We start from the raw sequence: 55,769 nt of genomic DNA, 5'->3' as shown, positions 1-55,769 counted from the left end.
CCAGCTCGAAGTACGGGAACATGATGAAGCACAGGGCGGAGCAGACGGTCACGGCGAGCAGGCTCTGGCCGTATCCCTTCCAGTCCACGGGCGAAGGCCTGGCAGGCGCGGCCTGGGGCCTTGGGCCGTCGCCCTCGTCCCCCCGGATGACCTGCACGTCGATCTCGGCGCTCCTGCGGATGAGATCATCCACCGGGCTGCCGAGCACCATGTCCATGAGCCTTGGGCGCACCGGCTTGCCTATGACGATGGTCGAGATGTTGCGGGAGCGCGCCAGGGTCAGGATCTCCTCGGTAATGCTCCGGCCCGAAAGCGTGACCACCTCCGCGCCCAGCCGCTCGGCCAGGCGCAGGTTTTGCACCACCTGGTTGTGTCGCGGATCCGAGGGGGAAAGCGGCTGCGTCTCCACATAGGCCGCTATCCACTGGGCGTGCTGGCTGGCGGCCATGCGCTTGGTGGCCCGCACGAGCCGGGCCGAGGTGGGGCTGGGGCCCACGCAAACCAGCAGCCTGCCCGAGGTGGGCCAGGTGACCTCGATTGCCTGGCCCTTGCGGTAGACGCATACTTCGGTGTTCACGCGGTCGGCCACCACGCGCAGGGCCAGCTCGCGCAGGGCGGTGATGTTGCCGGGGCGGAAGAAGTTCTTCTCTGCGGCCTCGGCCTGGCGCGGGATGTACACCTTGCCTTCGCGCAGGCGCTTCAGGAGGTCGTCCGGGGGCAAGTCCACCAGCACGAGTTCCTCGGCCTGCTCCAGCATGGAATCGGGCACGGTCTCGCGCACGGGAATGCCGGTGATCTGCGACACCACGTCGGAGATGCTCTCCACATGCTGCACGTTCATCGTGGTGTAGACGTCAATGTTGTGGTCGAGCAGCTCCAACACGTCCTGCCAGCGCTTCTCGTGGCGAGAGTCCGGCGCGTTGGTGTGGGCCAGCTCGTCCACAAGCACCAGGGCGGGCCTGCGGGCCAGCGCCCCGTCCAGGTCGAACTCGGTGAGCGTGTGGCCCTTGTACTCAACCTGCACGCGGGGCAGCAGCTCCAGTCCGGCCAAGAGCGCCTCGGTCTCGCCCCGGCCATGGGTCTCCACCACTCCGGCCAGCACGTCTCGCCCTTCAGCCTGCTGGGTGTAGGCCTCGGTAAGCATGGAGTAGGTCTTGCCCACGCCGGGCGCAGCGCCGAAGAAGATGCGCAGCTTCCCGCGCCTGCGGCGCTTGTCCTCTCTATCCGCCAGCGCCAGCAGCGCTTCGGGGTCAGGGCGGCGTGCGCCGTTTCTGACTTCGTTCATGTTTGGCTCCCAGGCCTATTGCTTGCCCGTATTCTGGGCTTTTCCGGCAAGCGAATCAAGGTCCCGGTTAAGCATCAGAACGTTCACCCGCTCCTCGCCCAGGAAGCCCAGTTGGCGGCCTTCTGTGCGCTTGGCCACCAGGGCGCGCACGGACGGCTCATCCAGGCCGCGTTCCCGCGCCACCCGCACCAACTGATACTGAGCCGCCGCCGGGCTGATGTGCGGATCAAGCCCCGACCCCGAGGCTGCCACCAGTTCCTGGGGCACAGGCCCATCGCCGTGAGTGTTGCGGAGGGCCTCGGCGCGCTCGGCCACGTTCTTGAGCCGTTGCGGGTTGGTGGGACCAAGGTTGGATCCGCCGCTGGCCGCCGCGTTGTACGGTTGCGGTGATGTGGCCGAAGGCCGGCCCCAGAACATGCCGGGGCCGCTGAACTGCTGGCCGATGAGTTCGGCCCCGACGACCTTGCCGCCGGAAGTGACAAGACTGCCGTTGGCCTGACGCGGGAAGAGCGCCTGGGCCATGCCCGTCACCATTGCCGGGTAGGCAAGGCCTGAGATGAGGGACAACGCCACAAGCATGAGGCAGGCGGGGCGCAGGGTGTGCAGGATGTCGCGGATCATGATGTCCTCCTTATGCCAGGCCGCAGGCTGAAAGCGCCATATCGATGAGCTTGATGCCCACGAAGGGGACGATGAGTCCGCCGCCGCCGTAGATGATGAGGTTGTCGCGCAGCACTGTGCCCGCCCCAGCGGGCTTGTAGGCTACGCCGCGCAGGGCCAGCGGGATGAGCCCCACGATTACGAGCGCGTTGAAGATGACCGCCGAGAGGATGGCGCTCTGCGGGGTGGCGAGACCCATGACGTTGAGTGCCCCCAAGGCCGGGTACGTGCCCACAAAGGCTGCCGGGATGACGGCGAAATACTTGGCGATGTCGTTGGATATGCTGAAGGTGGTGAGCGCCCCGCGCGTCATGAGGAGCTGCTTGCCGATCTGCACGATCTCCATGAGCTTGGTGGGGCTGGAGTCCAGGTCCACCATGTTCCCGGCCTCCTTGGCGGCCTGGGTGCCGGTGTTCATGGCCACGCCCACGTCGGCCTGGGCCAGCGCCGGGGCGTCGTTGGTGCCGTCGCCGGTCATGGCCACCAGCCGTCCCTCGGCCTGTATCTTGCGGATAAGCGCCAGCTTGGTCTCGGGCTTGGCCTCGGCCAGGAAGTCGTCCACCCCGGCCTCGGCGGCGATGGCCGCAGCGGTGAGCGGGTTGTCGCCCGTGACCATTATCGTCTTGATGCCCATGCGCCGGAGTTCCGCGAATTTCTCGCGGATGCCGCCCTTGACGATGTCCTTGAGCCCCACGGCTCCCAGAACCCGCACGCGGCCCTGGGTCTTCTCCGCCACGAGCAGCGGGGTGCCGCCCTCTGAGGCGATGTCCTGCACGAATCCGGCGACAGCCTCTGGAAACACGCCGCCCGCATCGGCCACCAGGCGCTCGATGGCGTCCGGCGCGCCCTTGAGCAGGCTTCTGCTTCCAGGAAGGTTCACTCCGCTCATGCGCGTTTGGGCGGTGAAGGGGATGAAGGTTGCGCCAAGGCTTCCCACGTCGCGCTGGCGAATGCCGAACTTCTCCTTGGCCAGCACCACGATGCTGCGGCCCTCCGGGGTCTCGTCCACCAAACTGGAGAGCTGCGCCGCATCGGCCAGTTCGGCCTCGGTGACGCCCGGCGCGGGCAGGAAGGCCGAAGCCTGGCGATTGCCCAGAGTGATGGTTCCGGTTTTGTCGAGCAGGAGCACGTCAACGTCGCCGGCGGCCTCCACCGCACGGCCGCTCATGGCGATGACGTTGGCCTGGATGAGCCTGTCCATGCCTGCGATGCCTATGGAGGACAAAAGACCGCCGATGGTGGTTGGCGCGAGGCAGACGAAGAGCGCGGTCAAAACCGTGATGGTGATGGCCGTCCCCTTGCCTGCGGCGTTAACGCTGTACAACGAGAAAGGCAGCAGGGTGGCGCACACCAGCAGGAAGATGATGGTGAGCGCGGCGAGCAGGATGTTCAGGGCGATCTCGTTTGGCGTCTTGCGGCGCTTGGCCCCCTCCACCATGCTGATCATGCGGTCAAGAAAGGTCTCGCCGGGGTCGGCGCTGATGCGCACCACGATAGAGTCGGACAGCACCCGCGTGCCGCCAGTGACGGCGCTCCGGTCGCCACCGGCCTCGCGGATGACGGGCGCGCTCTCGCCGGTGATGGCGCTCTCGTCGACTGACGCCACGCCGTCAATGATTTCGCCGTCGCAGGGGATGGTCTCGCCGGTCTGAACAAGCACGATGTCGCTCTTGCGCAGGGCCGTGGAGGACACGCTCTCGCTGGCGGAATCGCGGGATTCGCCCATGAGCCTGCGGGCCGGAGTCTCGGCCCTGGCCTGGCGCAACGTCGCCGCCTGGGCCTTGCCACGCCCCTCGGCCATGGCCTCGGCAAAGTTGGCGAAGATGACCGTGAACCACAGCCATAGCGAAATGGCCAGGATGAAACTCGCCTTTTCCTCGCCCGTGCCGCCCGTCCATTCGAGAAAGCCGGCCTGAAGGAACAGCACGGTGGTCAGCATGCTGCCAATGTACACGGTGAACATGACGGGATTGCGCACCTGAACGCGCGGGTCCAGCTTGCGGAAGGAGTCCAGCGCGGCGGCCCGCACGATGGCCGGGTCGAAGAGAGGACGCCCGGCGGATTTCTGTGCCTTGATGGTCATATGATTCATGCTCCTTGGCAGGGCTAGCGCCCGAGCATCTGAAGGTGTTCCACGATGGGGCCAAGGGCCAAGGCCGGGATGAAGGTCAGCGCGCCCACCACGAGCACCACCGATACAAGCAGGCCGCAGAACAGCGGCTTGTGCGTGGGCAGGGTGCCCGCGCTTGCAGGAACCATCTTCTTGCCCGCCAGCGAACCGGCCAGGGCCAGCACCGGGATGGCCAGCCAGAAGCGGCTGGTGAACATGACGAATCCGCCCAGCAGGTTGTACAGCGCGTTATTGGCGGAAAGCCCCGCAAAGGCGCTGCCGTTGTTGTTGGCCATGCTCGAGAAGGCGTACAGAATCTCACTGAATCCATGCGCGCCGGGGTTGGCCACGGCCCCGCGCCCCAGCTCTGTCAGCACCGCCCAGGCCGTGCCCATGAGCACGCCAAAGAGCGGCATCATGATGATGACGGAGCACATCTTGGTTTCAAAAGCCTCGATCTTCTTGCCCAGGTATTCCGGCGTACGGCCCACCATGAGTCCGGCCACGAACACCGCGATGATGGCGAACACCAGCATGCCGTAAAGCCCGCTGCCCACGCCGCCGAACACAACCTCGCCCAGCTGCATGAGCACCATGGGGACCATGCCGCCAAGGGGCGTGAAGGAGTCGTGCATGGCGTTCACCGCGCCGCAGGAGGCGGCTGTGGTGACGGTGGCGAAGAGCGCGGAGTTCAGAATGCCGAAGCGCAGCTCCTTGCCCTCCATGTTCCCTGTGAATGGTCCCCCGGTGATGGCCGCCACCTGGGGCACGCCCTGACTTTCGGCCCACCAGCACAAGACAATAAAACCCAAGAAAAGTGTCGTCATGGCATAGATCAGCACCCACCCCTGGCGCTTGTCGTTCACCATACGGCCAAAAGCGTGGCACAGGCCCGCCGGAATGATGAGGATGGCCAGCATCTCCAAAAGGTTCGAAAGCGGAGTGGGATTCTCGTACGGATGGGCGCTGTTGGCGTTGAAGAAGCCGCCGCCGTTGGTGCCCAGCATCTTGATGGCCTCCTGCGAGGCTATGGGCCCGCGCATGATGGTCTGCTCCGTGGCTGTGACGGGCGCAGGCTTGAGCGTGGGGTCGGCCTTGAAGTCGTCCGCGCTGGGCGGGATCTCATAGGCCACGGACTCGGTAAGCGTGGCGTTCACCGCGCCTGCGAAGGTCTGGGGCACGCCCTGCCAGCAAAGCGCCAGGGACAAGACCATAGCCAGCGGCAGCAGGATGTACAGTGTGGAGCGAACCAGGTCGGCCCAGAAATTGCCGATTGCGCGCGTCTCGCGCCGGGTGAGGCCCCGGATAAGCGCCGTCAGTACCGCAATGCCTGTGGCCGCAGACACGAAGTTGTGCACGGTGAGGCCCAGCATCTGGGTCAGGTGGCTCACAGCGCTCTCGCCGCCGTAGGCCTGCCAGTTGGTGTTGGTGGTGAAGCTCATGGCCGTGTTGAAGGCCAGGTCCGGCGCCATGCCCGCCAGGCCTACCGAGTTGAGGGGAAGCAAGGCTTGAGCACGGAGCAGAATATACAACGCGGCGAAGCCGACCATATTGAACAAGAACATGGCCAATGCGTACATCTTCCAGTCCATCTCCTGGGCCGGATCAACGCCGCAGACGCGGTACAGACCTCGCTCCAGCCAGCCAAGAACGCGGGCAAGGGGGTGGTCGCGGCCCTCAAGCACGGCGGCCATGTGTTTGCCCAGTGGCCAGGACAGGCCCAGCAGGAGTACAAGGAAAACGCAAAGCTGCGCAAAGTCTATGGCGGACATCATTCGAAGGCCTCCGGGTTCAGCAGGGCCACGCCGAGGTAGGCCAGCAGTGCCAGCACCACTATGCCTGCGAGAATGGTGATGGCGCTCATGAGCCTATCTCCCGCACGCGCTCCACCAGCCGCACGAGGCCAAGGGTGGCCGCCACCGCAAACAGGGCCAACAGGCCGCAGGCGAGGTCGGAGGGGTTGTTCAACAATTCCATGTTTGCATGCCTCCTCCCAGCATCACGCCGGGTTCTTGTGTGGAGGAATAGCACTGCCCGAGTAAGAGAGGTGTAGGAAATTAGAGGTGCGGTGTAAGATTTGTGTAAGATTTGTAGGTTTCGAAGGGATGAGCAATCATTCCGTCTCATTGCGGGAGAGGAAGCGGAGAGACGCTGAGACAGCAGGGAAAGGGGTTTCACTGGCGCTAACCATTGTAAGCAGCGGCAGAAGCCCCCTTCGGCCGGTCAAACCTACCCAGGCGTCAAGCAGAATGGAGTCCACAACCGACAACGCGGAAGCCACCGGCCCTGCGCTGGCCAAAGACAACAAAAAAAGAGCCCGACCTTGTGGCCGGGCTCTAGGAATCAAGGGAAGCTGTAAACTACTTGTTCAGGGCGCGTTCCTGGGGGAACACGGGCAAGTAGCGGTAAGACAGACTCATGACAATGACGCCGTAGGCAACGATCATGCCGCAGGTCGACCACTCAGTCCAGTTCGGGTAGTAGAACTGCCAGGAATCGAAGGGCATCACCGGGATGGCGATGGCCTGGACCGTGAACAGGTAGCGGTTCAGGGTCACGCCGATACAGTCCAGAATGCCTGCAGTGTACAACAGCGTGGGGTTGTTGCGGATGCTCGGAGTGATGAGCATGATGGCCGGAACCAAACCGCACAGGATGATCTCGGTGAACATCAGCCACTTGCCGTAGATGATGCCGTAGAACATCTGATCGAAGGTCATGCCGACGCTGGGCAGGAAATTGTTGGCCCAGGCCCAGGTGTCCAGGATCTTGAAGAAGATGTAGACGGTGAGCATGGTGCCGGCAATTTTGCCCATGAGGGCCTTGGTCTTGAAGTCAACCAGCTTGCGGCCGGTCATCTTTTCCATGAGCGTGCAGCACAGAACTGTGAAGATGGGCCCGGAGCCGACAGCGGAAAGGACGAACAGGAAGAACGTCCAGGGCCAGATGAAGAAGCCCTCTCGGAAGGCATAGGGACGGCCCATGAGCACACCGTACATGCCGCCCAGGGAACCCTGGTGGAACGTGGACAGGAACGCGCCGATGCCGGCGAAGAGAGCCATGTTCACGTGCATGTTGTGGGCAAGGTGGTGCAGGAAGGGGATCTTGTTCAACTGCTTCTGCTCAAGGATCAGGGGAACGTACTCGATGATGAGCACCAGGCAGTAGCAGGTGATGCAGAAGATGACTTCCGTCAGCATGGAGTGGACGTTGGGGTGCCAGTAGCCGAACCATGCACGGATCGGCTGACCGATGTCCATGGTGAGGACGAGCATGGCGCCCGAGTAGCAGATAAACCCGATGATTACCGTCAGGTTGATGATATTTTTAAGCTGGTCGATTTTCAGAATATACTTGAGGAATCCGGTGAAGAACGCACCAGCGCCCAAGGCGATGACCGCCAAGTCGAAGGTGATCCACAGTCCGAATCCGAAGTAGTTGTCCAGTCCGGTGACAACGATGCCCTTGGCGAAAATCAAGATCATCGCATAAAGGCCGAACAGGAAGAACGCAGTGACGAAACCCATCCACAGCGCGAATTTGCCGAAGGAGCAGCGCTCCACACCATCGGGAAAGAGTGCCCTATCCATATGCGCCCCCTAGGAATGCTTCTTTTCAGCCCCGGCCTTGCCGGTGGCGGCGTAGTTATCGCCCAGTTTGCGCACCCACTCGCGCTTGCTCACGTAGTACACCTGCGGGGCCAGGCCCAGCTTTTCAAGCAGGCGGTAGGCGTTTTCGCCCTTGGCCAACTCATGCACCTTGTGCTCCGGGTTTTTGATATCACCGAAGGAGATGGCGCCGGTGGGGCACACTTCCGCGCAAGCGGGCATGTAAGCACCATCAGCCAGAGCTTCGGGATTGCCGCCTTCCTGACGAGCCTTGTCCTTGGCCTTCATAAGCCGGGTGTGGCAGAAGTTGCACTTCTCAACCACACCGCGAGGACGGACAGAGGTGTTGGGAGACAGCGTCTTCTCCATGCCCTTCGGGAAAATGGGGTCTTCCCAGTTGAAGTAGCGGGCATGGTACGGGCAGGCGGCCATGCAGTACCGGCAGCCGATGCAACGCGGATAGATCTGGCTGACGATGCCGCCTTCCTCGTTCTTGTCCGTGGCGATAACGGGGCACACGGGCACACAGGTGGGGTTGCCGCACTGCATGCATGGGCGAGGCAGGTAAGCGATCTCGGCATCCGGAGCGGCCTTCTTGTTGGAAAGCTCATACACGAGCATCCAACTCAAGGTGCGCAACTTGTTAGACGCATCGACCATGGGGGCGATATTGTTCTCGACCTGGCAGGCTGTCATGCACGCGCCGCAGCCCGTGCACTTGTCCAGGTCAATGACCATGCCCCACTTGATGTTGAATTCTTTGGCTTTCATCGTGGTCCCCCTAAACCTTCGCGACGGTGACGGTGGAGCCAGCCCACACCTTGAGGCCCGTGCCTGCTTCGTCGCTCACCGTGAGGATCTTGTAGACGTTCTCGCCCTTGCCCTTGGTGAACTCGTCCCACGCGCTGCGGCCAAAGCCCAGGAGCACGGCAACCGTATTGGCGGCAACGCCCTCGCTCACATGCACACGGGCCTTGATCTCGCCGCTTCCGGAGGTGAGCTTCACCTTGTTGCCCTTGGCAACGCCCAGCTTCTTGGCCGTGGCGCCGTTCATCTGAACAAAGAGGTCTTTGCCCACAAGTTCGGTATCGCGCAGGGTCACGAGGTTGGCGGGAGGGGTAGCCAGGGAGGCGGTGCCGTAGGCCAGACGGGTGACCGGGGCCAGGGCCACGGCCTTCTCGTCGGTCTTGACGGGAACAGCCTTTGCCAGGGCGCCAGCGCCCAGGGTCAGGGCGCCGCCCTTGGCTTCGCCGTTCCAGATGCCGCCAGCGGCCAGAGCGTCGAAGTCGCCGCCCAGAGCCGTAGCCTTGGCCTTGATGACATCAGCGTAGGTATCGAAGCCCAGGGACAGGCCGAGCTTCGCAGCAGCGGCCAGGAGCACGTCAACAGGATCCTTGCAGTCCGCAACAGGCTTTGAAACCACAGGCTTGCCGGCCAGGTACGTGGGCTTGGACACGCCGTAAGGATTCATGGCGTCGTCAAAGCGCTCGTAGGGGTGCGGCGCGGGCAGGATGAGGTCGGCCAGGGCCGCGGTCTCATCCATGTAGGTGCTGAAGCTCACCTTGAAGCCGATATTGCCCATGGCTTTGGCCATTTCAGCGGCCTGGGGCAGGGCGAAGGCCGGGTTGGCTTCGTAGATCAGAAGCGCGCCCGGAGTAGCCTTGCCTGTGGCCACAGAGGCCAGGAAGCTACCTGCATCCTTGGCGTTCTCGCGGTCAGCCGCTGAAGCGATGGCCTTGGGGGCCGCGCCCAGAAGCGTCATGCCGCCCTTCTGGCCCACGCGGCCCAGAAGCACGTTGAGGGAGGCGGCGGCAACGAAGTCAAGGGCGCCGGCGCCCTGTCCGAAGGAGGCGCCAGCCACGATCAGCGGAGCCTTGGCGGCCTTGATCTTGGCGACGAGATCCTTAAGGACGTCGGCCTTGAGTCCGGTGGCGGCCTCAAAGGCTTCCGGCGTGTACTTGGCGACCAGCGCCTTGTAATCGCCGAAGTCGGCAGCCGAGGAAACCGCACCTGCGGCGATCAACTGATTGGCAAGGGCCAGGGCGAAGGTCGCCATGGCGGTGGGGGGCACAGCCACCCACTTGTCGCAAACGCTGGCGGTGTTGTTCAACACCGGGCCAGCGTAGATGTACTGAGCGGTAGCCGCGCCGCCGGTGGGGCGGGTGGCGGCGAACGCCTTCTGGTTGGCCACTGTGGTGCCCCAGGAGTCAAGCGCATCCGCGCCGATCATGAGCACCAGGTCCGAACCCTCGATGTCGAAGCCGGGCTGTCCGTTGCCGCCCATGAGCTTCACGCCCTTGGTGGCGGTGAACATCTCGCCGGGCATGACATAGAAGCCGGTGCTGCCCAATCCGGCCAGCATGGCGCTCAACACTTCGTTGGCGGTGCCGGTCTCGTCGCCGCTGATGGCGGCGATCTTGCCGTCCTGCCCCTTGAGGGGGGTCAGCTTCTCAACGAGCATGGCCTCGGCTTCTTCCCACTTAATGGCCTCGTACTTGCCTTCGCCCACCTTCTTCATGGGCGACTTCACGCGGGCCGGGCTGTACATGAGCTGAGCGCCGCCCGTGCAAATGGGGCACACGCCGCCTTTGCTCATGGGATTGGCGGTGTTGCCAATCGCGGCAAAGGGCAGCCCGCCAACGGTCTTCACCTTCACGGCGCAACCGGCTGGGCACAGTTTGCTCAAGGCGGACTTGGCTTTCACCTCGCCCTTGTTCAGGCGAGGGATCCAGCCCCAATTCTGGGACCAGATGGACACATCGTCCAGGCTCTGCCAGATGACAGGCGTGAACAGGGTGCCTGCAACGCCTCCCATTACGATTTTGACGAATCCTCTGCGATCCAAACCCATCTTACGCACCCCTCTTTTACTTGTGGCAGACGTGACAGGCGTTGCTGACGCCGTTCTCGGCATGGCAGCGCTCGCACTGCCACATCTTCATCGTCTGCTTGCTGTATCCGGACAGCCTGTTCTCATAATAAACCGGCGGAGTGTCCGTCTTGCCGACATCGGGGTGGCAGGACTTGCACTCAAAGGACTCGTGCGCCTTGTGGCTGAAATACACGTTGTCTGGCTGGTACTGGTAGATGAGCCAAGGAACTTCCTTGCCCGTCTTGGCGTACTTCTCGACGTAAGCCACTTCCGCCGGGTCGGTTCCAATGACGTCTGCATGGCACTGCATGCAGCTTTCATTGTTCGGAAGCCCGGCAAAAGAGCCGTCATCACGGAACGTGTGACAGCTCGAACACTCCATGCCCTGCTCCTGGTGGACCTTATGGCTGAAGCGGATGGGCTGCGTCTTCTTGCTGTAAATCAAGTCAGGGAAGAGAACCCAGCCTGCGATAACTGCGGCCACAAAGCCGATCACGAAGGGCAACGCCCCCCCACACCCCTTGCACTGTTTCTTTTCCTCCATAACCTCGCCCCATCGCTCCTGTAGTTTCTGGTCAAATTTCGCCACGGAAAACTGCGTTTTCATAAAGGACCACGCTCTGGCGTGTCAAGGGCTTAGGAAAAAATTCACGAGTTCTCCTGTTTCACCCGCCCATAAACATCATCAAAACGTACAATATCGTCCTCTTCCAGATACGGCCCGCTTTGAATTTCAATGATCTCAAGCGGAACCTTACCCGGATTCGCCAGTCTGTGCGTGGTGGCCTTGGCGATATCCACGGCCTGATTCTCCACAAGCAAGCGCTCCACCCCATCGATCTCGACCAGCGCCGTGCCCGAAACCACCACCCAATGCTCGCTTCTATGGTGGTGCATCTGCAGGCTCAGCCGCGCGCCGGCCAGCACCTCTATGCGCTTGATCTTGTAGTGCTGCCCTTCCTCCAACACCGAATAGCTGCCCCAAGGACGCTTGACGGTAAGGTGGCTTTCCACCAGTTGGCTGCCCTGAGACTTAAGAAGCGCCACAACCTCTTTCACCCGCTGCACATCCGTGAGCGGGCAGGTAAGGGTGGCGTCGCGGGTCTGGATCATGATCATGCCGCGAAGGCCGACCACGGCCAGCTTGCCGCCTTTGGAGATGAGCAGGCAATCCCTGCAGTCCATGGCCAGCACGTCGCCCTGAATGACGTTGCCGGCCTCGTCCTTCTTGCCAAGGCGGTAGATGGCCTCCCAATTGCCCAGGTCGTCCCAGTCGAACCGGGCCTCCACCACCGCGATGTCCTCGATCTTCTCCGCAATGCCGTAGTCGACGGAAAGGTTGGGCAGGGCTCCGTAGCCGGAGACGAGCGCAGCTGCGCCGCGCCCGGACCACCAGGACCAAAGCTCCGGCGTGTGCGCGGCCACGGCGGACAGAAACTCCCGCGCGCGAAACACGAACACGCCGCTGTTCCAGTAATGGCGGCCGCTTTTCAAAAACTCGACGGCCTTTTCGAGCTTGGGCTTCTCGATGAAGCTCTCCACTTCATAGCCGCCCTCTTCCAGCTGCTTGCCCCTGGCGATGTAGCCGTAGCCGGTTTCTGGCTTGCGCGGCAGCACGCCAAAGGTGACGAAAAGCCCGCGCGCGGCCAAGCCCATGGCCTGATTGAGGGAGCTGCGGAAGCCTTCCAAATCCTCCAGAAGGTGGTCGGAAGGGAACACAGCCACCAGGGACTCGTCAGCAGCCTTGTCCTCAAGGGGCACGATGCGATCAAGCCCCAGCAGCACTGCGGGCAGGGTGTTGCGCGCCAGGGGTTCGGCCAGAACGTGGGCGTCCAGCACCGGGTTCAGGCTGCGCAGTTGGCTGCGAACCTCGAACACGTGCTCTTCGTTGGTCACCACCCAGACGTTCTGCGGCGCAAAGGCCGTGAGCACCCGGCGCACGGTCTGCTGCAGCAGGGTCAACTCGCCGTTCAGGGCCAGCAGTTGTTTGGGAAAAAGATTGCGCGAAAGCGGCCAAAGCCGGGTACCCGAGCCGCCCGCCAGAATAATGGCGTGCCGGGCGGGGGACTCCTTGGGTGCGTTGCGTTTTATCGGCATAGGACTCCCGGATGGGTTAGCCGCGCACGCCGCCATGGGGCGGGTCGCAGACAAAAGGCGAATCGATGTCCCTAAGCCGGGGCAACTGCCTGTCTTTGGGCGAAAGCAGGGGCTCCGCCTCGGGCCAGTCGATGCCGAGATCCGGGTCGTTCCAAAGGATGCCCGCATCGGCCTTTGAAGCATAGGGCGCGTCGACTTTATATACAAACTCGGCATCCGGGGTCAGCGTCACGTAGCCATGGGCGAATCCCCGCGGCAGAAACAGCCGGAGCATGTTCTCCGCCGAGAGCTCCGCGCTGAAATGCTGGCCAAAGGTAGGCGAGTCGCGCCGCAGGTCCACGGCCACGTCCAGCACGCTTCCGCGCACCACCCACACAAGCTTGGCCTGGGCAAAGGGCGGCAGCTGAAAGTGCAGCCCGCGCAGCACCCCTTTTCGTGCGGAGTATGCGTGGTTGTCCTGCACGAAGCGGGCCCCGATGCCCAGGGCGTCAAAGGCGGCCTCGCTGTAGGTCTCGAGAAAGAAACCACGCTCGTCGCGGAACACCTTGGGCTCCAGGAGCGCAAGCCCCGGCAGCCCGGTTTCGATCAGACGCATCGTCCAACGCCCCCCAGAGATAAGCTTCCCATGTGATAGACGCGTGTCCTACCTGAAATCACAGGCCAGCACAACCGCCCGCCGCAGAAGACCCTGGCCCCTTCCCTTTCACGCACGGGTCTGCTAGGTGTCACGGCCAGTAAGGCGCAGGCGCAGCTGTAACGCCCGCGCAGCCCACAACGGCGAGGGACCATGAATTCCCTGGACATAATCATCATAGCGATCGTCGGCCTTGTGGCCTTCCGGGGCTACCACCGCGGGCTCATCAAAGAGGCCGTGTCCTTGAGTTCGGTTTTCATCGGGCTTTTCGTGGCTTCGCATCTGCACGGCATCTTCGTGCCGCACCTCAAGGTCTACGTCACCAATCAGAACACGGTGCAGGCCCTCAGCTACCTCATCACATTCATCGGCACCCTGGTGGCCCTGTGGTTCCTGGTGCGCTTCCTCCAAGACGTGCTCAAGGTCGCCATGCTCACCGTCGTGGACAAGGCGGCAGGCGCGGCATTCGGCGCTGTCGAAGGGCTCCTGCTCTCCCTGGTGATGCTCCTGCTGCTCAAGGCCATGTTGCCCGGCACCAGCGTGGTCAAGCAATCCGCCTTTGCCCAGAAGACCGACCCGGCTCTGGTGCTCCTGGCGAACTTCACCCCGGCCCCCATCCGCGAGACCCTGGAGGAGGGCGGCTTCGCCCTGCCGAAGCCGGCCCCGCTGCCACCGCCCAAGCAGCAACAGCAGCAACAGAAAAAAAACAAAGAAAAGCAACATATCTAGCTGCGCGCCTGGCCGCAGAGCCGCAGGCTTGCGCAGCGAAGCGATGCAGAAACAAGGAGACCGGCCATGAGTTCGGACAGCATGAGCATTGCCAAAATCCAGGAAGTCATCGACGCGTTGCTTGGCCCCGGCGGATGCCCCTGGGACCAGAAGCAGACTCCCAAGAGCCTCTGCGACTACATCATCGAGGAAGCTTTTGAGCTGGTGTCGGCAATCCGCGCCGACGACCAGGCCGAGACCTGCGAGGAATTGGGCGACGTGCTCTTTCTGCTGCTGTTCCAGGCCACCCTGGCCGCACGCGCCGGGCAATTCAGCCTGGAGGACGTGGTGGCGCAGAACGCGGCCAAGATGATCCGCCGCCACCCGCATGTGTTCGGCGATACCGTGGTGGCCGATCAGGAAGAGCTTTTACGCAACTGGGAGCGCATCAAACGCGGCGAAAAAAACGGCAACGGGAAAGAAAACGGCGCCTTCGACTCACTGCCCGAGGGACTGCCGCCGCTTTTGAAGGCCTACCGCATCCACGCCAAATCAGCGCGCCTGAACTTCACCTGGGCAACCGACGAAGACGCCCGCGACCAGTTCGACGCCGAGTGGAAGGAATTTGAGGAAGCCTGCGCTGGACCCGAAACGGACCAGAAGGCCGAGCGCATGGAAGAAGAGTTCGGCGACGCGCTGTTCACCCTGGTGGAGTTGGGCCGCAGAAAGGGCATCAAGGCCAACGCAGCCCTGGACCGCGCCAACATCAAGTTCCTGGCGCGCTATAAGTGCATGGAGGAATTGGCCCGGCAACGCGGGCTCGATTTGCTTGAAATGAGCATGGACGACAAGAACCGCCTCTGGGACGAGGCCAAAGCCTTGGCTTAGGCCGCCCTAGCCTTCAAGCTTGCCGGTGGGGGCCATCTCCACCTTGCCCACGGCCAGACGCAGCTCGCGCATGATCTCCTCATCGCCCAGGGACTCGCGGATGATGATGGAGCCGTGCTGCTTGTAGCGCGGAGGCAGGTTGTTCAGGGTCAGGGCGTAGATGTCTTGAATGTCCAGGTAGGACGGCTTGTAGTCCAAAAATTCGGCCAGAACCTTGGGCATGAGCTTTATGACCCGCTCTTCGTTGCGGTTGCGGATGCTGCCCAGGGGCACGCCGTTCACTTCGAAAATTTTCTGCGACATGCCGCATTCCTCCGTCAGATTAATGGCCTTCGCGGCCCAGATCCCGAACCAACCACACTATTTACATTATTATCCCAAGCCGCCGCGCCGCGCAAGGCCCTGCAGGCACAGCCGCAGGCGGCAAGGGAAACGGAGCGCCGGCGGCTCACCGGCGCTCCCCACGTCTGCACTTTGGCCCAAAGGTCCTTAGGCGCCAGAGCTGATGAAGCTGGACGGGAACTCATCCCTCACGGCGCGCAACACTTCTTCGGCCTGCTCGCGAGCGTCGAAACTGCCGGCCTGCACCACCGAAAGCTCGCGGCCGCCGCGCACGGAGCGCACAACGCTTGCGCCCCGGAATCCGGACTGCACAAGGCGATCCTTCACCCTGCGCGCGTTCTCATCCTGTGAAAAAGCGCCAACCTGCACGCTGTAGCGTGAACCGTCCTGCTGCATGGAGGGTTGCATCGAAGCATGCTGCTCCGCCACCGGCTGGGCCTTGGCCGCCACCACAGGAGCCTTGGCCTGGGCGGGCTTGTCCGAACGGGAAGCCTGGACGCGATTCGGACCATCAGAAAGGTCCTTCTCGATGACACGGTTGCCGGACTTGCGGGGCTGGTTCTCGGCAGATGCCGAGGCGACTGTCTTATAGGTTGCGTTCGCAAGCACGGGATTTTCGGCGATGCCCACTACGCGCACGCGGGCAAGGCCGTTGTCGGCCATGCCGAGCAGGCGGGCCGAGGCGTAAGAGAGGTCGATGACGCGGCCATCGACAAAGGGACCGCGGTCGTTAACCACAAGTTCGAGTTCGCGCCCGTTCTCAAGGTTGGTCACGCGGACCTTGGTGCCCAGGGGCAGGGTCTTGTGCGCGGCGGAAATGCTGAACATGTCGTAGATCTCGCCGGTGGCGGTCTTCTTGCCATGAAAATCTATGCCGTACCAGGAGGCAAAGCCTTCCTCGCGGAAGCCCAGGCCGGACTGCACAGGCCAGTAGGTTTTACCCATGACCGAATACGGGCTGATCTTGGGATCAACCTGGCCTGGCTGCCTCTTGTAAAGCACCTGCGTGCGCTCTTGCTTCGCTCCCTCCTGGGGCGGCGAATGCGCCGGAGCCTGTGAATGCAGGCGCTGGGACTCGCCCACAGGCAAGTACGCGCACCCCGTGAGTGCGAGCAGAGAGATGACAACGAAAAATCTGATGCAGTTCATGTAAGCCTCCGTGCGGACGTGGTTTCACGTCTCCCCTCCCAGGGCCCCCGTCAAGATCCGGCTCTCCAAGCCGAAAAGCGCAGTGCGCAGGCATGACGGGTACGCAGGAACATCCCCCCATCAGGTGGGACAATTCGTCCAGAAGCAAATCGTGCTAAATCAAATGCAAGGAACGAACCATATTTTTTTCTTGACATACCCGAAGATGGGGCTCAAAGCTTGCGATCAATTGTCGTAAAGGGACGGAAGCCTGTGCTCCGTACACAGAAACGACGCCAACTTTTAGATCAATTTCAGGAGCTTAGATTTTTATGCCCAAGTCCATCTACGTCGGCAACATTCCTTTCAGCGCCTCCGAGGATGACCTCCACAGCCTCTTCGGCCAGTACGGCGAAGTCATTTCCGTCAAGTTCATCAATGACCGCGAGACCGGCCGCTTCCGTGGCTTCGGCTTCGTGGAGATGGACGACGCTTCCGCCAAGCAGGCCATCGACGCCCTCAACGGCAAAGAAATTGGCGGACGCGCGCTTCGCATCAACGAGGCCCAGGAGCGTCAGCCCCGCCCCCGCCGCGACTACTAGCCGCCGCGGAAAGCCGGCAAAACCAAACCCGGCCCAAGTCACCCCGTCTCGCGCCTGCGGGACGGGGTTTTTCCTTTCCCCATATGGCTGCACAGGCGACCCGGCCCGCCTCGCCGTTGTCCAAGAAATTGTCACAGGGCCGTTGCCTCAAGGACATTCACCGGTTATTCTAGTCCAGCATATTTTCGCCACCTCGTAACGCACCCCCCCAAAGGAACTTTCCCGCATGAAGAACACCGCACGCAATGAGCTGCTGCGCAACATCGCCATCATCGCCCACGTCGACCACGGTAAAACCACCCTTGTGGACGGCCTTTTTCGCCAGAGCGGCGTGTTCCGAGAGAACCAGCAGGTCAGCGATCGCGTCATGGACAACATGGACCTGGAGCGCGAGCGCGGCATCACCATCGCCGCCAAGAACTGCTCCGTCCAATGGAAAGGCGTTAAGATCAACATCATCGACACCCCGGGCCACGCCGACTTCGGCGGCGAAGTGGAGCGCTCCCTGGCCATGGCCGGCGGCGCTATCCTGCTGGTGGACGCCAGCGAAGGCCCCCTGCCCCAGACCCGTTTCGTGCTGAAAAAGGCTCTGGACGGCGGCCTGCCCGTCATCGTCATCGTCAACAAGATCGACCGCGGCGACGCCCGCCCCGAGGAAGTGCTGAACGAGGTTTACGACCTGTTCATCGACCTGGGCGCCAACGAGGAGCAGCTGGAATTCCCGGTTCTCTACGCCATTGGCCGCGACGGCATCGCGCAGAACACCCTTGAGGAGCGCGGCGACAGCCTTGGTCCTGTCTTTGAAGCCATCGTCAAGCACATCCCCGCTCCGAGCTACGACCCGGAAGCCCCCTTCCAGATGATCGTCTGCGATCTGGGCTACTCCGACTACGTGGGACGCCTGGCCATCGGCAAGGTCGTCAACGGCAAGGTGAAGTCCAGCGACAGCATGGTCTGCATCGGCGCCGACGGCGCGCCCAAGACGTTGAAGGTGAGCAAGCTGCAGGTGTACGACGGCGTGCAGCTGGCTGCGGTCGACGAAGTCCTGGCTGGCGACATCGCCGTGCTTGCCGGCATCGACGACGTGCAGATCGGCGACACCATCTGCACCAAGGAATCGCCTGTGGCCCTTCCGCGCATCACCGTGGACGAGCCCACCGTTTCCATGCGCTTCGGCATCAACACCTCGCCCCTGGCTGGCCGCGAAGGCAAGTTCGTGCAGAGCAACAAGATCCGCGAACGCCTGATGAAGGAAGCCCTTCAGAACGTCGCCATCCGCATTGAGGAGACCGACGATCGCGAAAGTTTCCTGGTCAAGGGCCGCGGCGAGTTCCAGATGGCCATCATCATCGAGACCATGCGCCGCGAGGGCTTCGAGCTCACCGTTGGCCGCCCGGAAGTCATCTACAAGCGCGACGAGCACGGCAAACTCACCGAGCCCATCGAGCGCGTGTACGTGGACTGCGACGAGACCTTCATGGGCATCGTCACCGAGAAGCTGTCCATCCGCAAGGGCCGCATGGTGAACCTGGTGAACAACGGCAAGGGCCGCGTGCGCATCGAGTTCAGCGTGCCCTCGCGCGGGCTCATCGGCTACCGCGACGAGTTCCTCACCGACACCAAAGGCACGGGCATCATGAACTCGTACCTCGAAGGCTACGGCGAATACCGCGGCGACTTCCCCACCCGCTTCACCGGCTCCATCGTGGCCGACCGCTCCGGCGTTGGCGTGACTTACGGCATCTTCAACCTGGAGCCGCGTGGCCAGATGTTCATCACCGCTGGCGACCCCCTCTACGAGGGCATGATCGTTGGCGAGCACACCCGCGAGGTGGACATCAACGTGAATCCGTCCAAGGAAAAGAAGCTCAGCAACATGCGCGCTTCCGGCAAGGACGAGGCCTGCACCCTGACCCCGGTGAAGCCCATGACCCTTGAGCGCGCCATCCACTTCATCCGCGAGGACGAACTGGTGGAGATCACGCCCTTGTCCATTCGCCTGCGCAAGACCGTGCTCTCCGCCACCAAGCGCCACACCATGCGCGGCGGAGCCAAGACCGAGACCGAGAAATAATCGAGGGCGCAGGCATGAATCCGCTGCGCTTGCTCCTGAAGCCCTCGGCAAGACGCTTCTTTGACGAGGCGGACGGGCTTGGCTTCAGCCTTGGCAAGAAGCTGCACGGCTACCTGTACCTGCGCTGGCCTTACACCTACATCAAGATCCTTTCCGGCGAGCACCCCCTGGTCAAACTTCTGACCAGGGGGAGCCGCTGGCTGGACCGCCTCTTCCCCGCCCGCGTGGACGCCCGGCGCAAGGCCATGAAGGCCAGCCGCAACGCCACGGGCATCCGCTTCGCAGACACCTACCACGGCAAGGTCATGCCCACGGACGAGGCCATCAAGCTCGTCAAGATAGGCCGCGAGGTCTGCGTCACCACGCCGGAATCCGTCGTGCCCTACCAGCTTGCGCGCGACATCGTGCTGAAGAACCCGGACCACATCGTTGTGTTCGACTGCCCCTGCCGCGCGGCGCGCAAGAATCCCTGCTCGCCCATGGACGTCTGCATGGTCATGGGCGAACCCTTTGCCAGCCTGGTGCTGGAGCACAACGAAAAGCGCGCCCGGCGCGTGACCCCCGACGAGGCCGTGGCCATCCTGAAAGCCGAGAACGCCCGTGGGCACGTGCACCACGCCTTTTTCAAGGACCTGGCCCTGGGCCGGTTCTACGCCATCTGCAACTGCTGCTCCTGCTGCTGCGCGGCCATGGCCGCCCAGAAGAACGGCGTAGGCATGCTTGCCTCTTCAGGCTACCTCGTTCAGGTGGACGAGGAAGCCTGCGTGGGCTGCGGCAACTGCGTCAAGTTCTGCCAGTTCGGGGCGCTCAAGGCCCGCGACCGCAAGCTTCAGATCAAGAGCGCGCGCTGCATGGGCTGCGGCGCCTGCGTGAGCAAATGCCCCAAGGTCGCGCTTTCCCTCCGGTCCGAGCCCACGCGCGGACTGCCGCTCTTGGTGGAAGAAATCCTGAAGAGCGCCTCCGGCGGCCCAAGGACCTGAGGTCTTTTGCCCCCCCATACGCCAAAGGGCCGGATCCGAGTTTTGCTCAGATCCGGCCCTTCGGCGTTGTGAGGTCAGCAGCATGCTGACGCGGCGAATTCCCCTTGCCCACGGGAGCTTCGCATATCGATTCGCCCCCAGGACTCCTAGGTTCCAAATTTGAGAGTGCGGGAGCTTTGGACTCCCGAACTGTCCTGCAATTCGTTTCGTCCGGTGGGCGAAGTCGACGGGGTGACGCAGGTTCGAGCGACGCTCGACAAGTCAGAAAATGAATATGGCCGGTGCGGGAAGGGCGCGGCAGGGGTTGCCACCCGGCCCGCACCGGCCTGCGAGGGGGCTGATTAATCCCAGTAGGCCCGGCCAGGGTTTTCCGGCGCGGCATTCAGGCGGTCTGCGCCAGACTCCGGCGCGAGCAGGGCCAGGCGCGCTTCCAGTTCGTGCATCTGCGCGGCGTCGATGTTCAGGGTGACAACATGCGCGGCGGCAGGGGCCGCAGGCTGCGTCGCCGCGGTCGGCGAGGGCAAGACGTTGTCTTCGCTCAAACGGGTGGCGTCAAAACGGCTGCACGCCGTGCTGACGAAAAGCATCACAAAGAAGCAGACCCTGGCAAAGGCGAGGCTTGCGCTGTCCATGTTCATATTGTGCTCCTTATAATCCGCCATGAGCCTTCGTCTGATCTCATCGCTCGATCGGAAGGCGTTACCGAGCGTCTATGGCTGCACCCTGAGGCTCCCGGCCAGAGTTGTAAATGTGGAAGATTTTAAGTATCCCTTCGGAATTGGCGAAGGCTGACGCGCCAATCTGTCGCACAGCACGCCTGGGGGGTTGGTAAGTATGTCATTCGATTTGACTGACTTGCGTCTGTTTCTGCATATCGTGGACAGCGGCAGCATCACCAAGGGCGCCGAGCGTTCACACCTGGCCCTGGCCTCGGCCAGCGCACGAATCCGCAACATGGAAGACATGCTTGGGGTGCAGCTCCTGACGCGCGGGCGCAGGGGCGTGACGCCCACCGAGGCTGGCCGGGCGTTGCAACATCATGGCCGCATCGTGCTGGATCAGTGGGTGCGCATGCTGGGCGACCTGGGCGAGTACGCCTCGGGGCTCAAGGGCCATATCCGGCTTTTGTGCAACACGGCCTCGCTCACGGAGTTCCTGCCCGACCTGCTGACCACCTATCTGGCCGAGCACCCCAACGTGAGCATCGAGCTGAACGAGCGGCCCTCAACGGACATCGCCCAGGACGTTGTGGACGGCAAGGCCGACGTCGGCGTCATGGCGCGCTCGGTGGACGTGGGTGCGCTGGAGACCTTCCCCTTCCGCAAGCTCACCTACGTGCTTGCCACGCCCATGCGGCACGAACTTGCGGAACGCAGCAGCGTGTCCTTCAGCGAAGTGCTGAAGCACGACTTCGTGGGCCTGAACGAAGACAGCCCCCTGCAAAGGTACCTGGAATCCCATGCCGCAAGGCTGGGCCGTGAAATGAACCACCGCGTGCGCCTGCGCGGCTTCCTGGCCGTGGGCCGCATGGTGGAGAGGAACGTGGGCGTGGCCATCATGCCCGACACCGCCGCCCAGCGCTGCAAACTGACCATGAACATCCGCACGGTGCGCATCACCGACCCCTGGGTGACGCGCGATCTCATCCTCTGCATGCGCCGCTTCGACGACCTGCCCGTGCACGTGCGCGACCTGGTGGAGATGTTGCGCCAGTGAAAGCGCCGCCCTGCCCTGGCGTAGCAGCTACTCGTCGAAGGCCACTGTCTTGAACGCTGCCGCGCGTCTGTCCGGGCTCCACAGGGAGGGAGCCGGGGGCGGGCTGGAGGCCGAGCGAATATTCACGCCCTCCATGGGCCGCACGATCTCGGTGCGGCCTCCATCGTTGACGATGTAAACTCCCTTTCCCGAAATGAGCAGCACCGAGAGTTCCTCCGCAGACAGGTATCCGCCCCAGAAATCCGTTCCGCGTATGCCCACCACGGCCAACGGGGTCGACACCTCGAAAGGTGCGCCGCGCAGGGACTCAAGGCTGCCCGTGGCCACGCGGAACACGCCCTTGGTGAGCTTGAGCAGCACCCCGCCCTGCTGGCGTCCCAGATCGTAACGCTCCACGCTGAAGATCGTGTCCGCCCCAAGGGTGAGCCTGGTCTCGTCGAGCAGGGTGATCTCCAGCCGCGCGCCCGGCCCGGTCTTGAGCACGTCCTTGCGGCTGATGAGCGCGTTGATCCCCATGGGCCGCAGGACGCTGCCCTGCACCGCGAAGGACACGCCCTGCACGCGGGTCACATGCCCCACGGACTCCACCTCTGCGGCAAAGACCGGTGCCGCATGCAGAGCCAGAAACAACGAAAGAAAGAGCGACAGAATCGAGGCGAGGACGACAGGCCCAAAAGGGCTGGAGCGATGCGGACAGAGTGTCTTGGGCGTCTTCATGAGGTGGCCTCCCTTGCAGGTCATAGGGCACAGATCCAATGATACAAGCAATATAGCCAGCCATAGTGTTTTTGTCGATACATTTCATGCCATTTCCGCATTCTGGCGCTTCCGGGGGTCACCTTCGCCGCCCCTTGCCCCACGCGACCTGGAGGGGTAGAGAAGAGGTTCAGAACCATCAGCCAGGGGTATCCAAATGAACGGGAAACAGCTCTGCATCCACGGTCATTTTTATCAGCCGCCCAGGGAGGACCCCTGGATGGACACCATTTTGCCTGAAGGCAGCGCCGCCCCAGCCACCCACTGGAACGAACGCATCTGCGAGGAGAGCTACGCCCCCCTGGCCTGGGCCCGGAGGCTGGACGGCCAGGGCCGCATCATCGAGATCATGAACTGCTTCGAGTACATGAGCTTCAACTTCGGGCCCACCCTGCTCACCTGGATGGAGCGCAAGGCCCCGGACGTATACGCCCGCGTGCTCGAAGGCGACCGCGCCAGCCTTGCGCGCCTGGGCCACGGCAACGCCATCGCCCAGATTTACCACCACATCATCATGCCCCTGGCCACAGACCTGGAGAAACGCGCCGAAATCGCCTGGGCCCTGGCCGACTTCGAATCCAGGTTCAAGCGCCCGGCAGAAGGGCTGTGGCTCTCCGAAGCTGCGGTGGACATGCGCACCCTGGACCTGCTGGCCCAGGCCGGCGTGCGCTTCACCATCCTGGCCCCGCGCCAGGCGCGGGAAGTGGCCGACGTGGGCCAACTGAACTGGACCCAGGCCCATGAAGGCAATCTGAACATCCGCGAGCCATACCTCGTCGAACTGCCGGAAGGACGCAGCATCGCGGTGTACTTCTACGACGGCCCACTGTCGCAGGCCGTGGCCTTTGAGGGGCTGCTGCGCCACGGCGACGCCTTCTGGGGCAGGCTTTCCGGCATGGCAGGACAGGGGCTGCTCGCCCTGGCTACAGACGGAGAAACCTACGGCCACCACTTCCGGTTCGGAGAAATGGCCCTGGCCTTCGCCCTGTCCCAGGCCCGCGCGGGCGTGGAAGGAGTTGAACTGACCAACTACGCTGCCTATCTGGCCGAGAACCCGCCCAAAAGACGCGCGCGCATCCACGAAAACAGCTCCTGGAGCTGCGCCCATGGCGTGGAGCGCTGGCGCTCCGACTGCGGCTGCGCAACCGAACACAAGCCCGGCTGGAACCAACGCTGGCGCGGACCGCTGCGCGACGGCCTGAACGCCGTAAAGACAAGGATCGACAATCATTTCATGCACCTTGGCGCGCAACTCTTCCGCTCCCCGGAGGAAGCCCTCATCGCCTATGGCCGGGTGCTCTCTGGCCTGGACACGGACAAGGAGTTCTCCACCGCGCAGCTGCGCCCGGACCTCAGCCCGGACCAGCAGCACACGGCCTGGAAGCTGCTCACCATGCAGAAGTGGGCGCTCTCGTCCTTTGCAAGCTGCGCCTGGTTCTTCGACGACCTTGGGCGCATCGAGCCCCTGAACGCCCTGACCTTCGCCCTGCGGGCCATGCAGCTGGGCAGGCGCACCGGATTGGACGACCTGGAGCCGCTGCTCCTCTCGTACATCGGGCAGGCCAGCAGCAACGACCCGGCCCTGGGCGACGGCCTTGATCTCTGGAACCATGAGGTCCGGCACCGGCGCGAGACCACTGAAACCATACTGGCCCAGGCCCTCATCCGTCTCTGGGCCGAAGGGAGATTGCCTCTGCCCGGCGGCAGCGCGGAAGTCCCCTGGCCCGGCCTGTCCGTCCAAGTCCGCGTAAGCGGGGAAGACGACCAAGGCCACAGCACCGGCACGGCCTGCATAACCTGGACGCGGGAAAGCGGCACGGACGAGCACGACTGGACCTGGGAGCTGCCCAATGGCGGCGATCCCTTTGCCGGGTGCATCCGCGTGGGCGACACCGGAACAAAATGCGTTCCGGCTGCCTACATTCCCTGGGGCAAGCGCCAAGCGCTGGCCCTGGCCTGGGTGCGCCGCGTGGAGGCGGAGACCTGGCAACGGCAGGTGGAGGAGTCGCGCCTGGGCGCGCACCTGTTCCTGCCCTTCCGCGAGGCGCAGCACACCCAGACCGGCGACGAGTGCTGGGACAGGCTCTGGTCGCCCCTCACCTGGCAGTGGATCATGGGCGAGGTGACGGCCTCCCGCGACTTCCTCGGTTTTCTGCTGGAGCGCGGGCGCGAGCATCCGGAGCGCCACCTTCTGGCCCGCCGCGTGGGCCATGCCCTGGTTGACCTGCTGGGCAGGCCCAAGCCAGACTGCCAGCTCGTGCGGCGATTGCTGGAGCGCGCTGCAAGCGTTGGGTTGGAGCCTGATTTGCGCAAGGCCCAGAACCTTTACTGGACCAGGCTCAGGGCCAATGCCTCGGCGCTGGAGGCAGGGCTGGCCCTGGGTTTTGCCCCAGAGTAGCCCCCCTTGCCCAAAACAACCCGGCAGGATAGTGCATCACGCACACACTCCTGCGGAGGTTTATTGAGTGCTCACTGAAACCATCAGTCGCTATGCCATTCAGATTCTCGAGACTACAGGCCTTGCCGGCGCCGCTTTTCTCATGGCCCTCGAAAGCATGATCGCGCCAGTGCCCAGCGAGGCGGTCATGCCTTTTGTGGGCTTCCTGGTGGCCGATGGCAAATGGGGGCTTTTTGAGGCCATCCTCGCCACCAGCATCGGCTCCTTCCTGGGCTCTTATATTTCCTACCTCATGGGTTATTACGGCGGCAGACCCTTTGTGCTCAAGGTAGGCAAGTACCTGCTGCTGGACGTGCACGACCTGGAGATGACCGAGCGGTTCTTCCAGCGCAAGGGCAGCTCGCTCACGCTTTTCGCCAGCCGGTTCATCCCCGTGGTGCGGCACCTTGTGTCCATCCCGGCGGGCATCGGCAAAATGCGCTTCTGGCCCTTCGCCATCGCCACCACGGCGGGCGCTACCATGTGGAACACCTTCCTGCTTTTGTGCGGCTTCAAGCTTCGCGAAAACTGGGAGATGGTGCAGACCTATCGCCACCAGTTCGACGCGCTCATCATCGGCATGCTTGTGGTGGCCGTAGCCTGGTACGTATGGTACAAGCTGAAGCGCAAGCGCACCCTGCGCGCCGAAGCCGCCGACTAGCGCCCCCGCGCTGAACGAAGAAGCCCCCGGCTGTCCAGAGCGGACTGCCGGGGGCTTTTCTGTTGCTGGTTTGCGCCTAGCGGAAGGTGATGTCGGCCCGGGCGGTTTCGGCGTCCTGAATCTGCACGGTGATGTCCACCGGCGTCTTGTAGAACTCGGCCGCGCCGCGCAGGATGCCCTCGAAGTAGTGCTGGTAGCCTCGGCGCGACTTGTAAATCATGGTGAGCTTGTTGCCGCGGTCCTCATAACTGAAGCGCGGCGGCACGATGCCCGGCAGGGCCTTGGTCAGGTCCGCGTGGGTCTGGTTCATGGTCAGCAGGAAGTCCTTCAGGTTCGGGGCCTTGAAGTACGAGCGGTACATCTTGTGGAACTGGTGGATGGTGTGTCTGCCAAGCTCCACAAACACGGCGCGCGGCTCCTGTCTGGCGGCCTGGGCCACAACCTCGGCCATCTGCTGCAGCACCTGGTCCGGATAGCTGCTGGTAGGCAGGAACATGGGGTTGCCCAAGGCCTCGTTCACCTTGGCAAGCACAGCCGGACCATACTTCACGCCCACAAAATCGTGCATTATTTTTGGCAGAATGCCCTTCATCTGGCCGTGGGACACGCGCAGCTTGCTCTCGTCGGACTTGGTGGCGCTGAAGGTCATGGAGAGCTGGAGCAGGTTCTGAGCCAACTCGGCCAATTCCCGCGTGGCCGAGGCCGACTGGTCCGCGCCTTCCTCAGCCTCCTTGGCAATGCCAGCAATATCCTCGATATTCCTGTTGATTTCCTCTGCTGCGGAAGATTGCTCTTCTGCGGCGGTGGCGATCTGCGCCACGCGGTTGGTCACGTCCTCAATGCGCTTCATGATCTCTTCCAGCGCAAGGCCCGTGCGGTTTGAAAGATCCGTGCTGGTCTCCACCTGCTTCTCGGTTTCGCGCATGGTGGTCACGGCGTTCTGGCTGCGCTCCTGGATCTCGCGAATGGAGTTCTCCACTTCCTTGGTGGCGGTCATGGTCTTCTCGGCGAGCTTCCTCACCTCGTCGGCCACAACGGCGAAGCCCCGGCCCGCATCGCCCGCGCGCGCCGCTTCGATGGCCGCATTGAGCGCCAGCAGGTTGGTCTGGTCAGCGATGTCGTTGATGACGTTGATGATGCGATCAATCTCCGCAGCCTGGGAGTCCAGTTGCCCCAGCACCTGCGCCAGCTTGCGCGAGGAGTCGGCCACCATGTTGATGCCCCGGACGCTCTCGCGCACCAGGCTCACGCCGTCATTGGCGGCCTTGCTGGCCGTGGCGGCGGCATCGGAAGACTGGGTGGCGTTCTGGGCCACCTCAAGCACCGTTGCGGTCATCTGCTCCATGGCGGTGGACACGGACTCGGTCTGGGCCTTCTGGCGGTTCGCTCCTTTTGCCTGCTCGTCCGCGCTGGCGGAAAGCTCCTCAGAGGCGCTGGCTACGCGCTGGGCGAGGTCGTTGATGGAGTTGCCGACCTTCATGGCCTGCTCCTGCTGCTTCTGCAAGGCGCGCTGCTGCGCCTTCACCTCGGCAAGGTCGGCCAGGCAGACCACCGCGCCCAGCACCTCGCCGCCGATGCCGCGGATGCAGTTCACCACAGCCAGGACATCCGCCTTGCGGCCGTCCCAGAGCACAAGCTCAAGTTCCTGGGAAACATCTTTCTTTTCAGCAATGACCTTCTCGGTGACGGAGGCGCCTTTCTTGCTGTAGAAGGCCTCGGACACGGTCTTGCCCTGGACCTCGGCCTCGGTCTTTTTGAGCAGGGCCAGCATGGATTCGCTCACGTGGGTGATGACGCCGGCCACGTCACACAAAAGAAACGGCGCGCCCACAGCATGCACAGCGCCCCGGTAGAACTCGCGGCGGCGCATGTTGTACTCAAAGGCTTCGGACGCCAGGGCACCAAGCTCGCCAAACTCTCGCCAGGACTTCACCTCATCGAACAGAAATTCGCGTTTGCGGGACATGAGCTTTGTCAGGCCCGCCTTGAGCTGATCCCCCCCTGCCCCTTGGGTGGAGGCCAGATATCCGGCCAAAGCAAGGGAAATGGCGGCCAAGCCAAGAGTGGCATACAGATTGGCAGTGAAAAAGGCTCCAAGAACCAGGACCGCGCCCACGGCCCCGATGGCCCACATGCCCGCTGCCGGGGGGATCTGCTGCTGCGATTTCATGCTGCGCTCCTTGAAGGGTGACACACGCGGAGGACTCCGCTGCCTCAAGCTCATCGGCCAACGCCTATAATATCTTTACCACATGTACTATTTCACCAAAATTATTGGGTGTTGGCAACCCCCAATAACATTCCGCCCCCCAGCGCGATTGAGAAGGCGCATTGACTTGCACGCGCGGTTTTGGCACCTACATGAACGCTTGCGGAGCGGCCCTCACCCGGTCTCCTCTGCGGCATCAGGCGGAGGGGTGGCCGAGCGGCTCAAGGCGGTGGTCTTGAAAACCACTGACGGGTAACCGTCCGGGGGTTCGAATCCCTCCCCCTCCGCCAAACCACCAGTAAATCGCACACTTCCCCAATCCGAATTGGCAAACAGCCCGGGTGGTCTTTCATGAGCGCACAAACGGCATTGCTGCTGTTCATCGCCGTCATCGTCGTGGCCTTTGCGCTTACGCGCCTGCGGCCCTCGCAGCAAAGCGGCGATGCCGCGATATCCGCCCTGGTTGTTCAAGCGCTCGCCAAGGAATTCCCCTTCAGCAATGTGCATGTCGATGTAAAAACATTTGACGGGATAGTAATTCTCGGCGGGTTCGTGCGCGAACACGAGCAGATGACGAAGGCCATAGAAACGGCCAGAGCCATTGAGGGCGTAAAATCCGTGGACAACCGCATCTCCGTGCGTTCCGGGGGGTAGCGGCGGAGCATCCCGTCCGCATCATATCGCGGCTTAGTGCGCAGCATGCTCTGGCGGCATAGGCCTGATGCGTCCATAGGCTTTGTCCAGCGCTCTAGAAAGAGCGGGCCAGGCCCGCAAAACCTGCATCGGGCGCAGCGCAGGACTCCCCCAACGCCTGCATGAATTGCGAAATATGCAGCCCGTCAGCAAGGCCGTGGTGCACCTGCAGATTGACCGCCATGACGGTCTTGTTCTCCTTCGCCTCAAAGCGGCCCCAAACGATGCGCGGGATTGCGTCTGGCGAGTTGAGATTCATGGGATGGCTCACAGACGTGAAGTGGACCCAGGGAAGGCAGCTTAGGTAGAGCACATCCTGGCCTGTGGAATCGAGGGGGCATTCCCCAGCGCTTTTCGTCTGAGCCATGACCTCCCGCGTGTGCTTGATGAAAGCGCCAGGATCGTCGGTGTAGCGGGTCCTGCAGAAGTAGAGCTGTCCGCCGTCGCTGAGGATGGTGAACGATGGATGCACCACATCGTGGTCATACACAGCCTCGCCCTCAATCCTCAATCTCAGCTCCGGCACGCTGTTGGCCGCCTTGGTGACCAGGTAAATCATGCCGACGTATGAGGGGATTCCAGAATCCTTCATGAAGCTGCGCGCCGCAGAGACATCAATCTCACATGTCACCGAGCAATACGGGCATTGCATCTTACTGAAATACCTGTACTGGTCTCGCCGACTCCACCCTTCAAGATCAATGCGTTTCACGCTTACCTCCAGAGAGCTTGCTGCGCCGGGAACGGCCATCGCCTTGCGGGCGGCGGCAGGTGCTGGGAACCGGGCCAGCAGTCAATTGTCGCGGTTATTGGATCTTGTACTCGCGATACCGCACAGCCTTGATCTTGCCGTACGCAGTGTTGCCAAGCCGCACGATCAAAAGCGCGGCCACAAGGGCGACGAAAAGCAGCCGCCCGCCCGATGCCGAGTTCGCGCTGAGCATGTAGTTCAACCTGAAGAGGGGCACCGCAACAAACAGCACCGTGGCAAGCCCTCCCAGGACTCCATACCACCAAAATATTTTGCGTTCCCGCAACGTGACCTTGGTGTCCGCTTCTGATCCCACGCCCAGCCAAGCAAAAAACTTGCGCTCAAGAAACTTGAAGGAACGCTCCCGCAGATTGGGAATGCCGGTGTAATCCAGCAGCATATAGTACGCATCCATCTTGATGAATGGGTTGAAATTCATAATCAGGGTGAACAAACTGAACAGGCAAAAGGCCACCAGCACAGACTCCCAGATGGAGCCGGTGCCGGCAAAGTGCCCGGCGGCCCAAAGGCCAGAGCCGAGAACAGCAAATGATACAATGGGGCCGCCCAGCGACACCAGGATGCGCTGCCGCTTTTGCGGAAAACTCCAGGCTGCCGTGGTGTCGCAGTAGAAGATGAAGGACGCCAGGTAGAACATGATCCCCAGGCGCGAGACCTTGCCGCCGAAATGCTTGCAGGTCACTCCGTGCCCAAGTTCGTGCAGAGAGATGTGGATGAGGGTAAGAAGATACACAGGCAAAAGGACCAGCGGAGTGCGGAGAAAGACCTCCTCCAGGTTTGCCACAGCAGCCATGAAATTGGTTCGATGCTCCCAGTACGGAACAAGGCCGGAGAACCCAATGGCAAGCAGCACGCCCAGCCCGAGATGCGAATAAAGAAATCGCGTCTTGTCATGCACGGCCGCCACAACGCCATCCGCATTGGGAATCGTGAAATCTGGGTTGACTATCTTTTTGATGATCCGCTTGAAGCGGCTGCTCTTCATGCCGTCCTCAGGAGTAAGCAGCATGCCCATGGACTCGAGCCGCTCATACAGCCCGGCCAGCATGGCCGGAGACGTCAGCCCCAGAGCGTCGAGGTGCGCCATGTAGAGGTCATGGAACGAGGCCTTGCCATCCATGTGGCGGATGATGAAGGTCTGGCTGGGACTGAGCATGAGGACGCCGGTGCCGGGGGCCTGGAGCGTGGAGCCGGAATGTTCGGCGCTGGGGTCGTCAAGATGCAGGATGACGCCTTTTCGCAGCTCGGGCTTGATGGTCATCACCCAGGCCTGCTTCTCCTTGCCCTCGTCCCGGCGGTACTTGATCATGCGCAGCACGTGGCGCGACCCCTGGACCATGAAGCGGACCCTGTCCATGCGCCGCTTAATCATGTGGAGCCACAGCGTGTCCATGTCTATGGCGTCGAGGTCGGTCCCGGCATCGGGAATTTCGTACTCCTCCGTTTCATGGGGATTGAGCGGGATTCTGGAGTTGTAGACGATGTCGATGACGATGGTTTCGCCCCGGTAGTCCAGCCGCAGGTCGATGGCATCGTCCACGCCTGCCTCCTCCGCCTTGCGGACAAGCTCCTCGCAGGCCTCCATCACGGAACTGGCGCACATCTCCTCCAGCTTTTGGGAAAAGCCGACCATGGCGCCGTAGCGCTGGAGGCTTTCCTGGGCAAAGCGCATCCAGCGCCCATCGGGCGGCAGGGAAATGCAAACCTTGTTGTGATTCATCTCTCTCCACGGAGTAAGTGCGGCAGCAAAGATGCCTTTGCGCCAGCCGACGCCGAACGCATTCCGAGATCGCCCGGTGGCCGCCGCTCCCCGCCTTGCCCCCTTTGCCGCCCACGGTGCCCAGCCGAAACCGACATTCCTCCGTCCGCGAGGCGGGTCGGCATCAAATCATTATTGCCGCCAGCCGTTCCTCGCCCACCACAGCCCCTTCGCCGGACTGCATGGGCAGCACGAGCCAAACTTTCTTCGCTGTGGCTTCCACAACGTTGATCTCCACGCCCTCGGGCACGGTCAGGCCTTCCGCGCGCAGCACCGCCGCCGGTTCGTCTAGAAGCCGCTGCTTGTAGTCCTCATCCGCCCAGGCCTTGGCCACGATTTTCGCCCAAAGCTTCTGCTGCTCATTCTGGTTCATTATGAACACTCCTTCGCGCTGAAAAAAATCAGTTAGCCGCCGCCAGCCGTTCCTCGCCCACCACAGCCCCTTCGTCGGACTGCATGGGCAGCACGAACCAGGCTTTCTTCGCGGTGGCTTCCACAACGTTGATCTCCACGCCCACGGGCACGGTCAGGCCTTCCACGCGCAGCACCGAGGCCGGATCGTCAAGAAGCCGCTGCTTGTAGTCCTCATCCGCCCAGGCCTTGGCCACAATCTTGGCCCAAAGCTTCTGCTGTTCATTCTGGTTCGTCATGGTCAAGGCTCCTCTTTCAAACTTGCCTAAAGCGTTTCAAAGGGGCGTCATAAAGTCAAGACCATGTTCGCAAACAAGGTTTTTTATGCACTTATCTGCCACCCAACTACGAACAATACGAATGCATCTGGCTACCAGGATCCCAGAGATGCGTGACGAAGCTGAGCGCATGTGTGTAATCAGACCGCGCATCAGTGTATCAACAAAAACACGCACAGACATAAGAATGCATCAGACAGCAACTTCTGTGGATGCAGACACATTTGATAGAGCAGCAAGTCCCGGTGAACATGAAGATAGCGAATCAAGAGGCCGCACCAGCAATCGAATCCCACAACACTGAGAAGGTACGGCCTCAAGAGCACAAGACGAGGCGAGATTACACAATCACTGCGGAGACGCTGCGAGACTCTCGCGCCCGCCAGCCCCGCCTTGGGTCGATGGACGCGTTGTTCTCAAAGCGCCAGTTGCCGTGCTGCGTGCTCCGGCAGTATGGGAATGATGCCGCGCTCCATGGGGTTGACCCCCTCTTCGCCCTGCAAAACGCTTTCGGCCCAGGCCAGCGTCCAGGAGGGAAAGAAGGCCGCGTTGTCCTTCACCAGCCGCGCCTTAGATTCGGCGTCCGCCTTTCTGGCCGTGTAGGAATAGTTGGCCCCGTGCATGCGGTAGAGGTAGAGCGGCTCGCCCACATGCTGGAAACGCGCTCGCTGAAGCGCCAGCTGTATCCAAAAATCCCAGTCCTCATAGGTCGTGTCGCTGCGGAAGCGCGCGCCACTATCCCAAAGCTTGCGCTTAAAAAGCGCCGTCGGCGGCAGGATGTTCTGGTTGGCCAACAGCAACTTGTGATATGCGCCAAGGCGTACTTCCCGCACGCCGTCGCGCTCCTCAATCAGGTAGTCCGTGTAGGCCACGTCCGCCCCAGAGGCCAGGGCCTCAAGACTCCGAGGCAAAAAGCCCGGCAGGAGCGCATCGTCGGGGTCAAGCGTCAGCAGGTATTGCCCGCGAGCCACGGCCAGCCCGGCGTTGCGCACCGGCCCAGGCCTGCCCGTTCGCGGCAACGGCAATATCCTTCGGCCAGCCAAGGGCATATCCGCAAGCAGCTCCCGCGCCAGGTCCAGGGAGCCGTCCGTGCTGGCATCATCCACGAACACAACCTCGATGCGGCGGGTGTTCAAGCCCTGGTCTAAAACCGATTGGAGGCAAGCGCGAAGAAAGCGCCCATAGTTGTGATTTGGAATGACGATGGACACTTGCGGGCGCGGGGCATCGGCAGCAGTCGCCAGAATGTTTTCAGAATGCATGGTTCGCGCCTCCCCTGATGCCGGGGGTTCCCCCCGAAGCCTTGCAGCGGCTGGCGGTGCTGCCAGTCCGTTCTCTCTCGCTGGCTTATCGGACGCCTTGCGCCAAGAGCTTACCCTGCGTCGGCGCGAATGGCGCGAAACAGCATGATCCTGATCCCTGCAACCTGGGAGCTTTCAGCAAGACAAAAAAAAGCCCCCCGCAGAACAGCTTCAGCGGGGGGCAGGAGATTAGTTCTTGAGATACTTTTTATAAACAAAAAATCCCAATGCGGCCAACACGGCCACAGTGCCGACAATAGCTCCCAAATCTGCAAGCGCCATAATCGCCTCCCCGGGCAGAGCCCGAATTTGCGGCAGGCGGCTTCCGTCGTCCACCAGGTTTGCACCGCCTCTCAGCGAGAACGATGCCTTTACGATTCCAAATGTCCCTATACCTCTTCCTGACCCAGCAATACCTTTTCATAAAATGCGGCAAGGTGTCTGGCCGCGTCATACTCTCGCTTGAATTCGAACAATTTCAGACGTCCCACGCCGTGCAGGGACCCAAGAAGCATGAAGGCCATCTCCTCCACATCCCGCACAACGAACTCGCCGCTGCGCGAGCCCTGCTCCAGCAAGGCCAGAATCCGCGCGTGCAGGTGCTCATAGAAACCGGCAACTGAGTCGGCAGAGCCTGCCGCGACGCTCTGGTACAAAAACTGCGCGTTTTCTGGAGCATGCTCAAGAAATTTGAAGTGATGCTTGATGAGGGCATGCAATCCTGCCAAGGCAGGTCGGTCGCCTGGATCCGCTCCGAGAACTGAGGCGGTCAGCCCTTCCATGTACCCAGCGTCCAGTTCCTCAGCTATGGCCTGAATGAGGCTGTCCTTGTCCTTGAAGTAGTAGAACAGGAGCCCCTTGGCCACGCCAGCTTTGGCGGCGATGGCGGCGACGCTGGCAGCCTTGACGCCCTTGGCGGCGACGAGGTGCTTTGCGGCATCAAGCAAGGCGCGGCGATTATCCATGATCAACCCCGTTTTGATCGAACGGTCAACTTGACCGAACGTTCAACCTCTTTGCCGAGTTTGTCAAGCCCCAGAAAAACTCAAACATTCATGTGTCCAGATGATGAGTAAAGAGAGTGTGCCGCAAAAGCCTCGCCCACGCAGCAAACCAATGGAGCTGCTCACGCCAGGGGGCGGATGAAACACGAATAAAACCGGTTGACGCCGCGCCCCTGGGCTGGATAGCTTCCGGCAGCGGGAGGACGCCTGCAAACCGGACGTTATCCCGCCCATCAACACAAAACACGGTCCCCAGCGGCCGCAAGAACTCCTGGAGATGCCCATGCGTTGCGCCTGTCTCAGATGCGGCTATATCTATCTTTCCGAAAACGGCGACCCGGAGCGCGGCATAGCGCCCGGAACAGAGTCCTGCGACCTGCCCCCGGAATGGACCTGCCCCAAGTGCAAGTCCGACCAGGACAGCTTCGCCATGATGGAGGAGGAGGAGGACTAGCGAGGGAAAATGGCGAGAAGGGGGAGCGGCTAGGCGATCAGGTCCATCACGTGGCCGGTGGTCTGCTCCACCGAGCTGATGACCGTGGCATTGGCGGCATAGGCCCGCTCAATCTGCATCAGGCTCATCATCTCGCGCACGATATCCACGCCGCTGCCCATGCCCAGGGGGGCCATACGGCGCTCTGCGGGATCCATGGACTGGACCGCGCCCTGCTGCGTCTGCTGTGGACTTGCACCCTCTGCCGTGGTCACGGCGGCCACCTGCACGCCCTGCCCGCCCGGGCCGTCCGCGAACTCCGCTCGCACTGGCCGGTAGCCGTCCGTAAGGGAATTGGCGATGTTCGAGGCCGTGGCCTGCATGGAGACGCCCAAAGCTGAAAGCGCCTGGAGGTTCGATGCGGTGCTGAGACTCATGCTCCGCCTCCTGCCCGTGCCTTACGCCGTGTAGTCCACAATGCGCCCGAGGTAGCTGTCGGTGTAGTTCTGCGCCGCCAGATTGGCCGAAAAGGCCTGGTCCAGCTGGTTAAGGCCCAGGTAGTTCTGGGCCGCCTCCAGGGGGCTGCCCTCGGCTGTTGCGGCCACGGGGCGCATGAGCCCGGTCTCGTAGTCCGTCTGACCTCCCGTCACCCGCAGAGGGAAGGCCGGACCATCAGAAACCGTAGCGTGACTCAAATTCAGCTCAGTGATGTCGAGCAGGGGCGGTGTGGTGCCGCCACGATATTCCTCGTGCACCAGGGGCTGGCCGCGCTGGGTGTCCTGGCTGGAATTGATGATGTTCTCCGACGCAGCCATGGCGGAGAGATCAAGGGGCGTGACGCCCTGCACATTCCAGCTGGAGTCGATGCTCATGGTCAGTCTCCGCTCCCCTTCTTTCTGAGGGTAAGCGTCTTCTTTCTACGCCGGTTTCGCCGGGCTTTCAATAGCCGCCTGGGCAGAATGTCCGTGGATGGACTCGAAGCTCTCCACCTCGACTTTGAACCAAGTGATACGCGGATGCTCGGAAAGTCCTTGAGCCGCGGTGCGCACAACGTCCTCCACAAATGCCGGGTTGGCGAAGGCCGCCTCGGTGACGAACTTCTCGTCCTCGCGCTTCAGCAGGGTGTACACCGGCGACGAGCCCGAGCGCTCGGCGATCTCGATCAGATCCTCCAGCCACAGAAACCCCTTGAACTTCGCCTGAATGCGCACGCTGGAGCGCTGGCTGTGCGCGCCCTGGTCGCTGATGGCCAGGGAGCAGGGGCAAACGGTCATCACCGGCACGTCCACGGCCAGGGTGAAGTCCAGCCGACCGTCCTCGTAGGCGCCGATGACCGAGCAGGGATAGCCCATGAGGCCCTTGGCCCCGCTCTTGGGCGAAGACTGGCGAAGAAAGTACGGAAAATCGAAACGGGCGTAAGCGCGCCGGGCCTCAAGCCGCACGGAGATGTCGGACAAGAGCTTTTCCAGCGACGAGCGCGACAGCTCCTCCTCCCAGTTCTCCAGGGCTTCGACGAAACGGCTCATGTGCGTGCCCTTGAAGGCCGCAGGCAGGTCCACGGCCAGGTCCACACGGGCAACGGTGTGCTGCGTGCCGGACTGCCGGTCGCGCACCACCAGGGGCAGGTGCAGATCCTTCACGCCCACGCGGTCGATGGGCAATTGCACCGAGGCAGGATGCTTCTGGACGTCAGCCATGGACTCCACAGGCGCGGCCATTAATCAATCTCCTGCCCGGTGGTGGTGAGCACAAGATGCCCGTGCTTCACGCCCTTGGTGGAGATGAGCTTCTGCCCCAGGCTTTTGATCATCTCGGCCGACCCTTTGAGCACCAGAACTTCCAGGCAGTTGTGGTGATCCAGGTGCACGTGCATGGTGGAAAGGATGACCGCGTGGCTGTCGTGCTGCAGCTCCGTGAGCTTCTGGGCCAGGCCGCTGGCGTGGTGGTCGTAAACCAGGGTCAGGGTTCCGGCCACTTCACCGTCGGAGTCCTCCCACTGACGCTGCACAAGCATGCTGCGAATGAGGTCGCGTATGGCCTCGGACCGGGTCTGGTAGCTCTTCTCCTTGCAAAGCACGTCGAACTTGTCGAGCAGGTCGGAATCCAGCGACACGCCGAAGCGGATGGTCTCTCCCATGGTCAGCCTTCCTTGTTGCTATGAACTTTTTCGTCGTTGCCTAACGTTCGTTGCAGCGAGCAATTTCGCGCAGATGCACGGTCATGTTCTGCCCGCTTTGAGCCACCAGGGCGCTCAGCGGCGTTGCCACGCGCCAGCCCTTGGCCTCCAGGCGCTCGCACACCCCGGCGGACACGGTGCGCTCCGGGTCGGCGATGTAGACCCGTCCGCCAGGCGCCAATGCGTAGTCCAGAAACGCGGCCACGGGTTCAAAAAAACGGCGTTCGTACAAGATATCGGCGCCCAGGATGACCTCTGCACCGCCTTTGGACACCGCAGGCCTGCGCCAGTCCATCACCGCGAACACAGGGGCCGCCTCGCCAGCGCGCAGATTCAAGGCCGCATTGCGGTGCGCGTAGGGAAGCGCCTCTGGCTCGTAGTCAAAAGCCAGCACCCGCGCGCCAGCGGCGGCTGCCACCAGGGCGGGAAGCCCCAGGCCGCAGCCCGCGTCCACACAGGCGCGACCAGCGACAGCCTGCGGGTTGGCGGCGATGAATCGGGCCAGCAGCACCGCTGCGGGCCACAATTCCACCCAATAAGGCAGGCGCTCGTCAGCGCCCAGATCACCCTCGCCCATGGCGGCCCAAAGGCTTTCAAGGTCCGCCGGACGTGAAAGCCGCCACAGGCGGCCCGCCACCTCGGCATGAACGAAGCCGGGCCCAGCCTCAGGGAAACCCTCCGGCGAAACGGCTGCCTGAGCAGGGGAGGAAACAGATTCGGCGGTCATGCGGGCATTCGGCTCCTGGCAAGAAATACACCTAATCCGCGCCTTCAGTCAACAATTCGTGGCACGATGCGCAACACCCCACCCCAGGGCAAGGGCATGGCGCTGGCTATCACCACATATATGCTAGGAATTGTCGTCTCCGCCGCCAAAGCCGGAATCGCTGCCGCCGCCACCGAAATCGCCGCCGCCGCCAGAGAATCCTCCGTCGCCGCCGCCGCTCCCGCCGCTGCCGCCGCCCCCGCCGCCAAAACGGCTGGAAAGCAGGCCAAGAAGCATGCCCGCGAGGAACGAACTGCCGCGGCCATCGCCGTCTGGCCCGCCGCCGAACCCGCCGGGGCCGCCGGGGCCTCCAGAACCGCCGCCACGCCGGTGAAACAGGGCGAAAACAAGCACCACGGCCAACACCAGGAGCCCCAAGGTCAGCCAGGGGAAGCCTCCCTTGGGCGCAGGCTTTGGCGCGGGGGCAGGCAGCGTCTGGTTGCCCTCCGCAGAGCCATCAGGCGGGGCCAGGGCAAGCTGCATGGCCTTCACCGATTCGGAAAGCCCCAGATAGTAACGTCCGGCTTTGAAATGCGGCACAGTTATCTCGCGCTGAATGCGCTTGCACAGCACGTCCGGCAGCCGGTCCTCAAGCCCGCGCCCCACCTCGAAGCGCACCTTTGCCTCGGCGCGCGCCACAACGATGAGCACTCCGGTGTTCTTGTCCTTCTGCCCCACGCCCCAGGCGCGGGCGGCCTTATTGGCGTACCCGGCGATGTCCTCGCCCTCAAGCGAGGGAATGGTCAGGATGACGACCTGGTTGCCCGAGGCCTCAGAATAGCGGCGCAGTTCTGCGCCAAGCTTGTCTTTCTCCGCCGGGGGCAGCAGGCGGGCGGTATCGACCACCCACTGCCCGCCGTTGGCAGGGACCTCCAACGCCAGCGCGCCGGAGGCCGTAAGCGCCGCAAAAAGCAGCGCCAGGCAGAAGACTATCCGCTTCACTTCGCCTCGCCACCAGCGGCGGCGGGCTTGGCGTCGGCGCCGAAGCTCACCTTGGGCGCGGTCTTGGCGGCTTCGTCGGCCTGGAACACCTGGCGCTCCGCCACATGAGCCATGAGGGCGTTGACGAGACTGCCGGGGAAGGTGCGGATGCGCACGTTCAATTCTGTTACGGCGCGGTTGTAGTTGTCGCGCTCGATCTTGATGCGGTTCTCAGTGCCCTCAAGCTGGGCCATGAGATCCTGGAAGCTCTTGTCGGCCTTCAGATTCGGGTACTGTTCGCTGACCACCATGAGCTTGCCGAGGGCTGCGGAGAGCTGGCCCTGGGCCATGTTGAACTCCTTCAGCTTGGCCGGGTCGGACAAGGTGCTGGCGTCGAGCTTGATCTGGGTGGCCGAGGCGCGCGCGGCGATAACCGCGGTCAGGGTCTCGTTCTCGTGGGAGGCGTACCCCTTCACGGTCTCAACAAGGTTCGGGATGAGGTCGATCCTGCGCTGCAGCGCGCTGTTCACCTGACCAACCATCTGTTCGCACACGGTGTTCTGAGTGATGATGCCGTTGGAGGTGGAGACCATGGAGGTTCCACCCAAAATGATGATTCCGGCAAGAATGATGCCGATGATGGCAAGGGGTTTCATTCGGGCTCCTCGTTGTCGTGTTGCGGCGGGCCTGGGGCACCCGGCCGATTGGGTTCAACTGATACCCCATGGTGGGCATCCCCCCGCGTTCTGTCAAGTTTTTCGCGCCGCACGATGGGAGGGGAATGCCGACCCTGCCGTAAAATGACTGCCGCAAACGGCTGGCACGCGCCTTGCTTGAAAAATGCATCGTTCAAGCAGAACCGGGAGGAATCATGACTGGCGATATGAAGCTCTCCGTCGTTCAGTTGTTGCAGGGCAATGTGACGGCATGGGAAGACGGCTACCATCAGGCGCTGTTCCAAACCATCATGCCCGACAAGCTTCAGGGCGCTCGCAAAATGCGCTATGAATACAAGGACCGGCAGCTCTTGTACGCATACGTGCACGACAAATGCGTGCCGCAAGACACACCCATCGATTTCCTTGAGTTCGGCGTGTTTCGAGGCCAGAGCATGCGCGCCTGGCTCGACATCAACCAGCACCCGGATTCGCGGTTCTTCGGCTTCGACAGCTTCGAGGGCCTGCCCGAGGACTGGGACACCGGAGGCAAAAAGAAGGGCGACTTCACCTGCGACGGGGAAATTCCGGACATCGACGACCCGCGCGTCAGCTTCCACAAGGGATGGTTCAACCAGACGCTGCCGAGCTTTCTCGACTCCTTCCGGCCTCAAAACAAAATCGTGGTTCATATGGACGCGGACTTGTTCACATCCTCGCTCTACGCGCTGATGCAGCTTGACCGCTTCTTGCCGCGCGGCACGCCCGTGGTTTTCGACGACTTCAGCCCCAAGGACGACTTCGCCGCGCTACAGACCTACTCACGCTGTTGCGGGCGGAGTTGGCATGTGCTGGCCTATCGCGACAACGTGGGCAAGATCGCCGTGGTTCTGCGCTAGCTCCACACACGCCGAATTTCCTTCGTCGCATTCTTGACGAAACCCTTTCGTCCCGCGCCGGCACTGGCGTTGCGGGGTGTTGCCTTACGCCAAAAATCAGGGTTTTCATTCGCGCTCGGGAATGCTATCACGCTTTACCCGTATACAACCTTCCTGAACGGAGGATATTCTGATGATCCCGAACGACCTGAAGTACGCCAAAAGCCACGAGTGGGCCAAGATCGAGGGCGACGTCGCCACCATCGGCATCACCCATTTCGCCCAGGAACAGCTGGGAGACCTGACCTTCATCGACCTGCCCAAGGTGGGCGCAACCCTCACCGCCGGAGCGGAGATGGGCTCGGTTGAGTCCGTGAAGGCCGCCAGCGAGCTTTACGCCCCGGTGAGCGGAACCGTCACCGAGGTCAACGCAGCCCTGGAGAACGCCCCCGAGGCCGTGAACCAGGACCCTTATAATAGTGGCTGGATGCTCAAGGTGAAGCTCGCGTCCGCCCCGGCCGACCTGCTGGACGCCGCGGCCTACGCCGACGTCTGCGCCGCCGAAGCCCACTAAGGAGCCAGCCATGCCCTACGTTCCCCATACTCCGGAGGACATCCGGCGGATGCTCGGCGTCATCGGCGCGCCCAGCGTGGCGTCGCTGTTCGACGAGATCCCGGCTGAGCTTCGACCCAAAAGCTTCGACCTGCCCGCAGGCAAAAGCGAAATGGACGTGCTGGCCCACCTGGAAGCCCTGGCCAAGAAGAACGCCGTCAACCATGTGAGCTTCCTGGGCGCCGGGTTCTACGACCACCACATTCCGGCCGCGGTGGACGCGCTGTCCATGCGCAGCGAATTCTACACCGCCTACACGCCCTATCAGCCCGAGGCCAGCCAGGGCACGCTCCAGGCCATCTTCGAATACCAGACCGCCGTCACGCGCATAACCGGCCTGGCCTACGCCAACGCCAGCGTGTACGATGGCGGCTCGGCCCTGTTCGAGGGAGCCATGATGGCCGTGCGCCACACGGGCCGCCGCAAGCTGGTGGTCTGCGAGGCCGTGAGCCCCATCTACCGGGTGATGCTCAGCTCCTACACCTCAAACCTGCACCTGGAGCTGGTCACCGTCCCCCACAAGGACGGCGCCTGCGACCTTGCGGCCCTCACCAAGGCCCTGGACGCGGACACCGCCGCCGTGGTGGTGCAGAACCCCAACTTCTTCGGCACGCTGCACGACTTCACCGCGCTCTTCGCGGCCGCCCGCGCCGCTGGCGTGGTCAGCCTCATCTCCGTGTACCCGGTGTTGCAGTCGGTGCTCAAGTCCCCCGGCGAAATGGGCGCGGACGTGGCCGTGGCCGAGGGCCAGAGCCTGGGCCTGCCGCTCTCCTTCGGCGGCCCGTACCTGGGCGTCATGACCTGCAACAAGGAGCTGGTGCGCCAGATGCCTGGCCGCATGGTTGGGCGCACGGTGGATACGGAAGGCCGCACCGGCTACGTGCTGACCCTGCAGGCGCGCGAGCAGCACATCCGCCGCCAGAAGGCCACCTCGAACATCTGCTCCAACCAAGCCCTTTGCGCCCTGCGCGCCCTGATCCACCTGTGCCTCCTGGGCCAGGAGGGGCTGACCCGCACAGCGGAAACATGCATCGAACGCGCCCACTACGCGGCGGAGCGCCTCACGGCCATTGACGGCGTGAAGCTTTTGTCCGGCGACGCGCCCTTCGGCAACGAGTTCGCCATCAGCCTGCCGGTGAACGCCTACAAGGTCATCGACAAGCTCTCGGCGCGCGGCGTGGTTCCAGGCTTCCCGCTGGGCCGCTACTACCAGGGGCTGGAAAACGTCCTGCTGGTGGCCTGCACCGAAAAGACCTCAACGGAATCCATCGGCATCTTCGCCGAAATGCTGCGGGGGGCCCTCAAATGAACACAGTATTCAAGAAATCCACCGAAGGACGCGAAGGCGTCTGGCCGGTGAAGCCCGAAAAGTCCGCCGCCGACCTCCTGCCCGCAGGGCTCCTGCGCGGCAAGTCCGCGGGCCTGCCCTCGCTGTCCGAGCTCGACGTGGTGCGCCACTTCACCCAGTTGTCCAAGCGCAACTACGGGGTGGACGGCAACTTCTACCCGCTGGGCTCCTGCACCATGAAGTACAACCCCAAGTTCACCGAGACAGCGGCCGCCCTGCCCGGCTTCACGCGGCTGCACCCGGTGCTGCCGCAGCTCAAGGGCGCTGGCCGCATGTGCCAGGGCGCCCTTGAGGTGATGTACGAGACCGAGCAGCTCCTGTGCGAAGTCTGCGGCATGAAGGCCTTCACCCTGCACCCCATGGCGGGCGCGCACGGCGAGCTTACGGGCGTCATGATCATGGCCGCCTACCACAAGGACAAGGGCAACAAGAAGACCAAGATCATCTGCCCGGACAGCGCCCACGGCACCAACCCCGCCAGCGCTGCCATCGCCGGATATGAGGTGGTGAACCTGCCCAGCAAGGACGGCATCGTGGACCCGGACGAGCTGGCCAAGGTGCTGGACGACTCGGTGGCGGGCATGATGATGACCTGTCCCAACACCCTGGGCCTGTTCGAGACCAATCTGCCGAAAATTGTCGAGATGCTGCGCAGCGTGGACGCCCTGCTCTACTACGACGGGGCGAACCTGAACGCCATCATGGGCAAGATGCGCGTGGGCGACGCGGGCTTCGACGTGGTGCACCTGAACCTGCACAAGACCTTCGCAACGCCCCACGGCGGCGGCGGGCCCGGCGCAGGCCCGGTTGGCGTCAGCGAGCGGCTGGTGCCCTACCTGCCCGTCTCCCGCGTGGAGAAGCTTGAGGACGGCCAGTTCTTCCTGAACTACGACTTCCCCAAGAGCATCGGCTACGTGGCTCCGTTCTACGGCAACTTCGGCGTGTTCTTGAAGGCCTACGCATACATCCTGCGTCTGGGAGGCAATGGCCTGATCCGCGCCACGGAAAACGCGGTGCTTGCGGCCAACTACCTGCGCAAGCGCCTGGACGGCGTGCTCGACGTGCCCTACGACCGCGTGTGCATGCACGAGTTCGTGGCCTCGGCCTGCAAGCAGGCGGCCTCGTCCTGCCACGTGCGCGCCCTGGACATCGCCAAGGCGCTCCTCGACCGCGGCTACCACGCCCCGACCATCTACTTCCCGCTCATCGTGAAGGAGGCGCTCATGTTTGAGCCCACCGAGACCGAGAGCCTGGACACCCTGGACCAGTTCGCGGACGACCTCATCGCCATTCTGGCCGAGGCCGAGATCAACCCGGACTCCGCCATCGGCGCGCCGCGCAACCTGCCGGTGACGCGCCTGGACGAGACCCGCGCCGCCCGCAACATGGAACTCACCGACGACCTGTAAAAGAGGCTTATGACGACGACATACGATCTTGTGGTGCTGGGCGGCGGTCCCGGCGGCTTCGACGCCGCTGTGGAGGCCGCCGCCGCCGGCCTCAAAACCGCCCTTGTGGAGGCCGCCGACCTTGGCGGCAGTTGCCTGAACCATGGCTGCATCCCCACCAAGCTCTGGCTGGGGGCCACCAGCGCCATTGAGGAGCTGGCCGCCCAGACGAAGGTGCGCGTGGCCAGCGGAGAAATCCGCGTAGACTTCACGGCCCTGCAATCCAGAAAAGACCGGCACATCGCCGCCACGCGCAAGGCCATGGGCTCGCGCCTGGCCCAGCTTGGCGTGGATCTGCTGACAGGCCGGGGCCGCGTGGCCGGACCCAATGCCCTTGAAGTCAAGTGCGCCGATGGCGTGAAGCCCCTGGCCTTCCGCAACCTCCTGGTGGCCACGGGCTCGCGCCCGGCGGCCTTCCCGGGCCTTACGCCCGATGGCGCGCGCGTGCTGGATTCCACAGGCTTTCTGGCCCTGACCGCCATGCCCAAGAGCCTCATCGTGGTGGGCGGCGGGTTCATCGGGCTGGAGATGGCCCAGGCCGCGCACCGTCTGGGCGCGCACATCACCATCGTGGACGCCCTGCCCCGCCTTGCGGGCCTGGAAGACCCGGAGGTGAGCAAGGCCCTGGAGACCGTGTTCAAGCGCCAGGGCTGGGATATCCGCCTGGGCGTGAAGGTGGCCTCGGTGGTCACCCAGGACGACAGCGCAGTGCTGACCCTTGAAGGCGAGGCGGCCGGCGAAGAGCTGCTGGCCGAATGCGCCCTGGTGGCCATAGGCCGCAGGCCCAACAGCGCGGACCTGGGGCTTGAGTCCCTGGGGGTCGAGCTTTCCGGCCCAGGCTACATCAAGACCAACGAACATCTCGAAGCCGCCCCGGACGTGTACGCTGTGGGCGACGTCAACGGCCGCATGCTGCTGGCCCACGCGGCCAGCCATCAGGCCCACTATGTTGTGGAGCGTCTGCTGGACCAGGCGCGCGGAGCCTACGAGTCCGGCCCGGTGCCGAGCATCCTCTACGGCTCGCCCGAGGTGCTGCGCGTTGGCCTCATGGCCGAGGAAGCCAAGGCAGGCGGCGAGGACGTGCTCGTGTCCCGCGCCCAGCTCATCGCCAATCCCATCGCCCAGGCCCATGCGGCCACCCAAGGCTTTGTGAAGTGCGTGTGGCGGCAGGGACGCGTGGCGGGCATCACGGCTGTGGGCGCGGATGTGTCGCGCATGGCTGTGGCGGCTTCGCTCATCGTGCGTGCGGGCTGGACCCGCGAGGACGCGGCGGGCTTCATGTTCCCGCACCCCACCCTGGACGAATCCCTGAAGGCGGCCCTTTTGGCCGACAAAGAAGCCGCGTAAAAGCGGCAGAGGACCCCCCCGTGACCACTAAGAAGACCACCACGAAAGACGCCCCCCTGGTCGCCACGGCCATCGCCGCGCCGCCGGAATTCGACCTGTTCACCTACTGCGAGCTTTCGGGCGAGACACGCCTGGAGCACGATCTGCTGGAGGAGCTGGAGCCGCGCTTCGACGGCTGGCAGCAGCACCTCAAGGCCTACCGGCTGTCCGCTGGCGGCGAAAAGGACCCCGGCTTCGTCATTCTCTGGCTGGAAAAGCCGGTTGAGGACGAGGTGGAAGGCATCTGGCAGGACTCGCCTTCCGCCGGCATGGCCTTCCACAACCTGGCTATCCATATGGTCATGAGCGCGGTGCAGAACCTGGTGCCCGAGCTGGCCGACCGCGGCTGCGCGCCCCTGCCCAAGCCGACCAAGGAAGTGCTGGCCGCCTTCAAGAAACTGGGCTTGGAATGGAACAAGGAGGGCACGGTGAACCGCCAGTTCGCAGTGTTCACGAACATGCCCGCCATCGCCAGCTGCGGAACCTGCATGCTCAAGGCCAAGTGCGAGAGCCCGGCCAAGGACTAGACGCACAAGCGCTTTCCCACGAACGCAAAAAAAGGGCGATCCACCGGTCATCGGCGGGTCGCCCTTCTGCTTTTAAGGAGGGGCGGGGGTTACAGGTAGGCCACGGCCACGGGCGGGGTCTTGTCGCCGAAGAACGCCTCCACCGCGGCTCGCTCGTCCGCGCGGATGCGCAGGTCGGACACGGGCAGGGACTCCTGAACCCCGGCGTAAAGCTTCAGCGCGCGGTCCACGAAGTCAGCGGACAAAAAAGCCGCCTGCACCTCGTAGTCGTTGCCGCCCCAGGTGAGGGTGAGGGGAATTATGTGGGTGTTCAGCGGCTTGCAATACACCAGATTGCCCGTGTGCACCAAGGTTTCCTGCACTCCCTGCGGGAACGAAATGGCCCAGCGGGACAGAATCTCCGTGAAGATGGGCTCCAGAGCCAGGTAGTAGTCCGGGTCCACTTTGCACATGAGGGACTGGCCCGGAATGTTCAGGACCGTGGGCGAACTTTGGTAGCCGCTGGCCAGGCCTTTCTGCAGGCGGGTCAGGGCGTCCTGGTAGTCCTTCATGGGCATGGCGCAACTCCTTGCTGTGGCGGGTGGTTCGCCGGGGTTCATCAGTATGGGTAGGATACATGCCCCTGGGCCGGGCCGCAAGTCCCCAGGTGTCAGAGCTTACCTCCCCCATCATTCGCTTGACGTATACAGACGATCTGCATACACAACTAAGTAGGAGGCTAAGCGAATGATCCCCGATGCCTTGGTTGGTTCCCAAGCCGTATTCACTGCCGGGTTCTCCAACCTCTCCGCCGACAGATTCCTCAATAACTTGATAGCATACGACATCGATATGCTGGTGGACGTGCGCTCTCGCCCCTTTGCCGGGTACACCCCGCATTTCAACCAGGATCAAATTGAGGTCCTGGCGGCGCGGGCGGGCCTGCGCTACCTTTACATGGGCAGCGAATTGGGCGGGTTTCCAAAAGACCCTGGCCTTTACGATCCTCACGGCTACGTGCTGTATGACCGCGTGGCGGCGCAGCCCTGGTTCGAACGTGGCATCGGCCAGCTTATGGACGGCCTGCTCCAAGGCCACCGCCTCGCACTCACCTGTGCCGAGGACAATCCGCGCCGCTGCCACCGCAGGCTGCTTCTAGGCCGCGTGCTGCGCGAACGCGGCATCGGCGTAGCGCACATTCTGGCCAACGGCAGCCTCATCTCCGAGTCCGAGCTGCTGGACGAGGAAGCGGCCAAGCCCCGGCAGCTCTCCCTGTTTGGCGGCGAGCCGGAGCCGCAGTGGAAATCGGCGCAGCCCTATTTCCCAGCCAAGCACGCGGAAAACGACTCCGTTTCCTGAAGCCTCCCGGCAGACCGCGCAGGGAGCTTGACAACGCCCTCGCGAGCTTTCGGCGTCGCGCTCCGACCTTCGCTTGACGCATTCCAAAATATCGCAAAATTGCAGCCCGTTCCGTTCCATCCGTCTCCCGCCCTTGACATTCTCGCTTCCTCCTCCCTATACGTCTAAGCATAGATAATTCCAGGTGGGTTCGTCTTTTCCCGCCGACCAAGTTTTCGGCGGACAAACTCGATACACGGAGTACGGGATGTCGGAAGCGCTCAAGTCTCAACGGACGTATGTGTTTGTGGGTCATGGCGGCAGCGGCAAAACCTCTGTCGCCGAAATGCTTCTGTTCAACGCCGGCGTGCTGGGTCGCCTGGGAAAGATTGAGGACGGGACCACCGCCCTTGATTTTGAACCCGAGGAAATCAAGCGCCGGGGCTCTATTCAGCCAAGCTTCGCCAACTTCAAGTGGAACAAGAACCAGCATTTTCTCATCGACACCCCGGGCGACAACAACTTCAACGGCGACCTGCCCTACACCCTGGCCGCCGCCGACGCCGTAATCTTCATCATCGACGCCGTGGACGGCGTGAAGCCCCTGACCCGCAAGGCCTGGAGCGAAGTCAAAAAGGCCGGGCTGCCCGCCATGGTCTTCATCAACAAAATGGACCGCGACCGCGCCGACTTCCAGATGGCCTTCAACGGCCTGAAGGACTCCCTGGGCATCAAGCCCGTGCTCCTGCATTACCCAATCGGCGAAAAAGAACAGTTCAAGGGCGTTGTGGACCAGCTGGAAAACACCGCGCTCATGTTCGACGGCAAGGGCGGCGCCAAGGCCGGCCCGGTGCCCGCAGACATCGCTGCGGAAGCCACCCCCCTGCGCGAGGCCATGATCGAGAACATCGCGGAGAGCGATGAAGAGCTCATGGAGAAGTACCTGGAGTCCGGCGATCTTTCCATTGATGAGCTGAGAACCGCACTGGTGGCGGGCGTGAAATCCTGCGAACTGGTGCCCGTGCTTGTGGGCAGCGGCCTGGCCAACATGGGCGGCCCCCAGCTGCTCGACGCCATCCAGGCCTTTCTGCCCAGCCCCCTGGACCACCCCTACTGGGAGGGCGAGGACGGCTCCACCCGCGAAAGCACTGAGGCCGCGCCTGTTGCCGGCTTCGTGTTCAAGACCATGGCCGACCCCTTCGCCGGGCAGCTCACGGTCATGCGCGTCATCTCCGGCACCCTCACGGGCGACATGACCCTGGTAAACTCTCGCACCGGCCAGCAAGAGCGCATGGGCGGCCTGCTGCTCACCACCGGCAAGGAGCAGACTCCCTGCAAAACGCCCCTCGGCCCCGGCTCCATCGTCACCCTGGCGAAGTTGAAGGACACCAACACCGGCGACAGCCTGTCCTCGGACAAGGCTCCCTTTGTGCTGGCCAAGCCCAAGCTGGCCCCCACCCTCATCACCTACGCCCTTGCCCCCAAGGAAAAGGGCGATGAGGACAAGGTCTACCAGGCCATGGCCAAGCTGCTGGACGAGGACATCACCCTCAAGCTTGGGCGCGACGAGGAGACGGCGGACACCCTGCTCTCGGGCATGGGTCAGAACCATATCGAAATCAGCGTGGAAAAGGCCAAGCGGCGCTACAAGGTGGACATCATCCTGAAGACGCCCAAGGTGCCCTACCGCGAGACCTTCAAGACCGCAGCCCGCGACGTTCAGGGCCGCCACAAGAAGCAGACCGGCGGACGCGGCCAGTTCGGCGACTGCTGGATCCACCTGGAGCCCCAGCCCAAGGGCGCGGGCTACGAGTATGTCGACGCCATCGTGGGCGGCTCCATTCCCCGGCAGTACATTCCCGCCGTGGACAAAGGCGTGCAGGAATCCGCCGCGCGCGGCGTGCTGGCTGGCTTTCCGGTCATCGACTTCAAGGTGACGCTCTACGACGGCAGCTTCCACAACGTGGACTCGTCGGAAATGGCCTTCAAGATCGCGGGCTCCATCGCCTTTAAGCGGGCCTGCGAAAAGGCCAAGATGATCCTGCTCGAGCCCATCATGACCGTCACCGTGGCCGTGCCCGACTCCTACATGGGCGACGTCATCGGCGACCTGTCCAGCCGCCGCGGAAAGGTGCTGGGCTCGGAGTCCCAGGGCGGCGTTACCGAAATCAAGGCCCACGTGCCCATGAGCGAGGTGCTGAAATACGCGCCCGACCTGCGCTCCATGACCGCTGGTCAGGGCACCTTCACCATGGAGTTCTCCCACTACGAGGAATGCCCGCCGCCCATAGCGGCCAAGGTCATTGAGGAAAACAAGCGCGAGCAGGCCGAAGAGGAATAGCCTCCCCAATCTCACCAGCCTTCAGGGCGGCGGGGGTTTGCTCCGCCGCCCTTAATTTTTAATGTCACAAAGCCGGAGCAAAACGCCACCTCGGCCCGCAACGCTTGTGCCTCAAGAACATTTCAAGTAGTGACAGGGAAATAATCTCCAACAGGAACGGATCATGCTTCGAGTTCTACGCTTCTTCGCCACCCTCGTACCCGCCACGCTCTACTACAGCGTAAAGCAGCTGCTGCTGGACCAGGAAAAGGCCACGCCCGACGAGCGCGACCTGCCGGGCAAAACCTATGGCCGCATGATGCTCCGCATGGCGGGTATCAAGGTGGAGGCCGACCTTTCCGCCCTGGACCCCAAGGGGCACTACGTCTTCATGTGCAACCACCAGAGCTTGTTTGACATTCCGATTCTTTTTGACGTGCTCTGGAACTACCACATGCGCTTCGTGGCCAAGGAGAGCCTGTTCAGCATCCCGGTGTACGGCAAGGCGCTGGGCAACGCTGGCCACATTTCAATCAACCGCGAGAACCGCCGCGCGGCTATGAAAAGCGTGGATGAAGCCGTGGCCGCCGCAAAAGGCGGCATTTCGCCCCTCATCTTCCCCGAGGGCACGCGCAACCCAAACATCGACAAGCTGCTGGACTTCAAGGTCGGCGGCATGGTGCTGGCCCTCAAGTGCGGCCTGCCCGTGGCCCCGCTGGTCATGGAGGGCACAGGCAAGCTTCTGCCCAAGAAATCATTTCTATTCAACCCGGACCAGCCTGTCCGCCTGAAGGCCCTGCCCCCGGTGGACCCGGCCAAATATACCCTGAAGGAACGCGAGCAGTTCAAGGACGACATGTACGCCCAGATGAACGCGGCCTATCAGGAACTCTTGAGGAGCTGACATGACTATCGCCCCCGGCGAACTTACCATCCACCCCATGGGGGGCCTGGGCGAAATCGGGCTGAACTGCATGGCCCTGCGCGCCCACGACGCCACAGTGCTGGTGGACTGCGGACTCATGTTCCCCGAGGACTACCTCTTCGGCGTGGACGTGGTGATTCCCCGCTTCGATCACATCATGGAGGAGCGCCACAAACTCAAAGCCATCGTTCTCACCCATGGGCACGAAGACCACATAGGCGCCTTGCCCTGGCTTCTTCCCCATGTGAACGTGCCTGTGTACGGCTCGGACTTCACCCTGGCCCTCGTTGCGGCCAAGCTGAACGAGCGCTGCATCGAGGCTGACCTGCGTCCGGTGAAGGCGGGCGACCGCGTGGAGATCGGCCCCTTTGCCTTCAATTTCTTCCCGGTCTGCCACTCCATCATCAAAGGATACGCCCTGGGCATCGAGACCCCGGCGGGCCGCATCATCCACACCGGCGACTTCAAGATCGACCGCAACCCGCTCGACGGCCACGCAACGGACATCGAGGCCATCCGCCGCTTCTCCGAACCCGGCGTGAAGCTGCTCATGAGCGACTCCACCAACGTGGAGCGCGACGGCTTCGCCCTCACGGAGCGCGAGATCAAGGCCTCCCTGCGCGAGATTTTCGACAAGGCCCGAGGCCGCATCATCGTCACGCTCTTCTCCAGCCACATCCAGCGCCTGCAGGAAATCATCGACCTGGCGGCGGCCTGCGGCCGCAAGGTCGCCATCTCCGGCCGCAGCCTGTCGCGCAACATCGATCTGGCGCGCGAGCTCGGCTACCTGCGCATCCCCGGCGGCACGCTGGTGGAGGTGGAGGAGATCGGCTCCCTGCGCGACGAGGAGGTGGTGCTCCTGGTCACCGGAAGCCAGGGCGAGCCCCTGGCCGCCCTCTCGCGCATGTCCCTTGATGAGCACCGCAGCGTGCGCGTGAAAAAAGGCGATCTGGTCCTTTTGTCCTCGCGCTTCATTCCAGGCAACGTGCTGGCCATCACCAAGGTCATCAATCGGCTGTACAAGCTGGGGGCCGAGGTGCTCTACGAAAAAGTCCAGGCCATCCACGCTTCGGGCCACGCCCACCGCGAGGAGCTGCGGATCATGCTCGAAACCGTGCGGCCCAAATACTTCGTTCCCATCCACGGCGAATACCGCCACCTTGTGAAGCACTCCCGCCTGGCTGTGGAATGCGGCGTGGCCCCGGAGCGCGCCCTGGTGCTTGAGGACGGTCAGCCCATCACCTTGCTGGCCCAGGGCATCCGCCTGGAGGAGGCCGTGCCCGCCGACCGCATCCTGGTGGACGGCAAGGGCGTGGGCGACGTTGGCCAAAGCGTGCTCAAGGAACGCCAGCTGCTGGCTGGCGAGGGCATGGTGGTGGTGCTCCTGGTGGTGGATCAGGACACCGGCGAGATCACCCTTGGCCCGGACATCGTGTCCAAGGGCTTCATCTTTGAGCAGCAGTACGCCCACCTCCTGGAAGACGCCAAGTGCGTTGTGCTGGAGGAGTTTGAAGACGTGGGCGCGGCCAACCTGAAGCGCCTGAAGGAGCGCGTCCGCGGTTCCCTCAGAAGGTTCTTCCGCCGGGTGCTTGAGCGCGACCCCGTTGTGGTGCCGCTGATCATTGCAGTGTAAGTTCGGCGGAGCTTTCCGCCGCGCGTAAAAAAGCCCTCGGCGCTGGTCCGAGGGCTTTTTTACGCGCGAACTTTGGCTGCAAGATTGCTAGCGGCTGGTGGCGTACGCGTTGGCGGCGCGAAAACGCGCCGGGTTCACCGGGGCGGTCATTACGGGCTCCGGCGCTGGCGCGGCTTGCGTCTCGGCTCCTGCCACAGGCGAGGCGTCGCCCTCAGCGCCCGGTGCCGGCATGGCCGCAACTGCCGGTGGCGGCGGAGAAGAAGCCTCTGAGGTCACCCCCTGCTGCGTCAGCGAAGCAACTCCGTCCACCGAGGGCATGATCTGGGCAAAGGCCTGCCGCAGCCCGGAGAGGATGGCGATGACTTCCTCGACCATTTCCGGCTTCATCTTCAGATTGGCCGTCAGCAACCTGGTGTTGCAAAAAAAGTACAGCTGAAACAGATTCTTGGATATATCCCCACCGCGATCCTTGTTCAGACTCTCCTGCAACTCGCTCACGATGTTGATGGCCTTGGAGATGAGGATGCCCTTTCCGGCCACATCGCCCGCGCGCATCTTCTCGATGGCCTGGTGCAGGTGCTTGATGGCCGTATCGTAGAGCATGAGCAAGAGATCTCCCTGGGAGGAGGTGGAAACCTGTGTGACCAGATAGGCTTTCGCTGCCTTGAGCATGTTGTCCTCGTCGCCCGCGCCTAGCTCTTCATAAGCTGCGTAATGGTATTTGAGAGCTGGCTCTGCGTGTTTGTCAGGGTGTTCAAAAGCTTGTCCAGGCGCGCATACTTCGCCTTCAGCGTGTCCTTGAGATTGACCAGGCGCCTCTCTTCACGGGCAATCTTGTCGTCGATGCCTCTCATGATGTCGCCGTAGTTCTCCTTAAGAATCGACAATGGCCCGCTGGTGCTGTTCGTCAATTCTGCTAGCTTTTCGACCATCTCTCCGTTCTTGCCGAGCTTGACGTCCACCTTCCCCGTGTAGGTGGAGTTGGCTGCGTGGTTGTCCAACTGGACCACAAGACCGGCCGCGTTGCCGGTGAGCGCCGTGACCTTCCAGCCATCGATGCCGGCCGGAACTCCGCCGATGGTGGCGCTTGAGATGCCGGCTGCGCTGGTGATTATCTTGACGTCATATGAACCAGCCTTGGTCCTGCCCTTGATGAGGCCAAGGTAGGAGAAGTCCGCTGAATCGCTTTCGCCGTCATAGTCTGCGGCGAAGAGCTTGGACACTCCGTCGGAGTCCTTGGCCAGGGCTTCGTCCAGCTTCGCTTCATCAAGAATGAGCTTGCCGTATGTGCTGGAGCCTTGGTCTGCATCGGTGGTGATGCCCAGCTGCGACAAGGCGGAATAATAGTCCCCCTGCCCGGTGCTGGAATTGAACATGGTGAAGCCCAAGCCCAGATCCGTGACGACGTCCTTCAACTGCGTGCTGATGATCTGCACGCCATAGTTGCCAGTAAGCAGCGACCCCTTGGCATCGCCGGAACTATTACTAACCTTGGTCAATGAGTTTATGGTGTTGCGCACATCATTCACTGCGCTGACAAATTTTTTGATGTTGGTCTTGATGGAATCTGTGTCCGTGGTGATGCCGATTTGGATGCTGGCGTTGGAGTTGGCCTGCTTCAAGGTCAAGGAGACCCCGGGAATGACGTCCGAAACGGAATTCGTATTCCGAGAAATCCAGTTTGCGCTGCCCACTGGGTAGCCATCCACCTTGACCATTGAACTCTGGGCATTCTGAGTGTTCTGGAAGCTTGCGGCGCCGAACACCAAAGACCCGGTGTTGGAGATGACCACCTGGTTCCCAGCGCCCTGATCCATGCCATACAGTTGCAGATGGTACGAGGTGCCGTCGTAGATGGTGGTCGCCCGGACCTTGTCCTTTGTAACAGCATTGTTGTTGATGCTGTTCACCAAACCGGTGAGGGAGCTTCCGGCGCCGATGTTGCTTATGGTGTAGCTCTGCCCAGCATAGCTGAAGGTCAGGTTTGTGACCGCGCTGGTGACAACGCTGCTCAGCCCGCTTACTCCGGAGGCTGTAGTGAGAATGTCGTTCTGCGCCAACTGCCCCACAACAACGCTATGGCTGCCGATGATGGCGTCGCTGTTCGCGGTCGCCGAAACGCTGGACTCCGAAGAGCTGGTCACAGTCTTGGTAAGAAATTCGTTCACGGTGTCCATGCCGCCAAGGGTGGTCTTAAGGGCCAGGAGCTTCGTGTTGAGATATTGGAACCCCTCAACCTTAAGCTGCCAACTGGCCTTCCAGTTGGTCATCTGGTTCTTGGTGACGCTTTCTGCCTTGATGAGGCCGTCGATGAGCGAATTAAAGTCCGTGCCGTTGCCCAGACCGCTGACATTGATGCTGCCAGAAGTAAAAGCCGTTGCGCCTGTTGTGGTGCCGGTGGATGTCGTCACGGGAGCCCCCCCTTCAAGGGAAAAACGTGCCGGATACTATTATTCCACCATGATTGTGCAAGGCTGGTGCCAGAACGAAAGGGGCCGCCTTGCGGCGGCCCCTTGTTGCATCTTTCCTGCTGTGGCGCGGCTGCCCTCGTCCACAGACCTCCAGCCTATTAGCCGAGGAGCTGCAGGGCGAGCTTGCCGAGGTTGTTGGCCTGGGACAGCATGGCCACTGCGCTCTGCACCTTGATCTGCTGGCGCGTGAACTCCGTCATTTCCGTGGCCACGTCCACGTCCGAGATCTGGGACTCTGCCGCAGAGGTGTTCTCAGACTGGATGGACAGGTTGGTGATGGTGTTCTCCAGACGGTTCTGGAGAGCGCCCAGGTTGGCGCGGATCTTGTCCTTGGACACGATGGCGTCGTTCAAGGAGTCGAGAGCCTTCTGCGCCAGCTCCTGGGTGGAGATGGACTTGCCGTTGGTGCTTGCGGTGCCCGCGCCAACACCCAGGGCCGAGGCCGTGGAGTTGTTGATGGACACGTAGTAGTAGTCCTCGGCGGAGTCATTGCCAGTGCCGAAGTGGACCTTCAGCGGACCGGTGGCCGTGATGCCGGCGCCGTTGTGGCTGGTGCTGGTGCCGGAGAGGTTTCCGTTCAGCAGGTGGATGCCGTTGAAGTCCGTGGAGTTGGCGATTCGGGTAATTTCCGAAGCCATGGCCTGGTACTCCGAGTCGATGATCAGGCGCTGGTCCGAAGAATAGGTGCCGGTGGAGGCCTGCATGGCCAGTTCCTTCATGCGGATGAGCTTCTCGTCGATGACGCCGAGCGCGCCGTCAGCGGTCTGGATCATCGAGATGGAGTCATTGGCGTTGCGGATGCCCTGCTGCAAGCTCTTGATTTCCGCGCGCATGATTTCGCGGACGGCCAGACCGGCGGCGTCGTCGGCTGCGGTGTTCACGCGCAGACCCGAAGACAAACGCTGGGTCGAGGTGGCCAGGGCCGAATACGAATTCGACAGGTTGCGGGCGGTATTCATGGCCATCATGTTGTGGTTAAAGGTGAGCGACATACCCAATTCCTCCTTGAAAGTATTTTTGCATCCTTGCCATTCGGTGGTCCTCATCAGGCGACATCACCTGCGGGGCCAATCCGATTGTTGTTACGCTCACCTCATCGGCCTCCCTGAAGAAAACTTTAGGCGGTCCTGCGCTTTTCTTGAAAAGCTTCAGATAAGGGGGGGCAGGCGCGCAGGGCGCAAACGCTTCGCCTGGCTTGGCGGGCGCGCAGGGCCTGCTTGCGGCTGATCAAGGCATTGCAGGAACAGCGTTCCCGTGCCAATATCCACCCGTTCCGCCAGGGGGGAGAAACATGACGGCTGGTCTTACATCTGTGCTCTTCAAGCGTCGTTTCTGGCCGCTGTTCATCAGCCAGTTTCTGGGGGCCGCCAACGACAACGTCTTCAAAAACGCCATCGCCATCCTGATCATCTACCGTCTTGGCGGGCAGTCCTCCATAGCCCCCCAGGTGCTTGTCAGCCTCGCCGCCGGGCTGTTCATCCTGCCCTTTTTCCTGTTCTCGGCCACTGCGGGCCTGATTGCCGACCGCTACGAAAAATCTGGGCTCATCCGCCTGATCAAAGGTGCGGAGATCTTGATCGTCGCCCTGGGCGCCTGGGCGCTTCTCATCCCGAGCATTCCCGGCATGCTGGCGGTCTTGTTCCTGCTGGGCGTCCATGCGGCCTTCTTCGGCCCCTTGAAATACGCCATCCTGCCCGAGCAGCTGGCCGAAGACGAATTGGTGGACGGCAACGCCCTCGTCGAAGGCGGCACCTTCCTCGCAATCCTGCTGGGAACCATCACTGGCGGCGTGCTGGTGTTGCAGAGCGGCGGCATCGCCACCATCTGCACGCTGCTGATCAGTCTCGCCGTGCTGGGCTTTGCCGCCAGCCTGTTCCTGCCCAAGGCCCAGCCCGGCAATCCGGGCGTGGCCATCGGGTTCAACTTCATCAAGGATACCCGGCAGGTGCTGGGGCTGGCCCGCAAG

Annotated in this window: 55 protein-coding genes and 1 tRNA gene (1 of these 56 running past the window's edge); 22 read left to right on the top strand and 34 right to left on the bottom strand. The window is 62.6% G+C overall.

What is annotated here, in order from left to right; genetic code table 11:
- The 11 genes from Q8O35_RS01095 to rfbC form a co-directional block, all read right to left on the bottom strand.
- Positions 1-1,285: the 5' portion of a sensor histidine kinase KdpD gene (locus Q8O35_RS01095; RefSeq protein ID WP_305569484.1), read on the bottom strand. The gene continues 1,460 nt to the left of window position 1, outside the view; only the first 1,285 of its 2,745 coding nucleotides appear in the window; its start codon is at positions 1,283-1,285; its stop codon lies off the left edge, out of view.
- Between the two features lie 15 nt (positions 1,286-1,300).
- Complete coding sequence (kdpC, locus tag Q8O35_RS01090) at positions 1,301-1,906, bottom strand: potassium-transporting ATPase subunit KdpC (RefSeq protein WP_305569480.1); 606 nt, start codon at positions 1,904-1,906, stop codon at positions 1,301-1,303.
- 10 nt (positions 1,907-1,916) lie between these two features.
- Complete coding sequence (gene kdpB / locus Q8O35_RS01085; protein WP_305569470.1) at positions 1,917-4,028, bottom strand: potassium-transporting ATPase subunit KdpB; 2,112 nt, start codon at positions 4,026-4,028, stop codon at positions 1,917-1,919.
- Between the two features lie 23 nt (positions 4,029-4,051).
- Complete coding sequence (gene kdpA, locus Q8O35_RS01080; RefSeq protein ID WP_305569570.1) at positions 4,052-5,827, bottom strand: potassium-transporting ATPase subunit KdpA; 1,776 nt, start codon at positions 5,825-5,827, stop codon at positions 4,052-4,054.
- Positions 5,827-5,919: a K(+)-transporting ATPase subunit F gene (gene kdpF, locus Q8O35_RS01075; RefSeq protein ID WP_305569463.1), complete on the bottom strand. Its 93-nt coding sequence runs from the start codon at positions 5,917-5,919 to the stop codon at positions 5,827-5,829. Before kdpF ends, kdpA begins: the two co-directional genes overlap by 1 nt.
- Before the next feature lie 496 nt (positions 5,920-6,415).
- The gene (gene qrcD, locus Q8O35_RS01070; RefSeq protein WP_305569454.1) at positions 6,416-7,645 is read right to left on the bottom strand and encodes a menaquinone reductase integral membrane subunit QrcD; all 1,230 of its coding nucleotides are present in this window, start codon (positions 7,643-7,645) and stop codon (positions 6,416-6,418) included.
- A gap of 9 nt (positions 7,646-7,654) precedes the next feature.
- Positions 7,655-8,434 (bottom strand): menaquinone reductase iron-sulfur cluster-binding subunit QrcC, encoded by a 780-nt coding sequence (gene qrcC, locus Q8O35_RS01065; protein ID WP_305569452.1) that lies wholly within the window; start codon positions 8,432-8,434, stop codon positions 7,655-7,657.
- Between the two features lie 10 nt (positions 8,435-8,444).
- Positions 8,445-10,514 (bottom strand): menaquinone reductase molybdopterin-binding-like subunit QrcB, encoded by a 2,070-nt coding sequence (gene qrcB, locus Q8O35_RS01060; RefSeq protein ID WP_305569450.1) that lies wholly within the window; start codon positions 10,512-10,514, stop codon positions 8,445-8,447.
- A 16-nt stretch (positions 10,515-10,530) separates the two neighbouring features.
- Positions 10,531-11,079 (bottom strand): menaquinone reductase multiheme cytochrome c subunit QrcA, encoded by a 549-nt coding sequence (gene qrcA / locus Q8O35_RS01055; RefSeq protein WP_305569569.1) that lies wholly within the window; start codon positions 11,077-11,079, stop codon positions 10,531-10,533.
- Positions 11,080-11,183: 104 nt separating this feature from the next.
- Positions 11,184-12,632, bottom strand: a complete 1,449-nt coding sequence (locus Q8O35_RS01050; protein ID WP_305569448.1) for a mannose-1-phosphate guanylyltransferase/mannose-6-phosphate isomerase — start codon at positions 12,630-12,632, stop codon at positions 11,184-11,186.
- 16 nt (positions 12,633-12,648) lie between these two features.
- On the bottom strand, positions 12,649-13,227 hold the full coding sequence (rfbC, locus tag Q8O35_RS01045; protein WP_305569446.1) for a dTDP-4-dehydrorhamnose 3,5-epimerase: 579 nt from the start codon (positions 13,225-13,227) through the stop codon (positions 12,649-12,651).
- Positions 13,228-13,419: 192 nt separating this feature from the next.
- Here rfbC and Q8O35_RS01040 point away from each other — a divergent pair, with 192 nt between their 5' ends.
- Positions 13,420-13,995, top strand: a complete 576-nt coding sequence (locus Q8O35_RS01040) for a CvpA family protein (protein ID WP_305569441.1) — start codon at positions 13,420-13,422, stop codon at positions 13,993-13,995.
- Positions 13,996-14,061: 66 nt separating this feature from the next.
- Positions 14,062-14,862 (top strand): nucleoside triphosphate pyrophosphohydrolase, encoded by an 801-nt coding sequence (mazG, locus tag Q8O35_RS01035; protein WP_305569434.1) that lies wholly within the window; start codon positions 14,062-14,064, stop codon positions 14,860-14,862.
- Between the two features lie 6 nt (positions 14,863-14,868).
- Here the strand turns inward: mazG and Q8O35_RS01030 are convergent, their stop codons facing one another.
- Both Q8O35_RS01030 and Q8O35_RS01025 read right to left on the bottom strand, forming a co-directional pair.
- Positions 14,869-15,165 (bottom strand): late competence development ComFB family protein, encoded by a 297-nt coding sequence (locus Q8O35_RS01030; protein WP_305569432.1) that lies wholly within the window; start codon positions 15,163-15,165, stop codon positions 14,869-14,871.
- A 186-nt stretch (positions 15,166-15,351) separates the two neighbouring features.
- Positions 15,352-16,353, bottom strand: a complete 1,002-nt coding sequence (locus Q8O35_RS01025; RefSeq protein ID WP_305569430.1) for a septal ring lytic transglycosylase RlpA family protein — start codon at positions 16,351-16,353, stop codon at positions 15,352-15,354.
- 311 nt (positions 16,354-16,664) lie between these two features.
- Between Q8O35_RS01025 and Q8O35_RS01020 the strand changes: the two genes are divergently transcribed.
- From Q8O35_RS01020 to Q8O35_RS01010, 3 genes are all read left to right on the top strand, one after another.
- Complete coding sequence (locus Q8O35_RS01020) at positions 16,665-16,934, top strand: RNA-binding protein (protein WP_305569428.1); 270 nt, start codon at positions 16,665-16,667, stop codon at positions 16,932-16,934.
- A gap of 226 nt (positions 16,935-17,160) precedes the next feature.
- Entirely contained in the window at positions 17,161-19,008 is a 1,848-nt protein-coding gene (gene typA, locus Q8O35_RS01015) for a translational GTPase TypA (RefSeq protein WP_305569426.1), read from the top strand.
- A gap of 14 nt (positions 19,009-19,022) precedes the next feature.
- Positions 19,023-19,988, top strand: a complete 966-nt coding sequence (locus Q8O35_RS01010) for a 4Fe-4S binding protein (RefSeq protein WP_305569420.1) — start codon at positions 19,023-19,025, stop codon at positions 19,986-19,988.
- Between the two features lie 341 nt (positions 19,989-20,329).
- Here Q8O35_RS01010 and Q8O35_RS01005 read toward each other — a convergent pair whose 3' ends face one another.
- The gene (locus tag Q8O35_RS01005; RefSeq protein WP_305569412.1) at positions 20,330-20,626 is read right to left on the bottom strand and encodes a hypothetical protein; all 297 of its coding nucleotides are present in this window, start codon (positions 20,624-20,626) and stop codon (positions 20,330-20,332) included.
- 196 nt (positions 20,627-20,822) lie between these two features.
- Here Q8O35_RS01005 and Q8O35_RS01000 point away from each other — a divergent pair, with 196 nt between their 5' ends.
- Positions 20,823-21,704: a LysR family transcriptional regulator gene (locus Q8O35_RS01000; RefSeq protein WP_305569410.1), complete on the top strand. Its 882-nt coding sequence runs from the start codon at positions 20,823-20,825 to the stop codon at positions 21,702-21,704.
- Between the two features lie 27 nt (positions 21,705-21,731).
- Here Q8O35_RS01000 and Q8O35_RS00995 read toward each other — a convergent pair whose 3' ends face one another.
- Positions 21,732-22,421 (bottom strand): FecR family protein, encoded by a 690-nt coding sequence (locus Q8O35_RS00995; protein ID WP_305569408.1) that lies wholly within the window; start codon positions 22,419-22,421, stop codon positions 21,732-21,734.
- A gap of 196 nt (positions 22,422-22,617) precedes the next feature.
- Between Q8O35_RS00995 and Q8O35_RS00990 the strand changes: the two genes are divergently transcribed.
- Both Q8O35_RS00990 and Q8O35_RS00985 read left to right on the top strand, forming a co-directional pair.
- A complete protein-coding gene (locus tag Q8O35_RS00990; protein WP_305569406.1) occupies positions 22,618-24,858 on the top strand; it encodes a DUF3536 domain-containing protein in 2,241 nt (746 codons plus the stop codon).
- A 142-nt stretch (positions 24,859-25,000) separates the two neighbouring features.
- On the top strand, positions 25,001-25,558 hold the full coding sequence (locus tag Q8O35_RS00985; RefSeq protein ID WP_305569404.1) for a DedA family protein: 558 nt from the start codon (positions 25,001-25,003) through the stop codon (positions 25,556-25,558).
- A 76-nt stretch (positions 25,559-25,634) separates the two neighbouring features.
- Here the strand turns inward: Q8O35_RS00985 and Q8O35_RS00980 are convergent, their stop codons facing one another.
- Entirely contained in the window at positions 25,635-27,728 is a 2,094-nt protein-coding gene (locus Q8O35_RS00980) for a methyl-accepting chemotaxis protein (protein WP_305569397.1), read from the bottom strand.
- Between the two features lie 241 nt (positions 27,729-27,969).
- Between Q8O35_RS00980 and Q8O35_RS00975 the strand changes: the two genes are divergently transcribed.
- Together Q8O35_RS00975 and Q8O35_RS00970 are read left to right on the top strand one after the other, a co-directional pair.
- A tRNA-Ser gene (locus Q8O35_RS00975) sits at positions 27,970-28,057 on the top strand.
- A gap of 61 nt (positions 28,058-28,118) precedes the next feature.
- A complete protein-coding gene (locus Q8O35_RS00970; protein ID WP_305569390.1) occupies positions 28,119-28,421 on the top strand; it encodes a BON domain-containing protein in 303 nt (100 codons plus the stop codon).
- A 94-nt stretch (positions 28,422-28,515) separates the two neighbouring features.
- Here Q8O35_RS00970 and Q8O35_RS00965 read toward each other — a convergent pair whose 3' ends face one another.
- The 7 genes from Q8O35_RS00965 to Q8O35_RS00935 all read right to left on the bottom strand — a co-directional run bounded on the left by Q8O35_RS00965 (position 28,516) and on the right by Q8O35_RS00935 (position 33,946).
- Complete coding sequence (locus tag Q8O35_RS00965; RefSeq protein WP_305569388.1) at positions 28,516-29,211, bottom strand: chloramphenicol acetyltransferase; 696 nt, start codon at positions 29,209-29,211, stop codon at positions 28,516-28,518.
- 55 nt (positions 29,212-29,266) lie between these two features.
- On the bottom strand, positions 29,267-30,952 hold the full coding sequence (locus Q8O35_RS00960; RefSeq protein WP_305569386.1) for a hypothetical protein: 1,686 nt from the start codon (positions 30,950-30,952) through the stop codon (positions 29,267-29,269).
- 163 nt (positions 30,953-31,115) lie between these two features.
- Entirely contained in the window at positions 31,116-31,364 is a 249-nt protein-coding gene (locus tag Q8O35_RS00955) for an NHLP leader peptide family RiPP precursor (protein ID WP_305569384.1), read from the bottom strand.
- Between the two features lie 28 nt (positions 31,365-31,392).
- A complete protein-coding gene (locus Q8O35_RS00950; protein WP_305569382.1) occupies positions 31,393-31,641 on the bottom strand; it encodes an NHLP leader peptide family RiPP precursor in 249 nt (82 codons plus the stop codon).
- Between the two features lie 455 nt (positions 31,642-32,096).
- A complete protein-coding gene (locus tag Q8O35_RS00945; protein ID WP_305569377.1) occupies positions 32,097-32,942 on the bottom strand; it encodes a glycosyltransferase in 846 nt (281 codons plus the stop codon).
- Between the two features lie 228 nt (positions 32,943-33,170).
- Positions 33,171-33,317 (bottom strand): hypothetical protein, encoded by a 147-nt coding sequence (locus Q8O35_RS00940; protein ID WP_305569370.1) that lies wholly within the window; start codon positions 33,315-33,317, stop codon positions 33,171-33,173.
- Between the two features lie 53 nt (positions 33,318-33,370).
- Complete coding sequence (locus Q8O35_RS00935; RefSeq protein WP_305569368.1) at positions 33,371-33,946, bottom strand: TetR/AcrR family transcriptional regulator; 576 nt, start codon at positions 33,944-33,946, stop codon at positions 33,371-33,373.
- A gap of 322 nt (positions 33,947-34,268) precedes the next feature.
- On the opposite strand from Q8O35_RS00935, the gene Q8O35_RS00930 reads away from it, so the two are divergent.
- Complete coding sequence (locus Q8O35_RS00930; protein ID WP_305569366.1) at positions 34,269-34,439, top strand: rubredoxin; 171 nt, start codon at positions 34,269-34,271, stop codon at positions 34,437-34,439.
- Positions 34,440-34,468: 29 nt separating this feature from the next.
- Here the strand turns inward: Q8O35_RS00930 and Q8O35_RS00925 are convergent, their stop codons facing one another.
- The 7 genes from Q8O35_RS00925 to Q8O35_RS00895 all read right to left on the bottom strand — a co-directional run bounded on the left by Q8O35_RS00925 (position 34,469) and on the right by Q8O35_RS00895 (position 38,937).
- A complete protein-coding gene (locus Q8O35_RS00925) occupies positions 34,469-34,855 on the bottom strand; it encodes a flagellar basal body rod C-terminal domain-containing protein (protein ID WP_305569364.1) in 387 nt (128 codons plus the stop codon).
- 21 nt (positions 34,856-34,876) lie between these two features.
- On the bottom strand, positions 34,877-35,290 hold the full coding sequence (locus tag Q8O35_RS00920) for a hypothetical protein (protein ID WP_305569362.1): 414 nt from the start codon (positions 35,288-35,290) through the stop codon (positions 34,877-34,879).
- 45 nt (positions 35,291-35,335) lie between these two features.
- Positions 35,336-36,115, bottom strand: a complete 780-nt coding sequence (gene folE2 / locus Q8O35_RS00915) for a GTP cyclohydrolase FolE2 (protein ID WP_305569567.1) — start codon at positions 36,113-36,115, stop codon at positions 35,336-35,338.
- A 20-nt stretch (positions 36,116-36,135) separates the two neighbouring features.
- A complete protein-coding gene (gene nikR, locus Q8O35_RS00910; protein WP_305569357.1) occupies positions 36,136-36,555 on the bottom strand; it encodes a nickel-responsive transcriptional regulator NikR in 420 nt (139 codons plus the stop codon).
- Positions 36,556-36,595: 40 nt separating this feature from the next.
- On the bottom strand, positions 36,596-37,321 hold the full coding sequence (locus Q8O35_RS00905; RefSeq protein WP_305569349.1) for a methyltransferase: 726 nt from the start codon (positions 37,319-37,321) through the stop codon (positions 36,596-36,598).
- Between the two features lie 123 nt (positions 37,322-37,444).
- On the bottom strand, positions 37,445-38,302 hold the full coding sequence (locus Q8O35_RS00900; protein WP_305569347.1) for a YgcG family protein: 858 nt from the start codon (positions 38,300-38,302) through the stop codon (positions 37,445-37,447).
- Positions 38,299-38,937 carry a LemA family protein gene (locus tag Q8O35_RS00895; RefSeq protein ID WP_305569345.1) on the bottom strand — a complete coding sequence of 213 codons (639 nt, stop codon included), beginning with the start codon at positions 38,935-38,937 and terminating at the stop codon, positions 38,299-38,301. The genes Q8O35_RS00900 and Q8O35_RS00895 overlap by 4 nt, the downstream gene beginning before the upstream one ends.
- Positions 38,938-39,152: 215 nt before the next feature.
- Between Q8O35_RS00895 and Q8O35_RS00890 the strand changes: the two genes are divergently transcribed.
- The 6 genes from Q8O35_RS00890 (at position 39,153) to Q8O35_RS00865 (ending at position 45,137) form a co-directional block, all read left to right on the top strand.
- Complete coding sequence (locus Q8O35_RS00890; RefSeq protein ID WP_305569343.1) at positions 39,153-39,836, top strand: TylF/MycF/NovP-related O-methyltransferase; 684 nt, start codon at positions 39,153-39,155, stop codon at positions 39,834-39,836.
- Positions 39,837-40,005: 169 nt separating this feature from the next.
- Positions 40,006-40,389 carry a glycine cleavage system protein GcvH gene (gene gcvH, locus Q8O35_RS00885; RefSeq protein ID WP_305569565.1) on the top strand — a complete coding sequence of 128 codons (384 nt, stop codon included), beginning with the start codon at positions 40,006-40,008 and terminating at the stop codon, positions 40,387-40,389.
- 10 nt (positions 40,390-40,399) lie between these two features.
- Complete coding sequence (gene gcvPA, locus Q8O35_RS00880) at positions 40,400-41,737, top strand: aminomethyl-transferring glycine dehydrogenase subunit GcvPA (RefSeq protein WP_305569337.1); 1,338 nt, start codon at positions 40,400-40,402, stop codon at positions 41,735-41,737.
- Positions 41,734-43,185, top strand: a complete 1,452-nt coding sequence (gene gcvPB / locus Q8O35_RS00875; RefSeq protein WP_305569328.1) for an aminomethyl-transferring glycine dehydrogenase subunit GcvPB — start codon at positions 41,734-41,736, stop codon at positions 43,183-43,185. The genes gcvPA and gcvPB overlap by 4 nt, the downstream gene beginning before the upstream one ends.
- A gap of 9 nt (positions 43,186-43,194) precedes the next feature.
- A complete protein-coding gene (locus tag Q8O35_RS00870; protein ID WP_305569326.1) occupies positions 43,195-44,571 on the top strand; it encodes an NAD(P)/FAD-dependent oxidoreductase in 1,377 nt (458 codons plus the stop codon).
- Positions 44,572-44,591: 20 nt separating this feature from the next.
- Positions 44,592-45,137, top strand: coding sequence for a hypothetical protein (locus Q8O35_RS00865; RefSeq protein ID WP_305569324.1), 546 nt, complete (start codon positions 44,592-44,594; stop codon positions 45,135-45,137).
- A gap of 89 nt (positions 45,138-45,226) precedes the next feature.
- Here Q8O35_RS00865 and Q8O35_RS00860 read toward each other — a convergent pair whose 3' ends face one another.
- The gene (locus Q8O35_RS00860; RefSeq protein ID WP_305569322.1) at positions 45,227-45,694 is read right to left on the bottom strand and encodes a hypothetical protein; all 468 of its coding nucleotides are present in this window, start codon (positions 45,692-45,694) and stop codon (positions 45,227-45,229) included.
- Positions 45,695-45,863: 169 nt separating this feature from the next.
- Here Q8O35_RS00860 and Q8O35_RS00855 point away from each other — a divergent pair, with 169 nt between their 5' ends.
- From Q8O35_RS00855 to Q8O35_RS00840, 4 genes are all read left to right on the top strand, one after another.
- Positions 45,864-46,475: a DUF488 family protein gene (locus Q8O35_RS00855; protein WP_305569320.1), complete on the top strand. Its 612-nt coding sequence runs from the start codon at positions 45,864-45,866 to the stop codon at positions 46,473-46,475.
- A 247-nt stretch (positions 46,476-46,722) separates the two neighbouring features.
- Positions 46,723-48,795, top strand: a complete 2,073-nt coding sequence (locus Q8O35_RS00850) for an elongation factor G (RefSeq protein ID WP_305569315.1) — start codon at positions 46,723-46,725, stop codon at positions 48,793-48,795.
- A 163-nt stretch (positions 48,796-48,958) separates the two neighbouring features.
- Complete coding sequence (locus tag Q8O35_RS00845; RefSeq protein ID WP_305569307.1) at positions 48,959-49,678, top strand: 1-acyl-sn-glycerol-3-phosphate acyltransferase; 720 nt, start codon at positions 48,959-48,961, stop codon at positions 49,676-49,678.
- Position 49,679: 1 nt separating this feature from the next.
- Positions 49,680-51,332 carry a ribonuclease J gene (locus tag Q8O35_RS00840; protein ID WP_305569305.1) on the top strand — a complete coding sequence of 551 codons (1,653 nt, stop codon included), beginning with the start codon at positions 49,680-49,682 and terminating at the stop codon, positions 51,330-51,332.
- 87 nt (positions 51,333-51,419) lie between these two features.
- Here Q8O35_RS00840 and fliS read toward each other — a convergent pair whose 3' ends face one another.
- The 3 genes from fliS to Q8O35_RS00825 all read right to left on the bottom strand — a co-directional run bounded on the left by fliS (position 51,420) and on the right by Q8O35_RS00825 (position 54,795).
- Positions 51,420-52,004, bottom strand: coding sequence for a flagellar export chaperone FliS (gene fliS, locus Q8O35_RS00835; RefSeq protein ID WP_305569303.1), 585 nt, complete (start codon positions 52,002-52,004; stop codon positions 51,420-51,422).
- A 20-nt stretch (positions 52,005-52,024) separates the two neighbouring features.
- A complete protein-coding gene (gene fliD, locus Q8O35_RS00830; RefSeq protein WP_305569296.1) occupies positions 52,025-53,743 on the bottom strand; it encodes a flagellar filament capping protein FliD in 1,719 nt (572 codons plus the stop codon).
- Between the two features lie 158 nt (positions 53,744-53,901).
- The gene (locus Q8O35_RS00825; protein WP_305569287.1) at positions 53,902-54,795 is read right to left on the bottom strand and encodes a flagellin; all 894 of its coding nucleotides are present in this window, start codon (positions 54,793-54,795) and stop codon (positions 53,902-53,904) included.
- Between the two features lie 299 nt (positions 54,796-55,094).
- Between Q8O35_RS00825 and Q8O35_RS00820 the strand changes: the two genes are divergently transcribed.
- On the top strand, positions 55,095-55,769 hold a 675-nt coding region (locus Q8O35_RS00820), incomplete at its 3' end, for an MFS transporter (RefSeq protein ID WP_305569278.1).

It is taken from the genome of Humidesulfovibrio sp., from assembly GCF_030689645.1.
Lineage (GTDB): Bacteria > Desulfobacterota > Desulfovibrionia > Desulfovibrionales > Desulfovibrionaceae > Humidesulfovibrio.
This window is presented reverse-complemented; position numbering and strand designations above follow the sequence as displayed.

Bases quoted from the DNA above. Each gene is read 5' to 3' on its own strand.
- fliS (WP_305569303.1), bottom strand. From the start codon at position 52,004: ATGCTCAAGGCAGCGAAAGCCTATCTGGTCACACAGGTTTCCACCTCC.
- Q8O35_RS00850 (WP_305569315.1), top strand. From the start codon at position 46,723: ATGTCGGAAGCGCTCAAGTCTCAACGGACGTATGTGTTTGTGGGTCAT.
- gcvPB (WP_305569328.1), top strand. From the start codon at position 41,734: ATGAACACAGTATTCAAGAAATCCACCGAAGGACGCGAAGGCGTCTGG.
- Q8O35_RS00965 (WP_305569388.1), bottom strand. From the start codon at position 29,211: ATGGCCGTTCCCGGCGCAGCAAGCTCTCTGGAGGTAAGCGTGAAACGC.
- Q8O35_RS00985 (WP_305569404.1), top strand. From the start codon at position 25,001: ATGGCCCTCGAAAGCATGATCGCGCCAGTGCCCAGCGAGGCGGTCATG.
- Q8O35_RS01040 (WP_305569441.1), top strand. From the start codon at position 13,420: ATGAATTCCCTGGACATAATCATCATAGCGATCGTCGGCCTTGTGGCC.
- qrcB (WP_305569450.1), bottom strand. From the start codon at position 10,514: ATGGGTTTGGATCGCAGAGGATTCGTCAAAATCGTAATGGGAGGCGTT.
- qrcA (WP_305569569.1), bottom strand. From the start codon at position 11,079: ATGGAGGAAAAGAAACAGTGCAAGGGGTGTGGGGGGGCGTTGCCCTTC.
- Q8O35_RS01020 (WP_305569428.1), top strand. From the start codon at position 16,665: ATGCCCAAGTCCATCTACGTCGGCAACATTCCTTTCAGCGCCTCCGAG.
- Q8O35_RS00890 (WP_305569343.1), top strand. From the start codon at position 39,153: ATGACTGGCGATATGAAGCTCTCCGTCGTTCAGTTGTTGCAGGGCAAT.
- typA (WP_305569426.1), top strand. From the start codon at position 17,161: ATGAAGAACACCGCACGCAATGAGCTGCTGCGCAACATCGCCATCATC.
- Q8O35_RS00905 (WP_305569349.1), bottom strand. From the start codon at position 37,321: ATGACCGCCGAATCTGTTTCCTCCCCTGCTCAGGCAGCCGTTTCGCCG.
- Q8O35_RS00990 (WP_305569406.1), top strand. From the start codon at position 22,618: ATGAACGGGAAACAGCTCTGCATCCACGGTCATTTTTATCAGCCGCCC.
- Q8O35_RS00935 (WP_305569368.1), bottom strand. From the start codon at position 33,946: ATGGATAATCGCCGCGCCTTGCTTGATGCCGCAAAGCACCTCGTCGCC.
- Q8O35_RS00825 (WP_305569287.1), bottom strand. From the start codon at position 54,795: ATGTCGCTCACCTTTAACCACAACATGATGGCCATGAATACCGCCCGC.
- Q8O35_RS00925 (WP_305569364.1), bottom strand. From the start codon at position 34,855: ATGAGTCTCAGCACCGCATCGAACCTCCAGGCGCTTTCAGCTTTGGGC.
- Q8O35_RS00970 (WP_305569390.1), top strand. From the start codon at position 28,119: ATGAGCGCACAAACGGCATTGCTGCTGTTCATCGCCGTCATCGTCGTG.
- kdpA (WP_305569570.1), bottom strand. From the start codon at position 5,827: ATGTCCGCCATAGACTTTGCGCAGCTTTGCGTTTTCCTTGTACTCCTG.
- Q8O35_RS01030 (WP_305569432.1), bottom strand. From the start codon at position 15,165: ATGTCGCAGAAAATTTTCGAAGTGAACGGCGTGCCCCTGGGCAGCATC.
- Q8O35_RS00920 (WP_305569362.1), bottom strand. From the start codon at position 35,290: ATGAGCATCGACTCCAGCTGGAATGTGCAGGGCGTCACGCCCCTTGAT.
- gcvPA (WP_305569337.1), top strand. From the start codon at position 40,400: ATGCCCTACGTTCCCCATACTCCGGAGGACATCCGGCGGATGCTCGGC.
- Q8O35_RS00845 (WP_305569307.1), top strand. From the start codon at position 48,959: ATGCTTCGAGTTCTACGCTTCTTCGCCACCCTCGTACCCGCCACGCTC.
- Q8O35_RS00870 (WP_305569326.1), top strand. From the start codon at position 43,195: ATGACGACGACATACGATCTTGTGGTGCTGGGCGGCGGTCCCGGCGGC.
- rfbC (WP_305569446.1), bottom strand. From the start codon at position 13,227: ATGCGTCTGATCGAAACCGGGCTGCCGGGGCTTGCGCTCCTGGAGCCC.
- Q8O35_RS00960 (WP_305569386.1), bottom strand. From the start codon at position 30,952: ATGAATCACAACAAGGTTTGCATTTCCCTGCCGCCCGATGGGCGCTGG.
- Q8O35_RS00860 (WP_305569322.1), bottom strand. From the start codon at position 45,694: ATGCCCATGAAGGACTACCAGGACGCCCTGACCCGCCTGCAGAAAGGC.
- Q8O35_RS00945 (WP_305569377.1), bottom strand. From the start codon at position 32,942: ATGCATTCTGAAAACATTCTGGCGACTGCTGCCGATGCCCCGCGCCCG.
- Q8O35_RS00950 (WP_305569382.1), bottom strand. From the start codon at position 31,641: ATGACGAACCAGAATGAACAGCAGAAGCTTTGGGCCAAGATTGTGGCC.
- Q8O35_RS01010 (WP_305569420.1), top strand. From the start codon at position 19,023: ATGAATCCGCTGCGCTTGCTCCTGAAGCCCTCGGCAAGACGCTTCTTT.
- Q8O35_RS00980 (WP_305569397.1), bottom strand. From the start codon at position 27,728: ATGAAATCGCAGCAGCAGATCCCCCCGGCAGCGGGCATGTGGGCCATC.
- Q8O35_RS01050 (WP_305569448.1), bottom strand. From the start codon at position 12,632: ATGCCGATAAAACGCAACGCACCCAAGGAGTCCCCCGCCCGGCACGCC.
- qrcD (WP_305569454.1), bottom strand. From the start codon at position 7,645: ATGGATAGGGCACTCTTTCCCGATGGTGTGGAGCGCTGCTCCTTCGGC.
- Q8O35_RS00855 (WP_305569320.1), top strand. From the start codon at position 45,864: ATGATCCCCGATGCCTTGGTTGGTTCCCAAGCCGTATTCACTGCCGGG.
- nikR (WP_305569357.1), bottom strand. From the start codon at position 36,555: ATGGGAGAGACCATCCGCTTCGGCGTGTCGCTGGATTCCGACCTGCTC.
- mazG (WP_305569434.1), top strand. From the start codon at position 14,062: ATGAGTTCGGACAGCATGAGCATTGCCAAAATCCAGGAAGTCATCGAC.
- Q8O35_RS00895 (WP_305569345.1), bottom strand. From the start codon at position 38,937: ATGAAACCCCTTGCCATCATCGGCATCATTCTTGCCGGAATCATCATT.
- Q8O35_RS00955 (WP_305569384.1), bottom strand. From the start codon at position 31,364: ATGAACCAGAATGAGCAGCAGAAGCTTTGGGCGAAAATCGTGGCCAAG.
- Q8O35_RS01025 (WP_305569430.1), bottom strand. From the start codon at position 16,353: ATGAACTGCATCAGATTTTTCGTTGTCATCTCTCTGCTCGCACTCACG.
- Q8O35_RS00995 (WP_305569408.1), bottom strand. From the start codon at position 22,421: ATGAAGACGCCCAAGACACTCTGTCCGCATCGCTCCAGCCCTTTTGGG.
- kdpC (WP_305569480.1), bottom strand. From the start codon at position 1,906: ATGATCCGCGACATCCTGCACACCCTGCGCCCCGCCTGCCTCATGCTT.
- Q8O35_RS00930 (WP_305569366.1), top strand. From the start codon at position 34,269: ATGCGTTGCGCCTGTCTCAGATGCGGCTATATCTATCTTTCCGAAAAC.
- kdpB (WP_305569470.1), bottom strand. From the start codon at position 4,028: ATGACCATCAAGGCACAGAAATCCGCCGGGCGTCCTCTCTTCGACCCG.
- Q8O35_RS01000 (WP_305569410.1), top strand. From the start codon at position 20,823: ATGTCATTCGATTTGACTGACTTGCGTCTGTTTCTGCATATCGTGGAC.
- Q8O35_RS01005 (WP_305569412.1), bottom strand. From the start codon at position 20,626: ATGAACATGGACAGCGCAAGCCTCGCCTTTGCCAGGGTCTGCTTCTTT.
- Q8O35_RS00840 (WP_305569305.1), top strand. From the start codon at position 49,680: ATGACTATCGCCCCCGGCGAACTTACCATCCACCCCATGGGGGGCCTG.
- folE2 (WP_305569567.1), bottom strand. From the start codon at position 36,115: ATGGCTGACGTCCAGAAGCATCCTGCCTCGGTGCAATTGCCCATCGAC.
- kdpF (WP_305569463.1), bottom strand. From the start codon at position 5,919: ATGAGCGCCATCACCATTCTCGCAGGCATAGTGGTGCTGGCACTGCTG.
- qrcC (WP_305569452.1), bottom strand. From the start codon at position 8,434: ATGAAAGCCAAAGAATTCAACATCAAGTGGGGCATGGTCATTGACCTG.